Genomic DNA, 47,634 nt, shown 5'->3' with positions numbered 1-47,634 from the left:
TCAGCTTGCTTCAAGATACTCATGATCAAGCTGTCTGAATACTTAGATGTTTTCATAGAAAATCTCCTTAAATCAAGGTTATTCGATTTTCTACTTTTAAACTCAATTATTTTTAGGGAGGATTACCGAATTATTTATTCTTCAAATGTTTGTCTAAGCGGATTCCTCAAAGAAACGCTATATAAAAGTTTTAATCTCTCAATTGTCATTGGAATACCATTTTCGGTTTTATGCAGCATTGCATGACAATTTGGGCAGACAGGTCTTAGATCTTCTTTAGGATCAACCTCATACTCTTCACCAATCGTATTTAATGGCTCAATATGATGTACATGGATAAAATCTTTAGCAAATGAGCCATAGGTATGTTCAAAGCTCATGCCACAGACATAGCAACGAGTCCCATAAATGGCAATACATTCAGCTCTCGCTTTGGGACATCTCTCATAGCCATTTACAGTAACAGTTAGTTTTTTGCCTTCAAAAAATTTGGGGCTATTCACACCTGCTTCATCAGGATAGTTGGTCTCTTCAACATTACTAAACTGGTCAGCAATATAACTAAGCAATTTTTTATGTGCTTCAACCTTATCTAAAGATTTACCTTTTACAAATTTAGTGGTCTTATGCGACTGCAAAGTATCTTTTGGTGTGATTAGACCTAGTTCGGCTAAATATCGTCTAGACAGTGATGCTTTCTCAACTTTTTCAATTGGTTGAATTAGAAAGTAATCACCTTTATATGCCTCTAATTCTTTTTGATCTAACCAATATTCTCTATCTTTTTCTGGCAAATCAGATTGACCTGCAAATCCAACAACTTGATATTGATATTGAATTTTTCCTATTGGCTCTGTCACATACAAAAATAGAATGTCATTAATTTGGAATTCAAAATCGTATTTTGCCCAACATATTTGATGTGCATCATGATAAGCACGATCTATATCATAAATTGCAGGATTAACAGGAAATAACCATTCAGACATGAGATCCCTCTACACAAACATCTGCTGCAACAAGCCTTTTTTCCACTGTTTGGCTTGTTCAATTTGCTGTGCTACGACTTCAATTTTTTGGTCAATGGCAGATAAGAAATTGGCGATTTTGGTTTGTTCTTCTTGGCAAGGTAATTTAATTTCTATTTTACTTAAATCACCCAGATAAATTCCAGGTTGGGCTGAAACTACCTGTCTAACTAATAGCTCATTCTGAAAATCCACGGCATTAAACAACTGAAAAATAAATTCCGGTTTGGCAGATTTGAAACGCATGAAAGCGACACTTCGTTGAAAAGCGTAGTTCTTATACTCTTCTTTAAATATAGCAACACGACCAATAGTACCAACCACTGACAATAGAATATCTCCAGTGTTCAAACCATAATTTTTATAAATTGAATCAAACTCTAATTTATTAATTCTTCTATCTTTTTCATCAATAACTACATGGCCATTCTGTAAATTCTTAGCACTTAGTAGAAATAAGTGGGATGTTGGATCATCTTGATGTGTACCATGTGTACCATCTTTAATAAAACTTACAGCACTTTTAATAGAAATACTCTCCCACTCCCCAAATTCACTACCATCATCCGCTTTAAAACGAAGCTGCTGGCTAAACAGCTTTTGCATCATGCCTTGTTTATATTGGCTCAGCAGTTCATGTTTTTGATTGAGTTGGCTAATCTTTTCATCCACGTTCGATAGAAAAGAGGCGATTTTGGTTTGTTCTTCTTTGCTTGGTGAATAGATACTATATGGTTCAATATGCTTATTGTTGATTTGGGGAATAGTTGAAGTGTCAGCGATCTTATAAAGTTCGATTTTATTGATTAAATAATATAAATATTCGGCATCTAAACTATGTTGTGGGATCAGTGCCATAAGGTTGCTATCTAATAAAGCATCTACTCGCAGTATACGAACTTTATTATTTAGGATAGCTGCTCCTCTTTTGGGAAAAACGACACTTTTACTAGGAACCGCATCGGAATTTCTTTCAGTATAAAATCTTGAATATTCTTGATATTTATCACAATTGTTTAGTTCTTCGACTTTTAAAAATGGCATTTCCCCACTTTTATCCAGTTCATATTTACTTGGTGAGTAACCACTTTTGATCTGAACGAGATTACCTAAAAGATCGAGTTCCCAATCCCCACCAAACTCTTTAAATCGTAACTTTGGTGTAGCCATTACTTCACCCCCGCAAACGGTGAAACAATGCCAAGCTCTTTGCAAAAATCTGCAATGATGGCATCGGTTTTTTGGCTGTCTTGTTCCAAAGCTTGAAGCTGTTTGGCAATCGCATCTAAATCAATTTCGGCTTCCGCTTCAAAAGTATCCACATAACGCGGAATATTCAGGTTGTAATCGTTATCTTTCACTTCCTGCAAGGTCGCCACATGCGCATACTTTTCAATATTTTCACGCTTTTCAAATGCCGCAACAATCTTATCCAAATGCTCAGGCAATAACTTGTTTTGATTCTTCTGCTTTTCAAAATCATTGCTGGCATCAATAAACAGAATATTGCCGCTTTGCTCACGGTTTTTCTTCAACACCAAAATACAGGTCGGAATAGACGTGCCATAGAAAATATTGGCGGGTAGACCAATAATCGCATCCACCACGTTCATCTGTTCAATCAGGTACTGACGAATCACGCCCTCACTCGAACCACGGAACAAGACGCCATGCGGTAACACCACTGCCATGGTGCCGTTGTCATCCAGTTGATACAGCATGTGCTGTACAAACGCCATATCGGCTTTAGAACTTGGCGCCAGTTTGCCATACGCAGCAAAGCGTTCATCTTGTAAAAATAACGGATCGGCAGACCATTTTGCAGAGAATGGCGGATTCGCCACCACCGCATCAAACTTTTTATCTAAATGCTGCGGACGGGTTAAAGTATTTTCCTGCTTAATGTCGAACTTGGCAAAATGCACATCATGCAGAATCATGTTCATGCGTGCCAAGTTGTAGGTAGTACGGTTCATTTCCTGACCGTAAATCATATCGACATCTTTAACTTCACGTTTTACCCGTAGTAACAAAGAACCTGAACCACAAGTCGGGTCATAGACTGAACGTAAACGGTCTTTGCCTTGGGTGACAATCTTGGCCAGTAAAGTCGATACCGTTTGCGGGGTATAGAATTCACCCGCTTTTTTGCCCGCACCTGAGGCAAACTCACCAATCAGATATTCGTAAGCATCACCCAGTACATCGGCTTCGGTATTACTAATATCAAAATCAATATCATCTAAATGACTGAGGACTTTCGCCACCAGTGCATTACGGTCACTGGCATTATTGCCAAGCTTGGTCGAGTTTAGATCCAAATCTTCAAACAGGTTGGCAAAGTCATCGGCAGAGTCGGTGCCTAAAGTGCTTTGTTCAATTGATTTTAAGGTCGCAGTTAAATCATCCAAAATGAATTCGCCCTGACGACCACGCTCGGCTAAGGTATGGAATAGCTGTTTTGGTGTGAGCGCATAACCGACTTCGGCAATGGCATTCTTTTTAATTTCTTCGATGTATGGCACATGCTCAGGATTATTTTCATCTAACTCTAAAAAGCTGAGGTCTTCGCCATCGAGCAATTCATTGGCAAAGTTCACCGACTTTTCCGATAAATATTTAAAGAAAATAAAACCCAGAATGTAATCACGGAATTCATCAGCGCCCATGGTGCCACGCAAAGTATTGGCAATATTCCAAAGTTGTTTTTGTAATTGTTGCAGTTGTACTTGGGTCATTGTTATAGAAGTCCAAATAAGTAAATCATTAATAAAATGATTTTACCTAAAATTCTAAAACATGCAGCAGTAAAAAGGTGGAAAAGGACATTATTTGTCGCTTTACTTGAACTTATGGACAGAAAGTCATAAAAATAAAACTCCCATACTAGAGATGGGAGTTTTCTAGTGATCGTACTTTTGATGAACAATTAAAAAATCATAAGCTTATAGTCAGGTCTAATTGCTTTCGAAGAGTAATGATGCATTTTCATAGGTTCAATAATAGACTTAAAATACTTGGACCAATCTTGATAGCTGCAAGAAGCGCCTACCACTTGATTTGGCTCAACCAAAAACGCTTGCTCACAGATAAGAGCTATTTTCAGATCCACCCATAGTTCTTGACTAAGAAGGTTAAACCTTAAAGGTTTATCTAAAGTAGGGTGCTTCAAAGGGTGTCCCACATCAGTAAATGCAAATACTCTACCGCAATACTGTCCATTGAGATCTTTAGATATTTGATAGGCAAATCCATGTAAATTATCTAAATTCTCTTTTTTCAGCATATTGATAAACTTCCGTACAACCACTGCAAACTGCTGCTCATCTTTAGGCTGTAGTGGAATACTCGTACGTCGGTAAATGGCATCAAACTTGAAATCTACCTGATGAATGCGGATCTGTTTATGCTCACGTAAAAGTCTGGCAACAAATCGATTAACCCTGTTTTGTTGATCTTTTACCTGTTGATAAGTTTTTAAAATTGCTTTAGTCATCGTTTTTTCGTCAACTAATGCCCTACCACGTAACTCATTCCAACACCGCTCAATCAGCATGATACTTCTGAAATGCAGATCATCTTTTTGACATTGAACCGATAGGGGCAAACTTCTAATTAGCCCAAAGCATTCTCTGAAACATTGAAATACTTTTTGTACTTGTGGATCAAAAATATGCCCTTCACCTAACTGTGAATCAAAGCAGTCAAAGTAATGCCGACCTACGTACATAAAATGATTCAACAGGTCAGTGGAAAGATATCCTAAGCAATTGTTACTATTTGAATTTACCCTTAAAACTTGAGCAGATGGCGAGGTGATTTTTTTAAATAGCTTGAGTGCTTCTGTAAGCACCAAAGCTTGTTGTGGTGAAACACAATTTACAGGAACGGGAATTACTTTGCTCTGTGGCGATAGTGCTGCGTATGTATTCATATATAGGCTCTGATATGTATTTTTTTAGTGCCCTGCTCATCAGGTGAATGAGCAGGTATAACTTCGGTGATATGTAGATTTATGTCCCTCTACGAGGGCGGCCTGATTTACGTTTACTTGCTGGCATCTGACTTGTACCAAATGTTTTTAGCCTACTACCACTGGGAATAAACGCGTGTTGCTTATCTTTAGTCAAATATTTGATAACTAGTGACTCTAATGCACTATGAGCTTTTTCATCATCATGATGTAACATTCCAATAGCTAAATGTTTATAGCGTTCTTTTGAACCATTACAGCTGTAGTAACTTCCCTTATACTCAGTAAGTTGTTCCCATTTCTTGCCGAACTGGTCAGCTATAATCTCGTCTTTTTGATGTTTATTACCATCTAAGAAAAAAATAGTATGATAGTGATAGCCTTTATTAACGCCGTATTCTAGTTTCCAAATATAACCAATAGGTCGCTGATTTATTGAAAATCTTGATTTCAAAAATTTCTTAAACATCTTTCTGATCAGATTCAAATCTTCAGAAAGATTTCTACATTTTTTCGCAATTGCAAAATCAAGACGCAAGACTAGTAACTTTGAATATTTAACTCTAAGCTTGTTTAGCAACTGAATAGCACGCGCTTCTTGATGTTTTAATCTTTCAAATCGATTGCTCTGTGCCTGAATAAATTCATCTTCCAGGGTGCCTGAAAAAATTTTAGAAACAAAAGCATTTGCTAGATCTGCAAAGATAATAGGTTCTCCCGCGATGGGGAGAACATCATTTGCTTGAAAATTTTTAAAATAGCGTGGTTCAAAATTTATAGGTTTTAATATTTCTTCATATGCTCGCATATACACTTGAGTATATTCATTATTAATCGCTAATTCAGTCAAATCATCGGGATCTGGACATTGAGATAACAGATTTCTAACCAAAGGGTCCGCTTTTTTAAACCGCCCTGTCTGTAATTTAGGAAAAGCACTAGAAATCTTATTGTCAACAATAAGATCAATTAACGTCTCAAGTTTAGAGTAGTCCTTATCCGCTTGTTCTAAAAGATAGGAAGCAGTGTCTGATGTTTCAAATTGCGATATGATTTTGTCATTTTTACTCATAGTCATTACTTTTTCCAGACATGAGTTCTCCCTGAAGGTATAGCTTGTGGGCTATACCTATTTCTTAGAAGGCTCATGTGTATAATTAATAGAAGATATATAAACCCTTAATATTATTAAGTACCTAAAGTCTGCTCATTGGCTGAACAATGCATTGGTGAGCTTAATCGCTTAGATAGCTGGGCATTTATATGGTTAACTCGTTGGAAAGTTATCCTATTTAGTACTGGGCTAAACTCCTAGTTTTTAACCAGCGATGGATATCCTGTTCAAACCATCCCACCGCATTCAAACTTAGTTTGACTGGCTTAGGAAAGTCCTTATCATAGCGAGATGATTTTGGATTCATTTTGTCGTAAATTGTTGACCGGCTAAGACCACTTAATTGTTCAAGCTCTTTACGTCTTACAATTTTGAAATCAGAAATTGAATTCATGCTAGGCTCCTTCGATAACTCTTAGGAATAGAATGCACTTTCATTTTTCCAAGCTGTACCCAAACCATCCTAGAAATATTGATATTATGCCTACCGTTAGTTTTTCATCATTACAAAGTAAGACACATCCAACTCTTAGACGAATCACCAATTTAGAAATTCTTAAATTTCAATTTGAGTTGACATATCCACTGCTCTTTGAAAAGCTCCTACATTCAGAAGAATTGATAGTTGAAAGAATAAAAAGATTTCTAGAGATACCGAATCATTTTAGTATTGAGCCGGAAGCAGAAGGATTACGTAGTGAATTGATTAGTAATGTTATTTCTGACCTGAAATTGATAGATGTTTGCTTTGGCTATTTTCAGACCAGCTTTTTAAATACTTCTGAAGAAAAACTAACCATGAGTGGTATTAACTTTCAAAAATTTACTATTTTTTTAGAAAGTTTGTCTGATATTTTTACAGATATTCTTGAGTGTGCGAATACCTATGGAATTGATTATTACTATTTTTCATCAACTTACTCTATAAGCGATCTTATTAGTCATAATGACCTTGATAGCTTGATTCGAGACACTTTTGATATTCAATATTATATTAATTTTTTAAAAAATACCGACGACGAAAATCAGTTAAGTCAACAGCGAATAGAACAAATTTCTTATTTAAAACAAAGCCTTTTGTATAAATATCATGTGCCAAATACACTCAATACATCTACATCATTTATAGAAGTCAAAAATATATCTCAAGTCTTTAATGATGAAGAAATCCGTAATGATTATATAAGCTTGAATTTGCGTCTTAATGAAGAACCATCTAATCTCCCAGACATCTTCGTCAGCTTTTTAATTCAATATCTCGAGAATCGAATGTTTCTTGATAGATATATCGCAGAGCATTCAGAGGATACATTTAAAAATGTTTTGCGTAATGAAAATATTATTCGAAGATTCTTAAATGACCTAGACTCAATTGAAAATGCCTCATCCGACAATGATAGGATCCTTTCCCAACTTTACTCATTGATTGGCATTAAGTATTACAGATGTAAAAATATAAATCCTGAATATAGTTTGGATGATCATCTTATTGATTTAAAAGAACTTTTAGAACGTTCTTCTGAGTCTGAAGTTTGGAATAATCTTAAAAACGATTTTTCAAAAAAATCCATAACGGATAAGTTATCTAAATTTATGCAACCTTATAAATGTGATTTAAAAAGGAATGCCAGAACTATTAATCAATTAACCTGTTTAACAAATGACCACTTACTGATTAAAGAGTTTAATCGACAAGCCCTAGATAAAAATTTGCTAGATTTCAAAATCAAATATTTAGACCTCAACAAAATTAGAATGGCTTTCCAATAATTCCAATATATTTCAGATACATATTACAAAAATGATAATTACCCATAAGGTCTGCTCAGCAGACCTTTTTTAATTTTAGAGGTGTCCATATGACGACTTGCCCTGCTTGTCATAGTAAAGAAATAACTTTTCTTGGATTAGCTCCAAAAAGATCTAACCAAGCCCCAAGCCAAATCTGGTCACAACCAACACTTATCTTCATTGGCAAAGAATTAGCTAAAGCTTACAGAATTCCTCCTGTAATTGGAGAAATTACAGGAGCCAGCTTAGGCTATGTACTTAATTATTATTTACATAAGCATTCTGGATCTCCTTTCGTACAAAACGAGAAGTCTTACACCTGTAATGACTGCAATTTAACTTTTCAAATCAATTAACAATAATAGGTATAAATATGGCACATCAACTTGAACAAATGGCTTATGTCGGTGATACCCCTTGGCATGGCTTAGGTAATCAACTCACTCAAAATCAGCCGATTGAAATCTGGGCCCAGCAAGCAGGTATGGATTGGCGCATCGAATCCTCGAATGTCAGTTACATGGCACAGAATGAACGTGGGCAAAGCATCATCATGCCGTATGAAGAACAGCGAGTGCTGTATCGTTCCGATACTCATGCTCCCTTGTCTGTGGTCAGTCAGCGTTATCAGGAAGTGCAGCCCAAAGAGATTCTGGAGTTCTACCGGGATCTGACTGAGCAATCTGGCTTTGAGCTGGAAACCGCAGGTGTACTCAAAGGTGGGAAGAAGTTCTGGGCATTGGCACGTACTGGACAAAGCACAGCACTCAAGGGCAAGGATGTCAGCAATGGTTATATTTTATTGGCAACCGCCTGTGATGGTACGTTGGCCACCACAGCACAGTTCACCAATATCCGTGTGGTGTGTAATAACACCTTAGCGATTGCCCTACGTGGACAAAGCAGCAGTGCAGGTGTAGTCAAAGTGCCACACAGCACTAAGTTTGATGCGGATAAGGTCAAACAACAATTGGGCATCTCAGTTCGTGCATGGGATGAACACATGTATGAAATGAAACAGCTGAGTCAGCGTAAAGTCACCCAAGGCGAAGCGGCTGCTTATTTTGATGCGGTGTTTAACAATACCAACATGAGTGCTGCTGATCAGGAGGAGAACATCATTCAATTCTATCGCAATATCGCTACTCCAACTCCAACCAAAGAAAAGCCTGAACCGAATGGACGTGCCATGACTAAAGTCATGAACATGTTTAATGGACAGGGGCGAGGTGCAGAACTCAGCTCAGCCAAAGATACTGCTTATGGTCTACTGTGCAGTATTACAGAGTTTGCTGACCATGAACGTCGTGCCATGAGTACCGATCATCGTCTGGACTCTGCTTGGTTTGGTGCAGGTGCTGCGTTAAAGCAGCGTGGACTAGAACAGGCGCTTCGCTTAGTGGTTTAAGTTTCATTTAAGCCAGTGCTATTACAATAATGGTCAAGGGTCATGCAGATGATCCTTCTCCAGAGAACCCCCCTTTTGCCACATCTCCAGATGTGGCTTTTTTTATGCCGAAAATTTTACAGACCTCACCATTTATAAGGATCAAAGTATGAATCAGATTGCACCGATAAATACCTCTCAACTCCCTCATTTCCCGATTTCGAATGAGATGAATGAATCAAATACCGTAGCTAAACGAACAGCGACAGCCAAACGTTTAGCCAATACCAAAAACATGGATTACCAAGAATGGCTAGAAGTGCGTAAGCAAGGCATTGGCAGTAGTGATGCCGCAACCGCATGTGGATTGAATCCCTACATGTCGATGCTGGAACTGTGGATGATTAAAACTGGTCGAACTCAGCAGAACGTTGATGATGACAGCTCAGGCGTTGCACCGTTGTATTGGGGTAAACAGCTAGAGCCACTGGTAGCGGAATACTACAGCCTGCATACCAATAATAAAGTGAGACGAGTCAATGCCGTGCTTCAGCATCCCGATCCGGATAAATCGTTTATGTTGGCAAATCTGGACTATGCGGTCGTGGGTAGTGAGGACGTTCAGATCCTGGAATGCAAAACCGCAGGTGAGCATGGAGCAAAATTGTGGCGAGATGGTGTGCCTTTATACGTGCTGTGTCAGGTGCAACACCAACTAGCGGTAACAGGCAAACAGGCTGCACATGTCTGTGTTCTGATCTGTGGGCATGAAACCAAAATCTTCAAAGTGACACGGTCTGAATCAGTGATTCAACACATCATTCAGGCAGAGCGTTATTTCTGGGAATGTGTGGAAACGAATACTCCGCCATCAGTCGATGCCAGTGAATCCGCAGCCAAAGCGATTCAGCAACTCTATCCAGCGCATGTACCCTTGACTGTTGAAGATTTCTCGCAAAATGAAAATGCCAATTTGATGTTCGATCAGCTCATCAAAATGAAGGAAGAGATTCAGCATAAGCAGGAACGCTTTGACCAGTTGAAGCATCACATCCAAATGCTGATGAAAGATGCTGAACGAGCCACCTTTGCTCATGGCTCGGTGGTCTGGAAGAAAGCCAAGGACTCCATCAGTCTGAATACCAAGGCATTGCTTCAGCATCAGCCTGAACTCATTGAGCTTTATCCACTTCAGAAGCAAGGCGGTCGTCGATTCAACATCTATACCGATTAGCCTGTTTCAGCCCATTTAAATAGCGATGCACAAAAACCGCTCCCCGCCCTCCATTCGCTAGGAATAGAGGGTAAACGGTGGCGGCTTTTGTATCGAGCTATATACATATTTCTTGAATCAGGTGATCTACATAAAGCTAGATGATCTGTACAAAATCAAATTGAGGAAAATAAAATGATTAAAGGTTTAGCGATTACACCACCAGCTCTAGGGCGTATCAGTATTGGTCGGGTAGTAGAAAAGAATGGCAAACGCCTACCGGAAAAAGATGATCAGTTCACCATTACTTCCCAGATCCAAAGCAAAGAGGGATGGGTCAAACATCCATTAGATGAACAGCTTCGAGCCAGTACGCCGAATCAAAAGCTACGCTCAATCCCTGTCAGAATGATCTTCAATGATCCTGACTTAAACCTACGTGCAGAATACAGCCTATTTGACCGTCAGACTGGGCGCCCAGTTTGTGTCGGTAATGGGGAAACCTGCCAACGTTTAACTAATCAAGGTGTAGAGCAACATCCCTGTCCATCACCAGATTTATGTCCGTTGGCTCAAGGAGGTAACTGCAAGCCTTATGGACGCTTGCATGTGAATTTAGATGACTCGGATGAGTTTGGCACCTTCATCTTTAGAACCACAGGATTTAACAGTATTCGGACTTTGGCTGCACGGCTGAGTTATTACCACGCAGCTTCAGGAGGTTTACTCTCTTGCTTGCCTTTGCAACTGACTTTAAGAGGCAAAAGCACCACACAAAGCTATCGTCAGCCGGTGTATTACGTGGATCTAACTTTAAGGGATGGGATTAGTCTCAATGATGCCATTACTCAAGCCAAGCAAATTGATGAGCAGAGCAAGCAGGCAGGATTTTATCAGGAGGCTGTAGATTATATCGCCAGACGAGGTTTTGCCAATGCTGTATTTGAGATTAATTCTGAAGAAGATGCTGATGTCATCGATGAGTTTTACCCTCTAGATGAAAACTCGGAATATCCAGAAAATAGTTACGCCATATCAAACACTCTCAGGCAAACTGTAGAAAAAGTGGCATAAAAAAAGGCCCATCAAAGATGGGTCTTATTAGGCAATATCAGCTATTATTAATGATAATCAATCTTAAGTAAAACTGTTGTTGCCTCAAATTTTTGTTGCGTCATTTTCGCATTAAATTCCTGTTTCAAAATATTAAGTAAAGATACAGCGACTTGTACACTACCATTCGTATCATTAAAATAATGTAATTTCATGGTATGTGTCTTTTGCCGTTTACCATCTTTTCTACCATCCCACATAGTTTGCAATTCCATATCTTGATCTACCCACTCCTGTAAATCACTTGGAATATACGGCTCATGATCAGTTGGATCAAATTCTCTTACTGTTGATCGATATTGATTTGTAGTGGTATCAAAAGACACATCAAAGCCACTTAGTAGCCCGTATTGAGGTAAGGGAATATTTGATTTTAGTTTTTTATTTGAATGATTAAGGGAATTAGTCACTAAACGAATTTCTTTAGCACCAAAAGCTATTGCTAATTGGATATATACATTTTCTTTTGCTTTTGCTAATTCGATTTGGAAGTTTTCTGGTCTAATGTAAAGGTCTTTAATATGAGGATGCTTGATAAAAAAGCTATTTTCAGTCAACTTATCTTCTTTGGGAATTTTTAATTTTTTTGCATCTTCTAAAGATACATAAGTTACTTCAGTAGGAAGTTTCATCCCTTTCAAAATAATACTTGCTTTATCTTCAACGCTATAAACAAGAGCTGGCTTTGTATTTTTCACTGTCGTATTATTGGTATATTTCATCAACTCTGCTGAAATTTCTTCAGCATGTGTTAAAACGTCTTTAGTGCTTTCTTTATTTGTAGCTTTATGAATACTTGCTCCTATCAACCCTACTGCCATACTACTTCTTTCATTCAATTTCTGATTAAATCTAGAAAAGAATCCATCTGTTTTTGGTTCAGATTCCTTTACTAGTTTAGGATATTTTTTCTTAAATAATTCTTCTACCATTTCGTTTGATGCGACAAAAATCACATCTGGAAACTTATTAGATATCATTTTCTTAAATCTCATTTATTATTCATCTTAGTAGCATAACAAAATTTATCAATTTATTAGAGGGGTCAATCGTGTTAAAAGCTATTTTTTGGATTGCAGTATTCTTTTTCTTTATTAGCGTGCTTTTTTATGGTATTCGCTTTATCTTTATGACTTTAATGAACTTCGCCAATTCATCTAAACCCAAGCAATCTACGAAATTAATAGGCAAGAATGGATCAACTCCCTCAAATATGAAATCTCTAAAGTCTGATCATGAAATTCAGTTTTTTGATCCTACTCTTAATAAAATCACAACCCTGTCTGGTCATCTTGTAAAATGCTATGAAGAACATCAACAGCTTTGGATTCAGTTGATCAGTTTAGGGCAAAGCGCACCAAAAACCATTAAGGTAAATAATATTAGTATGGTCGAAAATTTACTCACTAAAGAAAGATTGTCCAATGAAAACTCTATTGAACAATATTTCAAAAGATTTTTGTAACATATAAAAATAAGAGCCTCTGGAAGAGGCTCTCTTTTATTTTATAAAGCATCTAAATGGTCGGCCCACTTCTGTAACCATTCCGCACATTCTTTTTCATACGCATGCAAATTATAAGTACCTTGTATTCCTTTTTTTGAATGCCCTAATACAGCTTCTGCAATTTCTGCAGGACAACTTAACCTAGAGAGACCAGTACGTACAGTCCGCCTTAAATCGTGCGGACTCCAATCCTCAATTTCGGACAACCACAATTGTTCAGGCTGTAATGCGTATGAAAGTTTTTCAGGATGTCGCATTTGCCATTTATACACTGTAAGAATTTTCTGGGTAATTGGCCTACCTTTAATACTTGATTCAAAAAGAAAGTCCGACTCACGAGATAATGCTTTTATATATTCAAGGCATTGTTTAGAAAGTTGGACATACCTATCCGTACCATTCTTGCTTCCTTTTAAATGCCACGTATTTTTTTCAAAATCAATGTCCGCCCATTTCAACTCACAAACTTCCCCAGTACGGCACCCAGTCCATAACGTAATTCTAAGAATATGCCTAACTTTTTCTGAGAAACCTGATGTTGGAAGCCATTCCAATACTTTTTTAATTTCTTTATCTGATAATACTCGGCTACCCTTTTTGTGTGTTAACTTCACCCTGCTTTGCTTTAAACTCGATTTAGCCAAAAGTGCCGGATTTGCAAAATCATCCTTAAATTTTTCCAATCCTATACTGTAGTCATAAGCCAACGTTAATTCTGCTAGTACACGCCCAGCTTGAACATTTGCCCCACGCTCAATAATTTTAGAAATCATATTTACGACATCTTTTCGCGTCACTTGATCAGCTGCTATATGCCCTAATACTCTAACCGCATCGCCGTATAGTGTTCTTCTAGCTTCATCTTGTCCTTTACGTTTTCTCGCTCCTGGAATCAACTTCTTACTGCCTGTTTTACTATCTAAAACATAACGGTCTTCAATTACATTAGTTAAATATAAATCAATCAATTCTTTGACTGTAAATTGGGCATTTGTTTCATCTCGTTTTTCTTGCTCAATCTTTTTTTGTTCCTTCTGATCTTTTAGCTCCTGACTTGGGCAAATACCTGCTCTGCGTTTGATCTTCATCTTTTGAAGCTCTAATCTAGCTTCAGCCAATGACATATCTGGGTAAATACCAATTTTTACTTTCTTTAACGAGTTATCAATAGGACTTCTGAAGCGATAAGAAAATGAAGTCAGACCTGTTTTCCCCTTATTAACTCTTAACCCTTCATTTTCACCAATATCTACTAAGAAAGTTTCAGGTTTCATTTTTTCAATAGCTCGAGCAGTTAACGCTACTTTTTTTGTATAAGTAGGATCTTTTACAGTCATATAGTTCTTCTAACCTTTTCGCACTCGGTAATTTTGCTAAAATCACCCTCAGATTTTTCAGCATGCATATGCTGATAGGATTTAAATAAGATACACCAATAAAAGGTATACTAAAAGGTATACTTATTCATTGGATTCCTTAAGACTTGCTTGTTACCCCTAAGCAGCAATAGGAATGTAAGCAGATGATTATCATTGAAGAACTTATTATTTTTAAAGGTATTTTTATTAGATGAACATAGAAAATTCAGGTATTGATCTATCATCACTTACACCTATGATGCAGCAATACTTACGGGTGAAGATGGAACATCCACATTCTTTAATGTTCTATCGCATGGGCGATTTCTACGAATTATTTTTTGATGATGCACACAAAGCTGCCAAACTTTTAGGCATTACCCTCACCCACCGTGGTAAAACTAGTGGCAAACCTATTCCAATGGCGGGCGTGCCATATCATGCTGCTGAAGGTTATCTCGCTCGCTTGGTCAAAAAAGGCGAAACCGTGGTAATTTGTGAGCAAATTGGCGAGGTGACAGGCAAAGGTCCTGTAGAGCGTGGAGTAGTACGGATTATCACCCCAGGCACGCTCACTGATGATGCCTTGCTCAACAGTCATCAATCTTCCAACTTGGTCTCTTTATGCTTACAGCAAAACCAAATTGGTATCGCATTGCTGGATTTAAGTGCAGGGATTTTTAAAGTTCAGCAAATGGATTATTTGCCTGAACAACTCGCGATTGAACTTTCTCGTTTAATGCCAAGCGAAATTGTGGTCGATGAAGATATTGTCGATCCGAATATTATTGAACAGGTTAAAAAGCAGCTTGACTGCCCTGTGACCAAACGCCCAAATGTCGATTTCAACCTGAACAATGCACAAAAAACGCTTTGTGATCAATTTGCTGTATCGTCACTTTCAGGTTTTGGTATTGATCATTTGCCCTTAGCCAAAGCAGCAGCGGCAGCGTTAATACACTACGCCAAAGAAACCCAAAAAACGGCTTTACCACATATTCGCAGTATTCAATTAGAACAAAGCAGCGATTTTATTGCGCTTGATCCTGTGACCCGACGTAATTTGGAATTGGTTGAACCATTATTTGAACACGGCACTTCTTTATTCCAACTGATTAACGATTGCCAAACTGCCATGGGTAGCCGTTTACTGAGTCGTACCTTGATGCAACCTTTGCGTGACACGGCATTGTTAGATGCAAGACTGGATGCAATTCAAGCCTTAATACAAGGTTACCATGAGTCGCCTGTGCGTTTGGTACTGAAAGAAATTAGTGATATTGAACGTGTGCTGAGTCGTGTCGCACTCGGTAGCGCACGCCCACGTGATTTGGTACAACTACGTCAGGCCTGTGCGCAAATTCCCTATTTGCGTCATGCCTTACAGCCCATTGTTTCTGCACAACAATCCGCACTCATTCAAAACCTGAATGAAGAACTGGGCGATTTTCATGGACTGCATCAACGGCTGATGCAGGCAATTGTAGAAAACCCACCTGTACTATTGCGTGATGGCAATGTCATTGCAGAGGGTTTTGACAGTGAACTCGATGAACTACGCAAAATCCGTGATCATGCGGGGCAATTCCTGATTGATTTAGAAGTCAAAGAGCGCCAAGAAAGCGGTATCCCAACGTTAAAAATTGGCTACAACCGTGTCAGTGGTTACTACATTGAACTCACTCGCGCCCAAGCCGAGCAAGCACCTGAACACTATATCCGTCGTCAAACTTTAAAAAATGCAGAACGCTACATCACCCCAGAGCTAAAAAGTTTTGAAGATAAAGTCCTGTCTAGCGAGTCCCGTGCTTTAGCCCGTGAAAAGATGCTATTTGAAATGCTATTGGATGAATTACGCCAAGACATTGCTCAATTACAAATGATGAGCAGCGCGATTGCACAAATTGATCTATTGGCAAACTTTGCCCATCAAGCACGTTTACGCAATTGGGCACGCCCTGAATATAGCCCTGAAATTGGAATTAAAATTACTGCAGGACGTCATCCTGTTGTTGAGGCCTTGAGTAAAACCGCCTTTACACCGAATGATACTTTACTCGACTACAATCATCGTTTGGCAATTATTACTGGCCCGAATATGGGCGGTAAATCAACGTATATGCGTCAAACCGCACTCATTGCCCTACTTGGCTATTGTGGTAGTTATGTGCCTGCCCAAACAGCCGTATTAGGTCCTATTGATCGCGTGTTTACCCGTATTGGTTCTGCCGATGATTTATCGACAGGTAAATCGACCTTTATGGTCGAAATGACTGAGACTTCACAAATTTTACACCATGCAACCTCACAGTCTTTGGTGCTGATGGATGAAGTTGGTCGCGGAACCAGTACCTACGATGGCTTATCTTTGGCATGGGCATGTGTGTTGGATTTAAGCAAACGCATCAAATGTTTATGCCTATTTGCAACGCATTATTTTGAATTGACCGAATTAAGCAAAGAATCTGGGGTGGATAACTACCACGTAACCGCCAAAGAAATGAATGGCAACCTGATTCTCTTGCACAAAGTTCAACAAGGTCCTGCAAGCCAAAGTCACGGTTTGCAAGTGGCAAAATTGGCAGGCATTCCAGCCAATGTGATTAAAGAAGCGCAAAACCGTTTAAGAATTTTAGAAAAACAGCAGCACAAAAATGTCAATTTAGCCGTTCAAGATGACCTATTTGCACTAGCAACAAGCTCAGCTGAACCAGAAGTGATTGAACGTGTAATAGAGGTAGAAAAACCATCACCTGCTTTAGATTTATTACGCAGTATAGATGTCGATAATTTAACGCCACGACAAGCGCTGGAACAATTGTATGCTTTAAAGGAACAATTGAACGCTTAGCCGCTGTTATTTCTAAAATATTTGAGCTAAACAAAGACTCTCAATTGAGAGTCTTTGTCATTTATAAGTTTTTGTGATGGTTTTATCCCCCTTTTATCAAATTTAGCAGCACTGTCTATATCAAATATCAGTAAAAGCGATTGTTAGTTGTAGTGATTTTTGCCTAAAATAGACTATTCTGAATTAGAACCATATTTTTAGGTAGCTGTCGCCATGACATTTGTTGTCACTGAAAACTGTATTAAATGTAAATATCAAGACTGCGTTGAAGTTTGTCCTGTAGACTGCTTCTACGAGGGTCCGAACTTCCTTGTCATTAATCCAGACGAATGTATCGACTGTGCATTATGTGAACCAGAGTGTCCTGCCAACGCTATTTTCTCTGAAGATGAATTACCAGAAGGTCAGGAAGTGTTTATCGAGCTAAATGCTGAACTTTCACAGACTTGGCCAAACATTACACAAATTGGCGATCAACCTGCTGATCGTGAAGAATGGAATGGCAAACCAGACAAATTACAATACTTAGAAAAGTAAGTTCGTCTTGTTGTGAAAAAGATCAGTCCTGTGCTGATCTTTTTTTATACCTAAAACACACATTTGATTGCAATATTTTCAAATTTTAACCAGCATTTTCGATTAGAATACGGACACTTTAAATAAATATCTGATTTGCCTAATGAAGAAATTTTTCAAGGCGCTGTTTTCGTTCAGCATTGTTCCCGTTATCTTGGTTGCCTGTAGCTCAACCCCAAACAGAACAACAACGATCACCACGCCCGATGGAAAACGAATTTTCATTCCTCAAGAAAAAATCACCTATGAGCGTCAGGTAGCACCTAAAATTGTGCCTTATTCGTATAATGCATGGGTGGCAGTGAGTGACAATTTACGCCAAGTTCGTGAATATGAACGCTTCTTGGAACACAACGGTGTTGGCAATATTATTCCAAGTTTTGAATTAATGCGTACCGCACGTGACTGGCAACGCTGTGGACGTTCGCAATTTATGATTCCAAGTCGTGAATTGTGGCAAAATCAGGTGCCTACCTTGCGTGTATTTAAATATTTGGTCGCCTCTAAAGTCTTAACTGATTTTGAAGTCACTTCTGTCTATCGAGATTTACCACTGAATCAATGTGCAGGTGGTGCGAACTCATCGCGTCACTTATTTAACTCAGCCATTGATTTTAGAATTGGGCCACAATTCCCGAATGCCGAAGACTATGCCTATATTGAAAGTACCAAATACAGACTGTGTCAGTTCTGGCAGCAATATGGTCAAAGTTTAAACATGGGCTTAGGCTTATACGCTTCAGGACAAATTCATATTGATACACAAGGTTATCGAACTTGGGGGCCAGATTTAAGCCGCCATTCATCTATGTGTAATTTCTAATTCAGTGTTGTTTAGAATTAAATCCTAAAGAGGTCAAATTGACCTCTTTTTTTATTGCGAAATAGATTATCACCTGCTCCATTCCGCGAATAAATTGCACTCTGAGCAGAAAAGTTTACAATGCACACATCGCAACAAAGGTGAGCACGCTATGCAACAAATGTGGACGGATATCGATCACTATATCGAATCACATTTAATTCCCGAAGACCCAGTTTTGACGCAAACTTTAGAAAATACCGATGCCAAAGGTTTTCCAGATCACCTTGCAGTTGCGGCAAATCAGGGCATGTTGCTACAAATGCTCATTCAAATGAATCAATGCAAACGTGTGTTGGAATTGGGCACATTCGCAGCTTATAGCACAATGTGGCTAGCACGTGCGCTGCCTGAAGATGGTTATATACTCACGATTGAAGGACGTGATACCCATGCAGCTTTGGGACAGGAAAATATTGACCGCGCTCAATTAAAACAAAAGGTTGAATTAAAAGTTGGTCGTGCTGCAGAAATTCTAAAAGCTCTGCCAGAAGATACTGAAGCTTTTGATTTTATTTTTATTGATGCCGACAAACAAAGCTATCCTGAATATTTGGAACTGAGTCTTAAACTTTCACGCTCAGGTACAATTATCTTTTTAGACAATGTAATTCGTGCAGGGGAAATTTTAAATCCTGACAATCACAAACCAAGCATTGAAGGGATTCGTGACATGTTCAAAGCCATGCAAAATCATTCGCGAATTTTATCGTGCACAGCATTACAAACTGTAGGCAGCAAAGGACATGATGGCTTTGCTTTAGCGATTGTAAAGTAAAGTCCACACAAGGTTAAAAAACAACCTAAAGCAATTTTACATTATATATTATAATGTTACATATACTGTCCATACAGTTATCCACAAATTATGCGGATAACCATGGACAGTCAGCAAGCATTTACATCAGTTCAACTAAACAATCTTTTGAAATGATCTTTTTTGAATCATTTACGATTTTTACTTTGCCACCAACAAAGGAACAGTTGAGTTACGGAAAATATTGGTGGTAATGCTTCCCAAGAAAAATTGATGAATTTTACTGTGGCTAAATGCCCCTAGTACAATCAACTGGATACCATGTTCACGTTGATAATCTAAAATATTTTCAGCTACATCACCATAACGATATTCAACCACCACATCTAAACCCGCTGCTGTTAAAAAATCTGCAGGTTCATTTAAAACTTCAGGATGATCGCCCACATAAAGCAAATGACATTGCAGTAATTTAAGCAAATCACTTTGTGCAATTCGCTTCATCATTTTGATGCAAGTTGGGGAATATTCATAAGCAAAAATAAAGCGGGTTGGTGCTTTAAAATGCTCTCCCACAGTCATCACGGTACAATTTGCACCACGAATAAAGTTTTCGACATTACTCCCTAAAGCCTTATTGCGTTCAGCAGATTTTTCGCCCACGCGTCCAATCACCACAATATCGTCTTCATTCAACACACTGAAGCTTTGTTCTAGAAAATCGCCTTTTTCTTGAATTTGAGTAGGTACAATTTCATATTTTTCCTGAATCATATTGGAAATGTGCTGCAATAAATTGTTGCTATAGTCGAGTGCTAATTCACTTTGTTTTTGTTCCAACTCAGCTAATTCTTTGAGTAACATCGCATTACTTTCAAAACCAATCACGCCACTAATTTCCCCCAAATGATAACTGGCGGGGTAATAATCCAAAACTTGTAATAACACCAATTCACGTTGAGTTTGTGTTGCAATCCACGCAGCAGCTTCAGCAAGCGCATTAATACAAGGCGAAGAATCAATACAAGCAATTACACGTTTCATTATTGCCTCTCTTACTGCCTTTTGCAGGCTATTTTTTAGTTGTTATTTTTAACTTAACACAACTCGTGTTGCAGGGACATGAAAAAATGTAATGAAGTTTAAAGATTTAGCCTTGCTGCATCGTATTTACTCACGATAACGAATCAATTTGGCAGGGTTTCCTACCACAATTTCCCGCTCCTGAACATCTTTGGTGACCATGCTATTCATACCAACGACTGCATGTGCCGCAATCTTCACCCCATCTTTAACACCAACATGCGCACCTAACCAAACATCCTTACCAACTTCAATGCCCTGTGAACGCACCGCTTGCTGATAAATGGGCTGATCCAAAGCCATGCCATGATCAAATGCATATAAATGACAATATGCTGCGATACGCACCTGATCATGAAGCTTAATTCCAACTCTGCCACCATCTAAAATACAGTGGTGATTAATCGCGACTTCATTGCCAATTTCTAAAGGGCCATGCAAAGTACAATCGGCTGCAATAAAGGTATTATCGCCAATACTGATTTTACGTCCTGGTTCTGCAAAAATATGTGCCAATGGTGAAATAAAACAGTTTTTGCCAATCTCTACCGTTTCCATTGCCATTAAATAAGCTTGATATTCCTGCTGCCAAGCTTCTGCCCAAGCACGATGTTTAGGTTTTAATGACCAATATAACCACGGCATGTAGTTTAAACGGTGTTTATGCTGCTCACGGTACTTCGATAATGGATCAGGTGAATTTGCTTCAGTCATCTTGATCATCCTCAAGGATTTTGAGTTGTTCACGCCCACGGCTAATATCTTGTAATTTTAGTTTTAAAGGGTCTATTTGATCGACTTGCATGAATGCCTTTACCAACACGCCTTCGGCGGTGTAGTCTTCGCTGTACTCAATCTGCTGACTATTTAGCTCGTATTGTAAAATTGCCCACTCATTAAAATGACAGGAAAATTGCACGGTCTTTTTTTCAATCAGTTCTATTTTTTCTGCTAGAGCCAAACATTGCCCTGCACATCCCCCATAGGCACGTACCAAGCCGCCTGTGCCCAATTTAATGCCGCCGTACCAACGATTCACCAACACCAAAACATTAGTCAACTCATTGCCTTCAATCGTGGCTAAAATAGGACGTCCTGCCGTACCTGAAGGTTCGCCATCATCATTAAAACGTAATTGATGCCCGATTTTCCATGCCCAACATTGATGTGTGGTAGATGAATCACGCTGCTGTTCCAAAAAAGTTTTTACCGCTTGCTCATTATCTACAGGCACAGCAATTGCCTGAAATCGACTTTTTTTAATTTCTTCTTCAAAAGTGATGGGCGCAGCAATGGTAAATGGCATAACACTCCAGATCAATCAACCAGTTAAATAAAAACTTGATAATTATAACGTGTTTAGCGCTCTAACGTATTTAGAGTTATAGCTTATTTGGACTGATAACCACCATGAAAAAACCTTCTATCCTCAAAGGTATAGAAGGTTAAATAATGTTTACACGACTTTCTGTTCTACAACTTATGCAGTAAGCATACGAAAACCAATAACGATTAGAACATTCAAGCTTTAAACAAAAAAGTCTTCACCCAAATAAACTTCACGCACAATTTCATTTTCCAGAATTTCTTGCGGTGTACCCTCTGCAATGACTGAACCTTCGCTAACAATATAAGCACGTTCACAAATGGCTAAAGTATCACGGACGTTATGGTCGGTAATTAATACGCCAATGTCACGATCTTTTAAGGTACGAATGATATCTTTAATATCACCGACAGAAATAGGATCGACCCCTGCAAAAGGCTCATCTAACAACATAAATTTAGGGTCTGCTGCCAAAGCACGGGCAATTTCTGCACGACGGCGTTCGCCACCCGACACACTCATCCCTAATGAATCTTTAATATGCGTGATTTTAAAATCTGCCAGCAATTCTAATAAACGCTGCTGACGTTGCTGTTTATTTAAATCTTTGCGGGTTTCTAAAATAGCCATAATATTTTCAGCGATGGTCAGCTTTCTGAAAATAGAGGCTTCTTGCGGTAAATAACCAATCCCCTTACGCGCACGTTCATGCATGGCAAGGTCAGATAAATCCAGTTGATCTAAATGGATTTCGCCTTTATCCATACGCACCAAACCCACAACCATGTAGAAACTGGTGGTTTTACCCGCACCGTTCGGCCCAAGTAACCCGACAATTTCACCACTTTTCATTTCAAATGAAACGTCTTTAACCACCCAGCGCTTATTATAGTTTTTGGCTAAATGCTTAATACACAAAGTCTGCTGACCGTGCTGGACGCTGTCCTGTGCTGCGCTCGTTTGATCCATTAATCACGCGCTCCCGGGAATGATTTTGAACTTGATGGTGGAATCACAATTTTTACACGACCCGCTTCAGAACCAGTTTTGTTCGGTGTACCAATCGCTTCAACATCGCCTTTGTTCATACTATAACGCAAGGTATTACCACGAATACTGGCTCCATCTTGCTCTAAAAGTGCGCCACCCGTTAAGGTGATAATGCCTGTTTCAGCATTGTAAACAATCTTTTGCGCCTGACCTTTGGCAAGCCCTTTGGCTGGATCAGTCTTTTGCTGGAATTGCGCAGGTCTGCCCGTTGCCGTAATGACACTAATTTCTTTTTTGCTGTTCAGATTAGCAACAATCGAATCTGCCTGCAGTTTCATGGTGCCCTGTTCAATCACCACATTGCCTGTATAAGTGGTGACGCCAGTACGTTCACTAAAGGTCGCACGGTCTGCCAATAAAGTAATAGGCTGACTGCGGTCTGACGGAATTGCCCATGCACCTGCCGATGAAAGCACCGCCAAGCCCACAAGTGCTGCTTGTTTTATCAACGCTTTAGGAGCTGTAAGCTTAGATTTATGGTTCATACTTTCCTCGAATATTAAAAAATTCGTATTGCCCGTCATTTAAATTGGCTTTTAAGCCCTGACTGATAAAATCAGCCTGTGGAGATTGTACAGTCACTTGTTTTTCGGTACTGATTTCACGTGTTTTAGGAAACACATTCAACTCGACTGTTTCAAGCGTCAGTTTGCCTTGAGCGAGTAACTTGGTTGCTAGCACTTGATCTGACAACACAACCTTTTCATTGTCATTAAAACCTTGTGCCTGTTTAGCAAAAAAAGTGGCATCCACCGCGCCCGCTTTATACATAGAGGCATTCAAATTTTCCAGCTTAGAGGTTTTTTGCTGCATGTCTTGCTCTAAACGGTCAATTTGCGCACGCACATATAAATTGCCCTGCTCATCTGTTTGGGTCAGATGAATTTGCTCTGCACTATAAGTCATAGAGCGAGCAGCGTCAGTTTCCAGTTTTTTGCCTTTACCGCTGTAATAGTAATAACCACCACTTACAGCTGCAATTGCAATCGCAGTAACGTATAAAACTTTAGTATCCATAAGTGGGGCTGTAACTCAAACCTTTGAATGTATGACTTAATTAATGAGGGATGCTGAGATATTTTTCAAGTAAGCTTTGGTACACACCTTTGGCGGTTAAAATCATATCGCAGATTTCACGTACCGCACCGCGCCCACCCATGGCCTGTGTGACTAAATCGGCACGACGACGCACTTCAATATGTCCATTTGGCACTGTGACTTTCATCCCCGCAATCGAAAACGCTGAAAGATCAGGCCAGTCATCGCCCATATAGAGACAATCTGCAGGTGATAAACCTAACTTGGCACAGGCTTCCTGCAATGCAGTGCCTTTATCTTCACGTCCTTGGTAGACCAAATCTACACCTAAATCGGACATGCGTTTTTCGACAATATTACTTTTACGACCCGTGATGATAATGACTTTAACACCTGCTTGTTGCACCAGTTTCATACCTAAACCATCACGAATATCGAATGATTTAATTTCATCACCGCTGTTGGTTAAGGTGACAAAACCATCACTTAGAATTCCATCGACATCTAAAACCAAAGCTTCAATATGACGCGCTTGCTCTAATAAAATATAAGATGCCATTGTTTAGTTTACCCCTGCTTGAATCAAGTCATGCATACTGATCACACCAATGACTTTATTGGCATCATCCACCACCACAAACTGATTGATTTTACGGTCACGTAATTGCTCTAAAGCTTCAACTGCACGTGCTTCTTGTGAAATCGTTGCAGGATGTTGAGTCATCACTTGCCCAACTTGTAAATTCACATCAAAGCCCTGTTGTTTATCAATTAAACGTCGTAAATCACCATCGGTGAAAATGCCTAACAAGACGTCATTTTCATCGACAATTGTGGTTAAACCTAGACGTTTGTTTGAAATTTCGTATAACACTTTGTTCATTGGTGTATCTGGTGCAACTTTAGGTAATTCTGTACCGGTATGCATCAAATGTTTCACATGCAATAACAGGCGCTTACCCAAAGCGCCTGCAGGATGTGAACGAGCAAAATCATCGGCAGTAAAACCACGTGCATCAAGTAACGCTACAGCCAATGCATCACCTAATGCCAAGGTTGCAGTCGTACTTGAGGTTGGTGCTAAACCAAGTGGACAAGCTTCCTGAATATTGCCTAATGTTAAAGCGACATCAGCATTTTGTGGCATCGGCCCGCGATCATCACCGCTAATTGTGATTAGAGGAACTTCCAGATGTTTGATGAGTGGCATCAACATCATAATTTCATCACTTTTGCCGGAGTTGGAAATGGCAATTAAAACATCACCCCGTACCAACATTCCCAAATCACCATGCCCTGCTTCACCCGGGTGCATAAAGAAAGACGGCGTGCCTGTAGAGGCAAACGTCGCAGCCATTTTACGACCAATATGACCTGATTTTCCCATACCTGTGACCACAACACGCCCTTTGCAATGCAACATGATTTCGCAGGCACGGCTAAAACGCTGATCAATTTGCGTCGCCAAGACTTGTAATGCTTGTTCTTCTATTCTTAAAGTGTCTAAGGCTACAGATTGGAAATCAATGGTATTTGACATGTTTGGCATTCAACGTTCAACTTAAATTGAGTATTTTCTACACCTCAATAAAAGTGATTTATTGAAGCACATTTAATTTTCGCAATTTTAGCATATCTATGCAATTCTACACTTTGATTCTGCGTGTGTTTTTTGTTTTAACGCATTTTTGTATGCTGTTTTAATTAACTCGCTTTTTGACTCGAGTTTCAAATGAAAAACAATCATATTTGAGCTTAGGCTATTTATTTTATTGATTCAAAGTTGCAGATAAAGCTAAAGATAGAACTAGCTCAGAAGCATATTTCAACGAAAATGCTCTAAAAATTATGGATCAAACCCATCTATAAAGCTGACTGCAAGCAAGCTGTAACAAACAGCCATAAAAAAACGCTTATCTTTCGATAAGCGTTTTTTAAAATTTTGGAGCGGGAAACGAGACTCGAACTCGCGACCCCAACCTTGGCAAGGTTGTGCTCTACCAACTGAGCTATTCCCGCAATATTGAAGTGAATTATAGAGAATTTCATACAACTGTCAACTCTCTATGCTCCCAAGTGCTCAATTAATCAGCACGACGCCATACTGTACCTTGACGGGTATCTTCCAAGACCACACCTTGATCGAGCAAAGACTGACGAATTTCATCAGCACGGGCGAAATCTTTGGCTTTTTTGGCATCCTGACGTTGCTGAATGAAGTCTGCAATGGCTTGTTCAGATAAACCTAAAGCGTCCTGACCAATATCAGACTTCAGGAATTCGTCAACATCATGCTGCACCAAACCTAAAATATTGGTCAAATGACGCAAAGTCGAATAGTACACCGCCGCCTGATCTGCCTGCTGCTCTTTTACTGAACGGTTCAGCTCTTTATTGACTTCAAACAGAACTGCAATTGCTTCGGCTGTATTAAAGTCGTCTCGCATTGCGGCATTAAAACGTTCCACCAAAGCCTCATCTAACTGCTCAACTGTTTGCGTACCGTACGCTTGTTGATAAGCTTTAAATGAGTGATAGAAACGTGATAATGCGGTTTTGGCTTCTTTGAGTGCTACATCGGAGAAGTTTACAGGGCTACGATAATGCGATGACACAATAAAGTAGCGGATCACTTCAGGATGGAATTTTTCCATCACATCACGAATGGTGAAGAAGTTACCCAATGACTTCGACATTTTTTCGCCATCGACATTAATAAAGCCAACGTGCATCCAGTAATTTACATACTGCTCACCTGTTGATGCTTCAGACTGGGCAATTTCATTTTCATGGTGTGGGAACATTAAGTCTGAACCACCACCATGAATATCAAAATGATTACCTAAGCAGCAAGTCGACATCGCAGAACATTCAATGTGCCAACCCGGACGTCCATTGCCCCACGGCGAAGCCCAAGATGGTTCATTTTCTTTGGCATGTTTCCACAAAACAAAGTCAAATGGATGCTTTTTGTCGACTTCAACATCAACACGCTCAGACGCGCCCGCCTGCATGTCTTCTAGCTTGCGACCTGAAAGACGGCCATATTTGTCAAATTTTTCAACCTGAAAATAAACATCGCCATTACTTGCAGGATAAGCTGTGCCTTTATTGACCAAATTACCAATCATATTTTGCATTTGATCAATATATTCAGTGGCACGTGGTGCAGCATCAGGTTCAACACAGCCTAAGTTTGCCGCATCTTCATTCATGGCTTGAATAAAACGATCTGTTAAAGCTTGAATGCTCTCGCCATTTTCATTAGCACGTTTAATAATTTTGTCGTCAATGTCGGTAATGTTGCGGACATATTTCACATTCCAACCTTGACTGCGCAAAAAGCGAATGATGTAGTCAAATGCAACCATAACCCGCGCATGCCCGATATGACAGTAATCATAAACCGTCATGCCACAGACATACATGTCGATATGTCCTTCTTTACGCGGAACAAATTCAACTTTTTTTCGTTGCTCTGAGTTATATAGAACAAATGGTTGCATAGGTTTTCAAAATAGGTCTATTAAAAGATGCTCCATCTTAACCTAAGCATTATTTTTCATAAAGTTTTTCGATGTTTTTATTCTGTATGTGTCTGTGTGAAGAGAATATCGCGGATGATCCAAGCCTTCTCCCGAAGGAGAAGGAACTTTTTAATACCTGTACTTAGGCGTTTGCTGATCTTATACGGTTTGGCAAAGCTTATGCAGCATCACGTTTTTGTACCAAAATCGCGCCAACTGAATAGCCTGCGCCAAATGAACACAAGACACCATATTCACCGTTTTCGACTTCGTGTGCAGTACGGTGTAAAGCGATAATTACCCCTGCCGAAGAAGTATTGGCAAACTCATCTAAAATAATAGGTACTAAACCTGGTTGTGCTGCTTCTTTACCAACCACCAATTTCAAAATGAGTTCGTTCATGCTGGCATTGGCTTGGTGCAACCAGAAACGCTTCACCTCGGTTGGCGCAATCTGATTCTTTTCTAATTGCGCAGTAATCATTTTGGCAACTAAGGGGCAAACTTCTTTAAAGACTTTACGACCATCTTGATGGAAGCGTTTATCGTCAATATCTGCATTTTCACTTAAGTTTAAAAAACCGAAATTATTACGGATATTATTCGAGAACTGAGTAAACAGGTTCATGTCCAAAATTTCGAAACCTGCTTTGGTTTCAGTGTCTTCCAAAATTGAAGCGGTTGCTACATCACCAAAAATAAAGTGGCAGTCACGTGAACGGAAATCGTTATGACCTGAGGTAATTTCGACATTCACCAACAGTACGCGGCGCGCACCTGCTTTAATCGCATCATGCGCTTGCTTAATGCCGAAAGTCGCAGCAGAACATGCCACGTTCATGTCATAGGCATAACCTTGAATACCAAGCGCAGTTTGAATTTCAATCGCCACCGCAGGATAAGCACGCTGCAAGTTTGAGCAAGACAAAATCACCACATCAATATCTTCTGCGGTCACGCCTGCATTTTGCATGGCTTGTTTTGCAGCAATTACACCCCATTCTGCTTGTAGCGAAATTTCATCATCCCCGCGTTCACGCAAATTTGGACGTAAACGGTTAATGTCCAGAATACCTGTTTTTTCTGACACGTAACGGCGTTTTACCCCAGAGGCTTTTTCGATAAAGTCAGCACTTGAGCCACGACGTTCTTCAAGCTCACCTGCTGCAATTTTGTCAGCATTGAGCTGATTATACTGTTCCACATAAGCATTTAAACTTTCGACCAACTCTTCATTGGTAATAACATCTTCTGGGTGATAAAGACCAGTACCTATAATGCGAATGCCCATGTAAAACTCCTTCTAGAAATTACTAATATCTTAACTGATTCCGAGCTTTTCCCATACTTTTTGCAGCCGAGTTGCAGAAATTGGCATTTTGGTTTTCATGGGTTGAGAGAACAGCGATATGCGTAATTCTTCCACCATAAAGTACAATTCCTTGAGTCGGGCATCTTGTTTGTGTTTAAACAATTTGTCCATCCAAGGGTCAATTTGGGCGATGGCAGCATCGTCTCTTTGCAAGTTGTTGGGTAAGCGGTCTAAACGTAATAACAACGCTTTCAAATAGCGCGGATATTCGCTCCACACCTCTACAGGCTTGCTATACACAAAGTCTGCCAGATGCATTAAGTCCAGCTGATCTTCTATATCATCCATATTTTTAGCAAAAACTGCTTCATCAAGCATAAGAAGCTGACGGCGGATGTCTTGCCATGCAATATAAATTTCATTAAAGATACGCAGCGTGGTTTGACCATGACTGAGAAAAGTCTTTTTTACCTCAAGCTGCAAGTTTTGAAACTCTTCCAAGTTGACTGGCACGTCACAAATAATGCTTTGCAAGGTCGCATAGATCAACATTTGCTCAAGTTGTGCTTTATCACCCAAAGGTGAGTACGCCAAGGCCAATGGTTTGGCAATTTGCTTTTTCAATTGCCGTGATAAATCGCCTAATTGCACATGCAGCAAACGAATCACCCCTTCACGATGCTGATGAATCGCCTCGCGCTGATCATTAAAGGTTTGAATCACCACACCCGATTCATCTTTTTGTGAAAGTTCTGCAAAAGCTTTACTTGGTACCAACGCCTGATATTGCTTAACCACTACGCCCGTGACTTTTTGCGAGGCTTCAAATACAAATCGTTCAGGGAAGGTTTGGAATTCGCCGTGTAACTGTTTTACTGGACTGTGAGTTTCGGTACGGCAACGCGCTTTTAATTCAGATAAATCACGCCCTTGCTCAATCACCCGCCCTTTTTCATCTAACACTTTAATGAACGGCAATAAATACGCATCTACTCGCTCAAAGCTAAAGTCTTTTTCGGTGATGTGCTCTGCGCGTAACTGGAATGCCAAAAAGCTAAAAATGTGCTCGCGTAAATTTACCGCATCAACACGTTGTAGCAACTTTCGAGCTGTGTCTGGAATAGGCACCAAATGACGACGCTTATCTTTAGGCAAAGTCTTGAGCAAGGCTTCAATTAAATTTTCACGCCAACCCAGAACACCCCACGACCAGATATTTTCATCGACCTGTGCCAACGCTTGCACTGGAATTTTAACGGTTGCGCCATCTTCATCATGGCTGGGGTCAAAACGGTAACTGACCGCCAAGCGCAGCTCACCATTACGCAAATAGTCAGGAAATTGCTGCGTGGTCGGACGATCATTCAGCCAAAGTGCATCATCTTCCACAAATAAATAACGTGGATTTTGCGGCTCTACTGTGGCACGCCAATCTTCAAAGGAACGACGGCTTGCAACTTCTGCAGGTACTTTGGCGGCATAAAATTGATAAATAGTTTCTTCATCAACCACTAAATCACGACGACGTAATTTATCTTCAACCCGTTCCACTTCTTCCAGTTTAAGCAGGTTGTGTTTTAAAAATGGTGGGGTAATGCCCAAGTTGCCTGTGGTTAAAGCATCACGTAAGAATATTTCATGGGCGGCTTCCTGATCGACCTTTTCGTAATTGACAGGACGTTTCGGCTCGATAATTAGACCAAACAGCGAAATCTGATCATAGGCATTCACCACGCCTGCTTTTTTAGACCAATGTGGTTCAAAATAGTGATGCTTCAGCAAATCACGTGCAGCCAATAAAATCCATTCAGGTTCAATTTTTGCCAAGGTGCGTAGATACACTTGCGAAGTTTCTACCATCTCAAATGCCATGACCCACGGTGTATTGGTTTTATGCAAAGTCGATGCAGGGAAAATTCGTGCTTTTTGTTGGCGTACTGCCATAAACACATTGCGCTCATCGGTTTTATTGGCAATAAAAGAAAGCAACCCTGTTAATAACGCCCGATGCAGATTTTCATAACTGGCTTTTTTCTCATTAAACGACAGTTTTAAGCCACGCGCCAAATCCACCAATTGTTCATGAGTTTTCTTCCATTCACGTAAACGCAACCAACTTAAAAAATGCTGACGGGCAAAAGTACGACGTTTGTTTTCACTCATGCCATCACGGTTTTCGTGCAAAGTTTCCCACAGTTTTAAATAGAATAAAAAGTCAGAATCTGCTTCACGGAACAGTGCATGTTTTTGATCGGCTTGCATTTGTTTGTCTGCAGGACGTTCACGCGGGTCTTGTACCGCCAATGCCGCTACAATAATCAGGACTTCATTTAACACCCCAAAATGTGCACCGCCTAAAATCATACGTGCCAATCGTGGATCAATCGGCATTTTTGCCATTTGCTGACCAATTTTGGTTAAGCTGCTGCCTTGAAGCTCGCCTTTATTAGCGGTGGATTTAGTGGAATTATTCGGATGATTGTCTCCCTTTTGCGTCGCAGAGCTGCTCATTCCGTCTAAAAGAGGGGCTTTACCCTTCTCAATCATCGCACCCAGTTCAATCAACAGCTTACGACCATCATTGACTAAACGATGATCTGGCGGCTCAATAAAATCAAAATCTTCGAGCGTACCCAAGCCCAAACTTTGCATTTGTAAAATGACCGATGCCAAGTTGGTGCGTTTAATTTCAGGTTCAGTAAACTCTAGGCGACTTAAAAAATCTTCTTCTGAATACAGGCGAATACAAACGCCTGGCGCAATACGACCACAACGTCCTTTACGCTGATTCGCTGCTGCCTGAGATACTGCTTCAATCGGTAAACGCTGCACCCGTGAGCGATAGTTATAACGTGAAATACGTGCAAAACCGCTATCAATCACATAGCGGATATTGGGTACAGTGAGTGCGGTTTCAGCGACGTTGGTGGCAATAATAATGCGACGACCACCACCTGAAGGATTAAAGATTTTTTGTTGTTCCGCCAAAGCCAAACGCGCATACAACGGTAAAATTTCAGTATGACGCGGTCCATGCTTATGCAAGGTTTCTTGCAGCTCCCGAATTTCCTGTTCAGTACTGGCAAAAATTAGAATATCGGCATGTTCAGGATGACCTTTTTCCTGTGCATCGGCAAAGCATTCTTCTACCGCTTGCACCACTGCGCGTGGCAAGTTTTCTTCAAAGTCATCAAACTCATCATCATCACTACCACCAATGCTTAATTCAGAAATTGGACGATAACGTACTTCGACAGGATAGCTTCGACCTTCGACCTCAAAAATAGGTGCGCCGTTAAAATAGTTACTAAAACGCTGCACATCTAAAGTTGCAGAAGTGATGATGACTTTTAAATCAGGGCGACGTGGCAAAAGTTGCTTTAAATAGCCCATAATGAAGTCAATATTTAAAGAACGCTCATGCGCTTCATCTATAATAATGGTGTCGTATTTATTTAAATAACGATCATTGGCAAGCTCTGCTAACAAAATACCATCGGTCATTAAACGGACAATTGAATCTTGCGAACCCTGTTCATTAAAACGAACTTTAAAGCTGATGGACTCACCTAACTTTTCGCCAACTTCTTCGGCAATACGCTGCGATACACTACGCGCAGCAAGACGTCGTGGCTGAGTATGACCAATTAACCCCGTTAAACCACGACCTGCCAACATTGCAATTTGTGGTAACTGTGTAGTTTTCCCTGAACCTGTTTCACCCGCCACAATAATGACCTGATGTTGCTGAATTGCAGTAATCAACTGTTCGGCAGATTGAGTCACAGGTAAATCTTGATTCAACTTAATGTTGGGAATGCGCTGTGCACGCTCCAACACTTTTAAATTAGATTTTTCAAATAATTCCTGATATTGCTTTGGATTGGCATCTTTGCCTTTTCGTAGTCGATTTAAACGATGACGATCACGCGCCAAAACGAGGTGGTCTACATTTAAATGACTCTGCACAGAATACGCTTCCTAACCAAAACACAAACGCGTATTTTACGCTGTAATGCCTTTAAGCGAAAGAACAGTGATTTAGAATGCGTATTTAAAAAGTTTTAAATCCCCCCTTGAATTTCAAAATAGCATCCCCATATAGATGTATGTTCACCAATTGCTTGAAATGGGTTGTATTTGAACCTGAAAAATAGGTTGTCATGCAATCATCATCATTTTGAGGCCTAATAAAGACTCAATAATACTGTGATGAAAGTGTACGCTTTTTACATACTCATTTGTTTTTCCGATGCTAGTAATGTAAAAATACCATTTCAGCAATAAAACAAAATTAGATACTCTATTGCCAACGAAATACAAACCTTAATCATGGAGACAATGATGAGCTTAATTAATACTGAAGTTAAACCATTTAAAGCAAATGCATACCACAACGGTCAATTCATTGAAGTAACTGAAGCTGATCTTAAAGGCAAATGGTCTGTAGTATTCTTCTACCCTGCTGACTTCACTTTCGTTTGCCCAACTGAGCTTGGTGACCTTGCAGACAACTACGCAGAATTCCAAAAATTAGGCGTTGAAATCTATGCAGTTTCTACTGACACTCACTTCACGCACAAAGCTTGGCACGATTCTTCAGAAGAAATCAAAAAAATCCAATACGTAATGGTTGGCGACCCAACTTGGACGCTTTCTAAAAACTTCGAAGTATTAATCGAATCTGCTGGTCTTGCTGACCGTGGTACTTTCGTAATTGATCCAGAAGGTAAAATCCAAATCATCGAAATCAATGCTGGCGGTATTGGCCGTGATGCTCAAGAACTTCTTCGTAAAGTTAAAGCAGCTCAATACGTTCACGCTCACCCAGGTGAAGTATGCCCAGCTAAATGGAAAGAAGGTGATGCAACTTTAGCCCCATCTATCGACCTAGTAGGTAAAATCTAAGTTTTAGATTAAACCACTCAAAAAAACCACGCATATTTTGCGTGGTTTTTTTTAATCAGAACATCACCCTTTTCTACCTTATTTATTCATATTTCATCTCTAGAATAGAAAATGTAAAAACATTACAACACTACAATCGAATCTGTACCGGTAACAGTTGTGAGATTTATTTTTGAGGGCTGTTCTATGAAAAAATTATTTTTACTTTCAACATTAATAGCATTTTCAGTGCCAGCTTTAGCTGATTTCAACTGTAATGGCAGCATTAAAAATCGAACTATTGATGATAATGTCAAAGTGCATAAACAATGTGTTCTTGATCATGTGACTATTAAGGGCAACCTAATGTTGCATTCCAACTCACATACGGCAATTAAAAATAGTACGATTGATGGCAATTTAGAATCTAAAGGAAACTTTAGTCAGGTTAATGCACATGCCAACCGCATTGATGGCAATATCCAACTCGAAGATGGGCGTAACATCCAACTCACGTCAAACCGTGTAAATGGCAATATTCAACTTAAAGATAATTCAGGCTCAATCGTTGTAAAAAATAACCGCGTGAATGGCAATTTAGAATGTGAAGATAACCGCGTAAAACCGACTGGCGGCACAAACCGTGTTTCTGGTGACAAAGAAGATCAATGTCGTCATCTATAAAATCTAGTCTTTCAATCATTTTATTTAAATGAATGACTATTCATGTGCAAAGCATAAACACCACATCCTAAATGTGGTGTTTTATTTCGCTTCATAATAGTTTTGTCGTTTTTGGCACGTTTAGGTTGCGCAAAAAACTTATATTCAAAAGTTACAATTCTGTAATACTTTTTAGCAAGCACTTCACTTATGTTCAAAATAAGCAGATTTATTCTGTGAAAAATAATATAAAAAATAAAGGAGTTGCTTATGGGTAAAACACTTGCCGTGACATCCTGGACATACAGTGCATCTTCACGTTATTTAAAAATATTTTACGAAAATGGCTCTGGGGATTTATTCCATCCTGTACCACAATTTATTTATGACAACTTATTAAGACGCAGTGATAAAGCAGCTTTTGTGAGTAAATATTTAGCATACGATTTAAGCTTTAACCGTATTTCCATTCAATAATTGATTTTATTAAACTTTGAGCATCCACATAACGATCCAATCTAAAAATAGATTGGATCGTTTTAAATAGGTAAATAACTTCAAATATTAATACACTTCTTGAATCAATTTAAAGCGTTCCTGTTCACGGTCATCATCCAAAGTAATACTCTCCGTGAACATATCAAGCGGTCTGGCCCAAATAGAATAATCGCCATATAAGCATTGATAAACCACCAATTTCTCTTGGGTTTCACTGTGTGTAGCCACATGCAGCACTTGATACAATTGCCCTTTATAATGTTGATAAATCCCTTTTTTAAGCATTTTACAATCCCAATCTTACAGAATGGCATTACTGTACAATAAAAACTGTAACCATTCTCAAGATTTCACCTTATCAGAAAAAATGAATCGCATCGGCATATTTTTCTCTAATTTATCGTTCTAATCTACACAACAAAAAAATATCTAAACCCATTACATTATTTGAACAATTTTAAGCTTCAAATTGATTGTTTTTTGGTTATATTCGCATTATCCCATCTTAAGTGGATGTAAAAAAAGGAAACATGATAATGAATAAACTTCTTATTGCTTTAGGTCTTGCTGCCACTGTAGCACTTGTAGGTTGTGCAAAAGAAAAAGCACCAGAAACAGGGGCAACTACGGGTGAACACTTAGAAAACGCTGCGGCTCAAGCTGCACATGATGCCAAAGATGCAACACATGAAGCTGCTACTGCTACAGCAACTGCGGTAGATAACGCAGCGCAAGCAACTGAAAATGCTGCACACAATGTTGCAACAGCAACAGAAAACGCAGCTGATGCGACTGTACAAGCTGCTAAAGATGCAACTGCTGCGACTGCAGGTGCGGTTGAACAAGGTGCTGCAAATGTGAAAGAAAAAGCACAACAATAATTTGATTGTATAAAACAAAAACTCCTGAGCAAGTTCTCAGGAGTTTTTTATTCAGCACGATTTAATTAGGGTCTGTTGACAATTCGTCTATGTTTGCGACATGAGAGATATATCTCGCAAGGTTTTTTAGCTGATATAAGGCATGGGACAGGAAATTTACTCATTCTAAATGACTGGCACATAACGTAATAGCAGCAAAAAATATGCTTGTACCCTTGCGCAGCAAACAAAGCAGTGCTTTGTTTTTGCTCATGTGGCTAAAACTTTCACAGATTGCGTTATAAAACTTGAAAATAAACCCGTTATTCCCTGCGTTTCATGCCTAATCTGCTCAGTTTTAGCCTACAGCGCAAGCCATTTATGAAATATCAACAGACCCTAGTAAACCTAAATCCTGCCGCAACTATAACGCCGCTTTTAAATTACAACCATAGCCCATGGTCTGTTGTACTTGGCGGTAACTGGTGTAACGATTCAAAATAAAATCATAATAAGATTCTGCATTGGCAAAATTTTCAGCCAAATTTTCCTGCTCTGCACGCGGTAATTTTACATCTTTAAGAAAATCTAGATTGTTATGTCCTAAGCGATATAACTCAGCAAAATAACCATTCATCATATCGCAATAAGCAATTTTAGTCGGCTTTAAAGCAGTACTGGCGACCAAATGCTGATTCAAAGTTTGTAAGTTATTTACATCTAAAGGGAATTGATGCGCAAATGCGATATTTTCGACTTGTTTAAATTGTTTGAAGTCTTGCGCCAATTTGACATTTAAAGCATCTATACGCTGTTGTAATGCAGTCGCATCCTGAACCTGATATTGCTTTGGATCAATTTTTACTTGAGTTTGCTGTGGATTGCTACACGCACTTAATCCACACACCACAAGCAAACCACCATAAACGAAAGGCTTCATTAATTTACTCATCAATTCATACATCAGGCTTATTATGCCTGAAAGCATCTGCAAATTTAATGATATCGCTCATCTTAATATTTCATAAAGAAATGACGGATATGATTTGCCAATCTACCTAGAGTTGGGCAAAGTAGATAAAAACATGGAGTAAATAATATGACCTTATTAGAACAACTGAATATAAAGCATCCTATTTTTCTTGCTCCAATGGCTGGCGTTTCTACTCCCGAACTTGCAGCCGAGGTTTCTAATCAAGGTGGTTTTGGCTCACTCGGTTTAGGTGCAAACACGATAGATGCTGCACGTGAGCAAATTTTACGCACTCAAGAACTGACTGATTTTCCATTTCAGGTCAATTTCTTTTGCCATGAATCAAGTCCACTAGATGAAGTCGCTGCACAAGCGTGGATTGCACATTTTCAGCCAATCTTTGAACGCTATGGCGCAACTGCACCGAGTCAACTAAATTGTATTTATCCAAGTTTTAAAGACCATGATGGATATTTAGATCTTGTACTAGAAACTAAACCACAAGCCGTCAGTTTTCACTTCGGGATTCCGCATGCGCATCAAATTCAGGCTTTAAAAGATGCAGGAATCATTACTATGGTTTCAGCAACCAACTTAGCCGAAGCTCAAGCCATTGAAGCAGCGGGAATTGATGTCATTATCGCCCAAGGCATTGAGGCAGGTGGACATCGGGGTATCTTTAACCAAACCTTTGATAGTGCAATTAAAACCAGCGATTTAGTACAACTAATTCGTGAACATTGTACCCTGCCAGTGGTTGCAGCAGGTGGCATTATGAATGGTCAGCAAGCACAGTTAATGCTGAAATTGGGCGCTTCTGCGGTACAGCTGGGTACAGCTTTTGTGCAATGTAAAAGTTCCAATGCCAATCCAGCTTATCGACAAGCTTTATTTCAACAAAACATTACTCAAATGACCGACAGCATTTCTGGACGCCCTGCCCGTGGTTTAATTAATCATTGGCATACACAAGTAGATACGCCAGATCGTTTAACAGTACCTACCTATCCGTATAGCTATGATCTTGCAAAACAGTTGCATGCAGCAGCCGTTATACAAGGCGAGCAAGGTTATGCTCCGTTTTGGGCTGGTAGTAATGTGAGTCAGATACGTGAATTAGAAGCCGCAGATTTAATTAATCAGTTGGTTTTGGAAATGATTCACGCACGCTAAGTTTACGTACAGAAAACTCAACTGTGTATCACAGTTGAGTTTTTATTTAGTTCCAAAAAAGCTAAAGCATATATTTGCATGCGATTACTTTGTGTCTAACAAGTTCACGGTTTCAACCTGCACATCACTCATGATTTCACCATGCGCAAGTAGCTGATTAAAGTAATCTTCAACCACTTTATATTGTTCTGCAGTACTTTCTACTTGATACATACTTTGACGGAATTCATTACTTGAACGTAAACCTTTGGTGTACCAAGCAATATGTTTACGTGAAATACGACAACCTGAATATTCACCATAAAATTCATACAGCTCAGCTAAATGTCCAAGTAATACTTTTTGAACTTCTGCAATGCTCGGTGCTGCTAACAGCTCACCTGTTGCTAAATAATGTGCGATTTCCCGAAAAATCCACGGACGTCCTTGCGCAGCACGTCCAATCATAATCGCATCTGCGCCTGTATAGTCCAAGACATATTTGGCTTTTTCAGGACTATCAATATCACCATTGGCAATCACAGGAATATTGAGCATGCTTTTCACTTCTTTAATCAGTGAATAGCGTGCACGGTTTAAATACATATCTTCACGGGTACGCCCATGCAATGCCAATGCAGCAATGCCTGCTTGTTCTGCGCGTTTGGCAACCCGTAAAATATTTTCCTGCCCATTCAAAAAACCTAAGCGAGTTTTCAGTGTCACAGGCACATTCACCGCGGCAACCACAGTATCTAAAATGCGTGCCACCAAATCTTCATCTTGCAATAAAGCCGAACCAGCCAACTTATTGCAGACTTTTTTGGCAGGACATCCCATATTGATATCAACAATTTGTGCACCATTGGCGACTTGATAACGTGCGGCTTCGGCCAAATCATGCGGGTCTGAACCTGCAATTTGTGCAGAAATTGGTGCAAGTTCCCCATCAAAGTTGGCACGATACAAACTCTTTTTACTCATGCGCAAAGTTTTGTCAGAGGTCATCATTTCACTGACCGCATGCCCTGCACCAAAGTACTTGCACAGTGAGCGAAAGGGTCTATCAGTGACACCTGCCATCGGGGCAACGATCAAATTATTTGACAGTTGATAGGGACCAATATACATATATATTCTTAACTTTAACGATTGGCATAGTATACTGCATCTGCCCTTTGGGCTCATCCATTTGGAACGAGTTTTCCCTATACTATGAAAGACACTGTATTCACTTCTTTGATGAAACCCTTCAGCGTGCTTGCTTTATCATTAAGCTTGGCTGCCTGTGGAGATAGCGCATGGTGGTCTAAGGACAATGAGCCAACCCTTGAAGCAGAACAAATCCGCAAACTCATTCCGAATAGGGTCAGTGAGCGTAGTGCTTGGGCAAAAGATATTTACGATATTTCAGAGCAATTGGGCATCCCACAAACCAAAGAAAATATGTGCACCATCATTGCCGTGGTGGATCAGGAATCGAACTTTGTAGCCGACCCTCAAGTCTATGGTCTGGGTGAAAAAGCAGTTAAAGAAGTGCAAGACCGTTTGGATGAGAAATTTAAAGATAAACTGGGCGAAGCCATTGGTGGTACGGTTGCAGGCTATTTTCAGGATGTACTGAAAAACCACCCAAGCCCTGAAGATAACTATTTAAGCCAAATGCGTCGTGTGAAAACCGAACGTGAACTGGATGAATTGTATCGTGAAATTTTTGACTATATGGCCAAACATTATCACGTGTCTGCGCTAACAGGTGCTGCCAAACTGTTTGGACAAAATATTGGCGAAAAACTTAATCCAATTACTACTTTAGGCTCGATGCAAGTACATATTAGCTATGCCAAAGAGCATAAACGCCAAAGCGGTAACATCGCAGAGTTACGCAGCGATCTATACACTCAATATGGCGGATTATATTACGGGATTCATCGTTTAATGATGTACCCTGCCGATTACGATCAACCGCTATACCGCTTTGCTGATTATAACTCTGGCATGTATTCGAGCCGCAATGCCGCATTCCAAAGCATGCTAAATGATTTAACTGAAGCAGAATTAGATTTAGATGGTGATTTGCTACTTTATACTAAAGATGGTAGCGTGCGTAATGCAAAGAGTGAATCCGAACGTGAATTAATTGCTGTTTTTTCAAAACATAATATTTTAGTCACCCCACGACAAATTCGTGCAGACCTAAAAAAAGAAAAAGAAAAGAAATTTGAAGATACTGCGACATATTTAGCAGTCACGAAACTCTATAAAGCGCAAACGGGCAAAGAGCCATTTTATGCCATGATGCCGCAAGTGGTCATTTCAGGGCCTAAACTGAGTCGAGATTACAACACCAATTGGTTTGCTACGCGAGTCAATGGACGTTATAAAACATGCATGCAAAAAGCCAAAAATATAAAAATCTAGCCCTATTTGATTTTGATGGGACCCTGTGCAGCAAAGACAGTTTTACAGGGTTTATTTTCTATGCTTTATCTAAGCGGCATATTTTTAAGCAAGGACTTAAAATCTTGCCTTGGATTCAGGCTTACTATTTAAAAGTTTATCCTGCACATGCCATGCGCCCTAAATTGTTTAATGCTATGTTTAAAGATGCAAATACAGCTGAAATATTAGCACTTGCACAGCGCTACGCAGTAGATTTAATACATGATCTTAACCCACAACTATTACAACAATTAAAGCAGCATCAATTCAATGGAGATGAAGTGGTGGTTGTTTCTGCAAGTGTAGATATTTATTTACAGTATATTTGTCAGCAGTTAAATGTCGCTTTGATTTGTACTGAAACAGCAATTGAAAAGCAGCAATTTACAGGGCGATATTCAACACCTGATTGCAGTCAGGAACAAAAGAAAATACGGATTTTAGAACAATATGATTTAGAAAATTATGCTGCTATTTATGCGTATGGTAATAGTGATGAAGATGATGCCATGCTGAGTTTAGCGACTTATTCTTATATGGTGGGTAGTGATCATTCATTGCCAGAAATTGTAACTTATAAAAAACTGGCTTGATTTTGATGAATGATATAATAAAACCACAATTTGAATTGTGGGTTTTTAAGTTACATGTAGCGGATGCCGCCTATGGTGATTACTTTTTTATACCCAGAATAGAAAATAAAAATAGAGTTTTCTCTTAATAAAATAGCTGATGATTCTGCATAAAAATAACGACTACAACACCTAAAGCAATAAAAAAGGTGACACTTTACAGCATCACCTCTAATTCAAAATAGAAGTATAGTTTTAAACCAAGATCAATCACTTAATCTATTCGTACTAAACAACTCATTTGTAAGTCACTTATTTCTTAAATGGAAAAGCATATTTCACAATACGTTTAAGCACACTGCCGTACTGTTTAACTAAGCTCGCATTGTTGTAGTTCAAGCCATACTTTTCACACACAGCTTGTACTTTTGGAGCCATTTTACGATAGCGACGTGCAGGAATATCTGGATATAAATGGTGTTCAATTTGATGGCTTAAATGTCCTGTCAAAATGTGGAATGCTTCAGAACCTGTAAGATTCGATGAACCACGAATTTGACGCATATACCAGTGACCACGGCTTTCGTTTTGCATCACAGACTTTGGAAATACTTCTACATCCTTCGTAAAGTGACCGCAGAAAATAATGCTGAATGTCCAAATATTACGAATACCATTCGCAACCAAGTTCCCTGTAAACACTGGTAAAGCCGAAGGGCCTGCAATCAATGGAAAGAACACATAATCTTTAAACAATTGTTTTCCAATTTTCTTCTGCATAGGTTGCCATTCTTTTTTGGCTTGGGCTTTGCTTTTACGGCCATTCAAAATTTTACCAATTTCTAAATTCTGAATGGCAACACCCCATTGGAACAGTAAGCAGAAAGGAATACTGTATAAAGGTTGCAATAAATAGCCTGATCTCCAGCGCTGTTCTGGGAACAAACGCACCAAACCATAGCCAATATCATCATCCATACCTTTAATATTGGTATAAGTATGGTGTTTAAAGTTATGGGTTTGACGCCAGTTGTCTGAAGTACCTACCGTATCCCATTCATAACTTGCACCATTGAATTTAGGATCATTCATCCAGTCATACTGACCATGCATGACATTATGACCTAATTCCATGTTTTCCATAATTTTGGCAAAGCCTAACAAGCCTGTACCCAAAACCCATGCTGGCGGGAACCATCCTGCGAACAATAAGGCACGACCTGCCATTGAGCTATAACGAATGGTTGAATAAACACGGCGGATGTATTTAGCATCTTTTTCGCCAATATCATCCAAAACTTCTTGTTTAATGGCGTCTAATTCACGTGCAAGCTCATCTAATTCAAATTGAGTGAGTTCACGGTTTTTAGGATTGCGGAAATATTCTATTTTTACTGGCATATTCATAATCGGAACTCGCTTATAAATCAATAATTAAATCGGTTTGTGCTGAATTGACGCAGATTTTCAATTGGTTATTCGGTTCGCTGTTTTGAACACCATCGACCAAGTTTTTAGTTGAACCTTCAGCCTTGTTGCATACGCATTTATGGCAAATTCCCATACGACAGCCGTATTTAGGTTTAATATTTTGCTGTTCCAGACTTTCTAAAATGGACTTGCCTTTTGGAATAGTGACAATCTTTTTCGATTGAGTCAGTGTAACTTGTACCAAACCAACATCGTCACTTAACACAGGGGTCATGCTAAAAGCTTCTGTTTTCAGCAAAGCAGCTTGTGCAAATAATTGTTCAGCTTGCGTGGTAAAACCCGATGGGCCACATGCAAACACTGCACTTTGCTCGATTTGTGCCAAGTCTTGTAAATGTTCTGCATTTAAACGGCTGTGCGCCACACTCGGCTCTTGAGTATAAAACACTTGAAATTTAAAGTTTGGATATTGTTGTGCCCATGCTTCAAACTGTGCTTTAAATGCTGCGTCTGCAAAGGTTTTTACCCAATACATTAAAGTTACTGGAGTGCTACCAAGACGACCTGATTTCGCCATGTCTTGTAGCAAACTATACATTGGTGTGATACCACTACCCGCTACCAATAGAATTAAAGGCTGGGCTTGTGCAGGCAGTTGCATATCACCATAAGGCGCACCAAATTCCAAAGTATCACCAACTTTGGCTTGCTCAACCAGCCATGTGCTGACTTTGCCCTGATCAACTTTTTTTACCGTCAATAAAACGTGTTGTGCATCAAGCTGAGTCAAACTATAGGTTCGCTCATAGCGTACGCCTTGAATTGTCACATAAACAGGATGATGCTGCCCTGCTGCGCCAATTTGGAATTTTTTATTGAATTGCAAAGTAAAGCTCACTACACCTTGTGCAGCGGTATCTTTTTTTACAATTTTGCCGAGTGACTGATTCACCGACCATAATGGATTAATTTTTTGCAACCAGAAATTGGCGGCATAAGGGTCTAGTACTGCAGTTGCAATACTGGTTAAGGGAGATTTTCTTTTTTCAGTTAGCTGCATGATTCAGCACCACCCGATGAAATTTTAATTATTATACACATGTATATATATTTGTATATACACCTGTATTGTTTCTAATCATTTCACAAGTACTGGCGCAACCGCTATAATGCCTCTAAGCTTATAAATTATTGAAAATATGACTCAGCCTGCCATGAAAACAAACCATGATGTGACTTTTCCAGAATCTGAAACGGTTCATGAGCCTCTTGTCGTGCGTACGGTTGGGCGTAAAGCTACCATTACTAAACAAGAATTATTTCAGGCAGCATTAAATTTAATTGGCCCACAAAAAAGTATCGCATCTTTAAGTTTACGTGAAGTTGCACGTGAAGCAGGCATCGCACCAAACAGTTTTTATCGTCATTTTAAAGATATTGATGAACTCGCGATTGAACTGATTGATCGTGCAGGTGTGGTGTTGCGTCAAATTCTGCATGAAGCACGTTTAAAAGCATCTAAACAAAACAGTATTATTCGCAGCTCGGTTGAAGTATTTATTGAACAATTAGATACCGATGAAGGCAATTTAAGTCTGCTATTACGTGAAGGTTATACGGGTTCAACCTCTTATAAGCTAGCTGTTGAGCGCCAATTGAATTATTTCCAGCAAGAATTGCAGGATGATTTAATTCGTTTAGAACGTTTAAATAACAGCAAGTTAGCGCATCCCGATATTGTCGCAAAAGCCATTACCCAGTTGGTGTTTAATATGGGCGCTAAAGTCATTGATATGCCTGCGACTGAACGTAAAGAAACCGCTGAACAAACCATGACCATGATTCGCATGATTTTAGAAGGTGCACGACATTTGGATGATGCCAAAATTCGTTAACATAACACAGGATAAATCGGGCGATTTTCCTGAATCAGGTCACGCCCGTTTGAGCATTTAATTGCTAGACTTCGCTGTTAAGCGTGTTGTTTTTGAATTAATTGCTGCACATGTGTTGCCGTGGTTTCAGGATTTTCCAAAGGAAACATGTGTCCTCCCTCGACCACACTAAACTCAATTCCATAAGTTTTTTGCATGCCTTGCGGTAAACCTTGCAAATAAAATGGGCTATGCCTTGCTGTAATTAAATGCACAGGTACATCTGGGGCTTTGCGTGGTGTGCGCCACCACCATGCAGGTACGGTTCTAAAAATTTCAGCTTCTACCCGTTTTGGAATTGTTAAAGTCACACCACCTCTTTGTGCATCGACTTGTATGCCGCTGGCAAAATAATCTTCAAAACATTGTGCATCAAATTTTTTAAATAAACGGTTATGCCGCAAAGCTTGATAGGCTTCTGCATGGCTAGCCCAATGATCTCGACGCTTCATGGTCACGGCGGCAGGTGTGAGTTGATCTACATATTTCAGTTTAAATTTTTGTAAAATTTCAAATAATGCCGACTTCGATCCAATCACAAAAGGTGGATCCATAATAATCAATTGAGAAAATAAATCTGGACGCTGATAGGCACACATCAGGGTTAATAATGAACCAAAAGAATGCCCTAAACCAATCACTTGTTGCTTTGGAAACTGCTGCTCAATGTCCTGAATCACTTGATGAATCAAATAGGTCCACTTATAGGTCACAGGAAATTCTGCTTGCATACCAATCAGTGGAATTGCCTTTAAATGATAATCTGCTTCAAAACATTGAAAAAACTTTTGATAACTGGCAGAAGGAATACCATTGGCATGGGTAAAATGAATTGCAGCTTTAGTCATTTAAAATACGCTTAAAAGAAGAATATCGGGTCTGTGACTTGATCTATGCGTACGCGCTTACAGATTCAACACTTGGCACATCAATCATAGATAAAAGATCAACAGCCTTTAAACTACGCATACCACTGGGTTTTGCAAATGACCGGAATGCTGAAAAAGATGAATTATGAGTCATTTTAATGACACATAAGCACTGGTTGCTACTTTGTTTAAGTCCGTGATGTGAAAAATCTCGCACAAAATTTTTATTGCGATATTAAAAAAGCACCCGCTAAACTGCTCCGTAAAAATGAGGCGCAATGCCCAACTTAAAACGTGCAATTTAGAAGATGCCAAATATTTAAAAAAGTGATTGATTAAAACCGACTCAATACAAATACACCGTCTAGACACCTGTATTGAATGCACTCTTTATGGCTTTACCACCACCATCACCTGAATTGCTTCAGGCGTGACCGACAAACCATCTAATAATGCAACACCTTCTTTTTGCAATTTCTGTAAACGTGTAATTTCATCTTCACGAATACTTGGGTTAAATTGCTTCAAATAGCTTAAACGGTCAATTTCATATTGCCATTTTTTGCTATATACATCTTTAGCTTGTTGCTTAAATTCAGGCAATGCAGCTTTAGCCAACTCCAAAGCCTGTGTATAACGCGCTTCAATCGCGTCACGGCGTGCTTTCACCACTTGACGACAACTGTTGCCATCTAAATGATGTAAATAAGGTTTTAAAATTTCAGGGGCAATTTTTTGCGATAAATCCTGCCCTTTTTCGCTCAATAAGACACGAATGAGTTGCTGTGGCAAGCTTGATGGCAAATTCAGGGCTTTAGGTGCAATGACATCCACTTTGAACCAGACTTCGAGCAACACAGAACCTTGTGGCAAAGCGGCAGATTTTAATACCGCAACGTTGGTGCTACCAAAACCTTGTGTATTGATCATTTCCATCACGCTTTCTGTGAATGGATGCTCTAGGGTCAAATACTGTGCATCTTCACGAATTTGCGCCTGATCCCGATAGAACGTCGCGGTCATGCCTTCTTCGTCTAAGGTCAAACCTTGCACTTGCATTTGATCAGTTGGTTTAATAATCACCGTGCCATTGCTTTGTTCATCGAAGTCAATATTGGTCGATGCCATAAAGCGCTTCATAAACATAGGCAACGTGGTATTGTCGTCGTAATCTTCTAAAGCTTGTACAATTTCCTGCGCCACCACAGGACGGCAAGAGTTGTATTCCAACAAACGATCTCGACCCGCTTGAAGTTCTGCTTCCAAAGCTTCACGCTGCACACTGACTGCTTCCAGTAAATCTTCAAACTGTTGTCCTAAATCTGCAAGTAAGCAGTGTTTTAAATCGACAATAAAGTTTTCCTGCAAGGTTTGTGCAGTGGGTGAAATATTGCTGAAAATATTGAGTGCTTCGTTATACCAACGGAACATACGCTCTTGCGCAGTCCCCACCAAATACGGCACATGAATTTGAATACGGTTTTCTTGACCAATACGGTCTAAACGACCGATACGTTGTTCTAACACGTCGGGATTGGCAGGTAAGTCAAACAAAATCAGGTCTGATGCAAACTGGAAGTTACGCCCTTCTGAACCAATTTCGGAACACAATAAAATTTGTGCACCATAAGAATCTTCTGCGAAATATGCTGCCGCTTGGTCACGTTCTAACAAGCTCATGCCTTCATGGAACATTGCAGTACGAATACCTGCATGTAGGCGCAGCGCATTTTCAAGGGCTTCTACCACAGGGCCGCTACGCGCAATTAAAAGCACTTTTTTATGTTTTAAGTCGCTACGCAAACGCTCCATTAACCACATTACACGCGGGTCAGTTTCCATCCAACTGCCATCGAGCTGTGCTTCTTCTGGCCACATTTGTTCACGTAACTTGCCATCTTTAGACCAATTTTCTGGTGCAGGTAATGGCGCAGGCTGACAATCACGGCCTGGGAAACCTTGAATTGCTTCACGAGTATTACGGAACAAAATACGCCCTGTACCATGACGGTCTAACAATTCGTGGATGGCACGGAAACGCTGTTCAGGGTTATCTTCAATGCGATGTCCCAATAAGCCTTCTAGCGCAGCCAAATGGCTTTCTTCCAATGCGGCATCTGACATTAGGACTTCGGCAATTTTTGCCGTATGTTGATATTGCGCTTCTTCATCCAAGAAACGGTCTAGCGAACTAAAACGCTGCGGATCGAGCAAACGTAAACGTGCAAAATGGCTTTCTACACCCAGTTGCTCAGGCGTTGCTGTGAGTAATAACACCCCTGCAGTTTGTTCGGCTAATTCTTCGACCAGATCATAACGGTCATTGCCACCTTCTTCTTCGCTCCACATTAAGTGATGCGCTTCATCGACCACCAGCAAATCAAAACCTGCTTCTAAGGCTTGTTCGCGTAAGTCATCGTGGTCAATCATTAAATCGACTGAAGCAATGATGCATTGTTCGGTCAAGAATGGATTCAGGTCAGGAT

44 protein-coding genes, 1 tRNA gene and 2 pseudogenes (1 of these 47 cut by a window edge) are annotated in these 47,634 nt (G+C 39.6%); 18 read left to right on the top strand and 29 right to left on the bottom strand.

Annotated elements, in window-relative coordinates; genetic code table 11:
• Nucleotides 1–134: 134 nt before the first annotated feature.
• The 7 genes and pseudogenes from FTU09_RS07600 to FTU09_RS07575 form a co-directional block, all read right to left on the bottom strand.
• Nucleotides 135–989: an HNH endonuclease gene (locus tag FTU09_RS07600; RefSeq protein ID WP_166138773.1), complete on the bottom strand. Its 855-nt coding sequence runs from the start codon at nucleotides 987–989 to the stop codon at nucleotides 135–137.
• A 9-nt stretch (nucleotides 990–998) separates the two neighbouring features.
• Nucleotides 999–1,634: pseudogene (locus tag FTU09_RS13950) on the bottom strand (restriction endonuclease subunit S); the annotation flags it as partial.
• 396 nt (nucleotides 1,635–2,030) lie between these two features.
• Nucleotides 2,031–2,198, bottom strand: a pseudogene (locus FTU09_RS13945) (restriction endonuclease subunit S); the annotation flags it as partial.
• Entirely contained in the window at nucleotides 2,198–3,766 is a 1,569-nt protein-coding gene (locus tag FTU09_RS07590; RefSeq protein WP_180079941.1) for a type I restriction-modification system subunit M, read from the bottom strand. The gene FTU09_RS07590 and the pseudogene FTU09_RS13945, both read right to left, overlap by 1 nt.
• 191 nt (nucleotides 3,767–3,957) lie before the next feature.
• Entirely contained in the window at nucleotides 3,958–4,962 is a 1,005-nt protein-coding gene (locus FTU09_RS07585; protein WP_180079939.1) for a hypothetical protein, read from the bottom strand.
• 79 nt (nucleotides 4,963–5,041) lie between these two features.
• A complete protein-coding gene (locus FTU09_RS07580; protein WP_180079938.1) occupies nucleotides 5,042–6,079 on the bottom strand; it encodes an inovirus-type Gp2 protein in 1,038 nt (345 codons plus the stop codon).
• Between the two features lie 214 nt (nucleotides 6,080–6,293).
• Nucleotides 6,294–6,509: an AlpA family transcriptional regulator gene (locus FTU09_RS07575; RefSeq protein ID WP_180079936.1), complete on the bottom strand. Its 216-nt coding sequence runs from the start codon at nucleotides 6,507–6,509 to the stop codon at nucleotides 6,294–6,296.
• Nucleotides 6,510–6,595: 86 nt separating this feature from the next.
• On the opposite strand from FTU09_RS07575, the gene FTU09_RS07570 reads away from it, so the two are divergent.
• The 5 genes from FTU09_RS07570 to FTU09_RS07550 all read left to right on the top strand — a co-directional run bounded on the left by FTU09_RS07570 (nucleotide 6,596) and on the right by FTU09_RS07550 (nucleotide 11,580).
• Nucleotides 6,596–7,885, top strand: coding sequence for a hypothetical protein (locus tag FTU09_RS07570; RefSeq protein ID WP_180079934.1), 1,290 nt, complete (start codon nucleotides 6,596–6,598; stop codon nucleotides 7,883–7,885).
• Between the two features lie 89 nt (nucleotides 7,886–7,974).
• Complete coding sequence (locus tag FTU09_RS07565; RefSeq protein ID WP_180079932.1) at nucleotides 7,975–8,262, top strand: hypothetical protein; 288 nt, start codon at nucleotides 7,975–7,977, stop codon at nucleotides 8,260–8,262.
• A gap of 17 nt (nucleotides 8,263–8,279) precedes the next feature.
• Nucleotides 8,280–9,314: a DUF932 domain-containing protein gene (locus tag FTU09_RS07560; protein WP_180079930.1), complete on the top strand. Its 1,035-nt coding sequence runs from the start codon at nucleotides 8,280–8,282 to the stop codon at nucleotides 9,312–9,314.
• Nucleotides 9,315–9,462: 148 nt separating this feature from the next.
• Nucleotides 9,463–10,527, top strand: a complete 1,065-nt coding sequence (locus FTU09_RS07555; protein WP_180079928.1) for a YqaJ viral recombinase family protein — start codon at nucleotides 9,463–9,465, stop codon at nucleotides 10,525–10,527.
• 174 nt (nucleotides 10,528–10,701) lie between these two features.
• Complete coding sequence (locus FTU09_RS07550; RefSeq protein ID WP_179988800.1) at nucleotides 10,702–11,580, top strand: hydrolase or metal-binding protein; 879 nt, start codon at nucleotides 10,702–10,704, stop codon at nucleotides 11,578–11,580.
• A gap of 47 nt (nucleotides 11,581–11,627) precedes the next feature.
• Here the strand turns inward: FTU09_RS07550 and FTU09_RS07545 are convergent, their stop codons facing one another.
• Nucleotides 11,628–12,614: a hypothetical protein gene (locus FTU09_RS07545; protein ID WP_180079926.1), complete on the bottom strand. Its 987-nt coding sequence runs from the start codon at nucleotides 12,612–12,614 to the stop codon at nucleotides 11,628–11,630.
• A gap of 56 nt (nucleotides 12,615–12,670) precedes the next feature.
• Between FTU09_RS07545 and FTU09_RS07540 the strand changes: the two genes are divergently transcribed.
• Nucleotides 12,671–13,084 (top strand): hypothetical protein, encoded by a 414-nt coding sequence (locus FTU09_RS07540; protein WP_180079924.1) that lies wholly within the window; start codon nucleotides 12,671–12,673, stop codon nucleotides 13,082–13,084.
• 41 nt (nucleotides 13,085–13,125) lie between these two features.
• Here the strand turns inward: FTU09_RS07540 and FTU09_RS07535 are convergent, their stop codons facing one another.
• On the bottom strand, nucleotides 13,126–14,463 hold the full coding sequence (locus tag FTU09_RS07535; protein ID WP_104852155.1) for a site-specific integrase: 1,338 nt from the start codon (nucleotides 14,461–14,463) through the stop codon (nucleotides 13,126–13,128).
• Between the two features lie 232 nt (nucleotides 14,464–14,695).
• Here FTU09_RS07535 and mutS point away from each other — a divergent pair, with 232 nt between their 5' ends.
• The 4 genes from mutS to FTU09_RS07515 all read left to right on the top strand — a co-directional run bounded on the left by mutS (nucleotide 14,696) and on the right by FTU09_RS07515 (nucleotide 19,551).
• A complete protein-coding gene (gene mutS / locus FTU09_RS07530) occupies nucleotides 14,696–17,335 on the top strand; it encodes a DNA mismatch repair protein MutS (protein WP_180079923.1) in 2,640 nt (879 codons plus the stop codon).
• 213 nt (nucleotides 17,336–17,548) lie between these two features.
• A complete protein-coding gene (gene fdxA, locus FTU09_RS07525) occupies nucleotides 17,549–17,872 on the top strand; it encodes a ferredoxin FdxA (protein ID WP_004973093.1) in 324 nt (107 codons plus the stop codon).
• Nucleotides 17,873–18,014: 142 nt separating this feature from the next.
• Entirely contained in the window at nucleotides 18,015–18,734 is a 720-nt protein-coding gene (locus tag FTU09_RS07520; RefSeq protein WP_004973092.1) for a D-Ala-D-Ala carboxypeptidase family metallohydrolase, read from the top strand.
• A gap of 151 nt (nucleotides 18,735–18,885) precedes the next feature.
• Nucleotides 18,886–19,551, top strand: coding sequence for an O-methyltransferase (locus tag FTU09_RS07515; protein WP_136144534.1), 666 nt, complete (start codon nucleotides 18,886–18,888; stop codon nucleotides 19,549–19,551).
• Nucleotides 19,552–19,731: 180 nt separating this feature from the next.
• Here the strand turns inward: FTU09_RS07515 and FTU09_RS07510 are convergent, their stop codons facing one another.
• The 12 genes from FTU09_RS07510 to FTU09_RS07455 all read right to left on the bottom strand — a co-directional run bounded on the left by FTU09_RS07510 (nucleotide 19,732) and on the right by FTU09_RS07455 (nucleotide 32,836).
• A complete protein-coding gene (locus FTU09_RS07510) occupies nucleotides 19,732–20,574 on the bottom strand; it encodes a universal stress protein (RefSeq protein ID WP_154320670.1) in 843 nt (280 codons plus the stop codon).
• 126 nt (nucleotides 20,575–20,700) lie between these two features.
• Nucleotides 20,701–21,327 (bottom strand): DapH/DapD/GlmU-related protein, encoded by a 627-nt coding sequence (locus FTU09_RS07505; protein ID WP_004973079.1) that lies wholly within the window; start codon nucleotides 21,325–21,327, stop codon nucleotides 20,701–20,703.
• A complete protein-coding gene (locus tag FTU09_RS07500) occupies nucleotides 21,320–21,919 on the bottom strand; it encodes a YigZ family protein (protein ID WP_096900925.1) in 600 nt (199 codons plus the stop codon). The genes FTU09_RS07505 and FTU09_RS07500 overlap by 8 nt, the downstream gene beginning before the upstream one ends.
• Nucleotides 21,920–22,141: 222 nt before the next feature.
• Nucleotides 22,142–22,909 carry an LPS export ABC transporter ATP-binding protein gene (gene lptB, locus FTU09_RS07495; protein WP_154320669.1) on the bottom strand — a complete coding sequence of 256 codons (768 nt, stop codon included), beginning with the start codon at nucleotides 22,907–22,909 and terminating at the stop codon, nucleotides 22,142–22,144.
• Nucleotides 22,909–23,475, bottom strand: a complete 567-nt coding sequence (gene lptA, locus FTU09_RS07490; protein ID WP_004973072.1) for a lipopolysaccharide transport periplasmic protein LptA — start codon at nucleotides 23,473–23,475, stop codon at nucleotides 22,909–22,911. The genes lptB and lptA overlap by 1 nt, the downstream gene beginning before the upstream one ends.
• Complete coding sequence (gene lptC / locus FTU09_RS07485; RefSeq protein WP_004973071.1) at nucleotides 23,465–24,007, bottom strand: LPS export ABC transporter periplasmic protein LptC; 543 nt, start codon at nucleotides 24,005–24,007, stop codon at nucleotides 23,465–23,467. Before lptC ends, lptA begins: the two co-directional genes overlap by 11 nt.
• 40 nt (nucleotides 24,008–24,047) lie before the next feature.
• Nucleotides 24,048–24,587, bottom strand: a complete 540-nt coding sequence (locus FTU09_RS07480) for an HAD family hydrolase (protein WP_004973069.1) — start codon at nucleotides 24,585–24,587, stop codon at nucleotides 24,048–24,050.
• Nucleotides 24,588–24,590: 3 nt separating this feature from the next.
• Nucleotides 24,591–25,568: a KpsF/GutQ family sugar-phosphate isomerase gene (locus tag FTU09_RS07475; RefSeq protein WP_004973067.1), complete on the bottom strand. Its 978-nt coding sequence runs from the start codon at nucleotides 25,566–25,568 to the stop codon at nucleotides 24,591–24,593.
• 403 nt (nucleotides 25,569–25,971) lie between these two features.
• A tRNA-Gly gene (locus FTU09_RS07470) sits at nucleotides 25,972–26,047 on the bottom strand.
• A gap of 65 nt (nucleotides 26,048–26,112) precedes the next feature.
• Entirely contained in the window at nucleotides 26,113–27,534 is a 1,422-nt protein-coding gene (gene cysS, locus FTU09_RS07465; protein WP_154320668.1) for a cysteine--tRNA ligase, read from the bottom strand.
• Between the two features lie 199 nt (nucleotides 27,535–27,733).
• A complete protein-coding gene (locus tag FTU09_RS07460; protein ID WP_154320667.1) occupies nucleotides 27,734–28,846 on the bottom strand; it encodes a beta-ketoacyl-ACP synthase III in 1,113 nt (370 codons plus the stop codon).
• Nucleotides 28,847–28,876: 30 nt separating this feature from the next.
• Entirely contained in the window at nucleotides 28,877–32,836 is a 3,960-nt protein-coding gene (locus FTU09_RS07455) for a DUF3418 domain-containing protein (protein WP_180079921.1), read from the bottom strand.
• Nucleotides 32,837–33,211: 375 nt separating this feature from the next.
• Here FTU09_RS07455 and ahpC point away from each other — a divergent pair, with 375 nt between their 5' ends.
• On the top strand, nucleotides 33,212–33,775 hold the full coding sequence (gene ahpC / locus FTU09_RS07450) for an alkyl hydroperoxide reductase subunit C (protein ID WP_004973058.1): 564 nt from the start codon (nucleotides 33,212–33,214) through the stop codon (nucleotides 33,773–33,775).
• 122 nt (nucleotides 33,776–33,897) lie between these two features.
• Here ahpC and FTU09_RS13840 read toward each other — a convergent pair whose 3' ends face one another.
• Nucleotides 33,898–34,041: a hypothetical protein gene (locus tag FTU09_RS13840; protein ID WP_225545326.1), complete on the bottom strand. Its 144-nt coding sequence runs from the start codon at nucleotides 34,039–34,041 to the stop codon at nucleotides 33,898–33,900.
• Between the two features lie 79 nt (nucleotides 34,042–34,120).
• On the opposite strand from FTU09_RS13840, the gene FTU09_RS07445 reads away from it, so the two are divergent.
• On the top strand, nucleotides 34,121–34,438 hold the full coding sequence (locus tag FTU09_RS07445; RefSeq protein ID WP_225530638.1) for a hypothetical protein: 318 nt from the start codon (nucleotides 34,121–34,123) through the stop codon (nucleotides 34,436–34,438).
• 249 nt (nucleotides 34,439–34,687) lie between these two features.
• Nucleotides 34,688–34,894 (top strand): hypothetical protein, encoded by a 207-nt coding sequence (locus FTU09_RS07440; RefSeq protein ID WP_004973053.1) that lies wholly within the window; start codon nucleotides 34,688–34,690, stop codon nucleotides 34,892–34,894.
• Between the two features lie 87 nt (nucleotides 34,895–34,981).
• Here FTU09_RS07440 and FTU09_RS07435 read toward each other — a convergent pair whose 3' ends face one another.
• On the bottom strand, nucleotides 34,982–35,200 hold the full coding sequence (locus FTU09_RS07435; RefSeq protein WP_004973051.1) for a DUF1653 domain-containing protein: 219 nt from the start codon (nucleotides 35,198–35,200) through the stop codon (nucleotides 34,982–34,984).
• 251 nt (nucleotides 35,201–35,451) lie between these two features.
• On the opposite strand from FTU09_RS07435, the gene FTU09_RS07430 reads away from it, so the two are divergent.
• Nucleotides 35,452–35,796 (top strand): hypothetical protein, encoded by a 345-nt coding sequence (locus tag FTU09_RS07430; RefSeq protein ID WP_004973048.1) that lies wholly within the window; start codon nucleotides 35,452–35,454, stop codon nucleotides 35,794–35,796.
• Nucleotides 35,797–36,199: 403 nt separating this feature from the next.
• On the opposite strand, the gene FTU09_RS07425 is transcribed toward FTU09_RS07430, so the two are convergent.
• Nucleotides 36,200–36,715, bottom strand: coding sequence for a hypothetical protein (locus FTU09_RS07425; protein WP_131260826.1), 516 nt, complete (start codon nucleotides 36,713–36,715; stop codon nucleotides 36,200–36,202).
• A gap of 159 nt (nucleotides 36,716–36,874) precedes the next feature.
• Here FTU09_RS07425 and FTU09_RS07420 point away from each other — a divergent pair, with 159 nt between their 5' ends.
• Nucleotides 36,875–37,921, top strand: a complete 1,047-nt coding sequence (locus FTU09_RS07420) for a nitronate monooxygenase family protein (protein WP_180079919.1) — start codon at nucleotides 36,875–36,877, stop codon at nucleotides 37,919–37,921.
• Between the two features lie 84 nt (nucleotides 37,922–38,005).
• On the opposite strand, the gene dusB is transcribed toward FTU09_RS07420, so the two are convergent.
• Nucleotides 38,006–39,031: a tRNA dihydrouridine synthase DusB gene (gene dusB / locus FTU09_RS07415; protein ID WP_167846087.1), complete on the bottom strand. Its 1,026-nt coding sequence runs from the start codon at nucleotides 39,029–39,031 to the stop codon at nucleotides 38,006–38,008.
• Nucleotides 39,032–39,115: 84 nt separating this feature from the next.
• On the opposite strand from dusB, the gene FTU09_RS07410 reads away from it, so the two are divergent.
• Together FTU09_RS07410 and FTU09_RS07405 are read left to right on the top strand one after the other, a co-directional pair.
• The gene (locus tag FTU09_RS07410; RefSeq protein ID WP_004973039.1) at nucleotides 39,116–40,321 is read left to right on the top strand and encodes a DUF1615 family protein; all 1,206 of its coding nucleotides are present in this window, start codon (nucleotides 39,116–39,118) and stop codon (nucleotides 40,319–40,321) included.
• Nucleotides 40,288–40,935: an HAD-IB family phosphatase gene (locus FTU09_RS07405; RefSeq protein WP_004973036.1), complete on the top strand. Its 648-nt coding sequence runs from the start codon at nucleotides 40,288–40,290 to the stop codon at nucleotides 40,933–40,935. The genes FTU09_RS07410 and FTU09_RS07405 overlap by 34 nt, the downstream gene beginning before the upstream one ends.
• Before the next feature lie 291 nt (nucleotides 40,936–41,226).
• On the opposite strand, the gene FTU09_RS07400 is transcribed toward FTU09_RS07405, so the two are convergent.
• On the bottom strand, nucleotides 41,227–42,321 hold the full coding sequence (locus tag FTU09_RS07400) for an acyl-CoA desaturase (RefSeq protein WP_096900933.1): 1,095 nt from the start codon (nucleotides 42,319–42,321) through the stop codon (nucleotides 41,227–41,229).
• Between the two features lie 13 nt (nucleotides 42,322–42,334).
• Nucleotides 42,335–43,405, bottom strand: a complete 1,071-nt coding sequence (locus FTU09_RS07395) for a ferredoxin reductase (protein WP_167846089.1) — start codon at nucleotides 43,403–43,405, stop codon at nucleotides 42,335–42,337.
• Between the two features lie 154 nt (nucleotides 43,406–43,559).
• On the opposite strand from FTU09_RS07395, the gene fabR reads away from it, so the two are divergent.
• Entirely contained in the window at nucleotides 43,560–44,240 is a 681-nt protein-coding gene (fabR, locus tag FTU09_RS07390) for an HTH-type transcriptional repressor FabR (protein ID WP_026438369.1), read from the top strand.
• Between the two features lie 77 nt (nucleotides 44,241–44,317).
• Here fabR and FTU09_RS07385 read toward each other — a convergent pair whose 3' ends face one another.
• Both FTU09_RS07385 and rapA read right to left on the bottom strand, forming a co-directional pair.
• Nucleotides 44,318–45,127, bottom strand: coding sequence for an alpha/beta fold hydrolase (locus FTU09_RS07385; protein ID WP_104852176.1), 810 nt, complete (start codon nucleotides 45,125–45,127; stop codon nucleotides 44,318–44,320).
• A gap of 411 nt (nucleotides 45,128–45,538) precedes the next feature.
• A protein-coding gene (gene rapA / locus FTU09_RS07380) for an RNA polymerase-associated protein RapA (protein WP_180079917.1) crosses the window boundary here: on the bottom strand, nucleotides 45,539–47,634 show its 3' portion. It continues 742 nt past the right edge of the window; the window shows 2,096 of its 2,838 coding nt (coding positions 743–2,838); its start codon lies beyond the right edge, outside the window; the stop codon is at nucleotides 45,539–45,541.

Source organism: Acinetobacter sp. YH12058, assembly GCF_013419805.1.
Taxonomy (GTDB): Bacteria; Pseudomonadota; Gammaproteobacteria; order Pseudomonadales; family Moraxellaceae; genus Acinetobacter; species Acinetobacter towneri.
Note: the sequence above shows the minus strand (reverse complement) of the source record. Positions and strands in the feature narration are given on the sequence as shown.

Bases quoted from the DNA above. Each gene is read 5' to 3' on its own strand.
- FTU09_RS07600 (WP_166138773.1), bottom strand. From the start codon at position 989: ATGTCTGAATGGTTATTTCCTGTTAATCCTGCAATTTATGATATAGAT.
- FTU09_RS07590 (WP_180079941.1), bottom strand. From the start codon at position 3,766: ATGACCCAAGTACAACTGCAACAATTACAAAAACAACTTTGGAATATT.
- FTU09_RS07585 (WP_180079939.1), bottom strand. From the start codon at position 4,962: ATGAATACATACGCAGCACTATCGCCACAGAGCAAAGTAATTCCCGTT.
- FTU09_RS07580 (WP_180079938.1), bottom strand. From the start codon at position 6,079: ATGACTATGAGTAAAAATGACAAAATCATATCGCAATTTGAAACATCA.
- FTU09_RS07575 (WP_180079936.1), bottom strand. From the start codon at position 6,509: ATGAATTCAATTTCTGATTTCAAAATTGTAAGACGTAAAGAGCTTGAA.
- FTU09_RS07570 (WP_180079934.1), top strand. From the start codon at position 6,596: ATGCCTACCGTTAGTTTTTCATCATTACAAAGTAAGACACATCCAACT.
- FTU09_RS07565 (WP_180079932.1), top strand. From the start codon at position 7,975: ATGACGACTTGCCCTGCTTGTCATAGTAAAGAAATAACTTTTCTTGGA.
- FTU09_RS07560 (WP_180079930.1), top strand. From the start codon at position 8,280: ATGGCACATCAACTTGAACAAATGGCTTATGTCGGTGATACCCCTTGG.
- FTU09_RS07555 (WP_180079928.1), top strand. From the start codon at position 9,463: ATGAATCAGATTGCACCGATAAATACCTCTCAACTCCCTCATTTCCCG.
- FTU09_RS07550 (WP_179988800.1), top strand. From the start codon at position 10,702: ATGATTAAAGGTTTAGCGATTACACCACCAGCTCTAGGGCGTATCAGT.
- FTU09_RS07545 (WP_180079926.1), bottom strand. From the start codon at position 12,614: ATGAGATTTAAGAAAATGATATCTAATAAGTTTCCAGATGTGATTTTT.
- FTU09_RS07535 (WP_104852155.1), bottom strand. From the start codon at position 14,463: ATGACTGTAAAAGATCCTACTTATACAAAAAAAGTAGCGTTAACTGCT.
- mutS (WP_180079923.1), top strand. From the start codon at position 14,696: ATGAACATAGAAAATTCAGGTATTGATCTATCATCACTTACACCTATG.
- fdxA (WP_004973093.1), top strand. From the start codon at position 17,549: ATGACATTTGTTGTCACTGAAAACTGTATTAAATGTAAATATCAAGAC.
- FTU09_RS07520 (WP_004973092.1), top strand. From the start codon at position 18,015: ATGAAGAAATTTTTCAAGGCGCTGTTTTCGTTCAGCATTGTTCCCGTT.
- FTU09_RS07515 (WP_136144534.1), top strand. From the start codon at position 18,886: ATGCAACAAATGTGGACGGATATCGATCACTATATCGAATCACATTTA.
- FTU09_RS07510 (WP_154320670.1), bottom strand. From the start codon at position 20,574: ATGAAACGTGTAATTGCTTGTATTGATTCTTCGCCTTGTATTAATGCG.
- FTU09_RS07505 (WP_004973079.1), bottom strand. From the start codon at position 21,327: ATGACTGAAGCAAATTCACCTGATCCATTATCGAAGTACCGTGAGCAG.
- FTU09_RS07500 (WP_096900925.1), bottom strand. From the start codon at position 21,919: ATGCCATTTACCATTGCTGCGCCCATCACTTTTGAAGAAGAAATTAAA.
- lptB (WP_154320669.1), bottom strand. From the start codon at position 22,909: ATGGATCAAACGAGCGCAGCACAGGACAGCGTCCAGCACGGTCAGCAG.
- lptA (WP_004973072.1), bottom strand. From the start codon at position 23,475: ATGAACCATAAATCTAAGCTTACAGCTCCTAAAGCGTTGATAAAACAA.
- lptC (WP_004973071.1), bottom strand. From the start codon at position 24,007: ATGGATACTAAAGTTTTATACGTTACTGCGATTGCAATTGCAGCTGTA.
- FTU09_RS07480 (WP_004973069.1), bottom strand. From the start codon at position 24,587: ATGGCATCTTATATTTTATTAGAGCAAGCGCGTCATATTGAAGCTTTG.
- FTU09_RS07475 (WP_004973067.1), bottom strand. From the start codon at position 25,568: ATGTCAAATACCATTGATTTCCAATCTGTAGCCTTAGACACTTTAAGA.
- cysS (WP_154320668.1), bottom strand. From the start codon at position 27,534: ATGCAACCATTTGTTCTATATAACTCAGAGCAACGAAAAAAAGTTGAA.
- FTU09_RS07460 (WP_154320667.1), bottom strand. From the start codon at position 28,846: ATGGGCATTCGCATTATAGGTACTGGTCTTTATCACCCAGAAGATGTT.
- ahpC (WP_004973058.1), top strand. From the start codon at position 33,212: ATGAGCTTAATTAATACTGAAGTTAAACCATTTAAAGCAAATGCATAC.
- FTU09_RS13840 (WP_225545326.1), bottom strand. From the start codon at position 34,041: ATGCTGCCATTACAGTTGAAATCAGCTAAAGCTGGCACTGAAAATGCT.
- FTU09_RS07445 (WP_225530638.1), top strand. From the start codon at position 34,121: ATGTTGCATTCCAACTCACATACGGCAATTAAAAATAGTACGATTGAT.
- FTU09_RS07440 (WP_004973053.1), top strand. From the start codon at position 34,688: ATGGGTAAAACACTTGCCGTGACATCCTGGACATACAGTGCATCTTCA.
- FTU09_RS07435 (WP_004973051.1), bottom strand. From the start codon at position 35,200: ATGCTTAAAAAAGGGATTTATCAACATTATAAAGGGCAATTGTATCAA.
- FTU09_RS07430 (WP_004973048.1), top strand. From the start codon at position 35,452: ATGAATAAACTTCTTATTGCTTTAGGTCTTGCTGCCACTGTAGCACTT.
- FTU09_RS07425 (WP_131260826.1), bottom strand. From the start codon at position 36,715: ATGAAGCCTTTCGTTTATGGTGGTTTGCTTGTGGTGTGTGGATTAAGT.
- FTU09_RS07420 (WP_180079919.1), top strand. From the start codon at position 36,875: ATGACCTTATTAGAACAACTGAATATAAAGCATCCTATTTTTCTTGCT.
- dusB (WP_167846087.1), bottom strand. From the start codon at position 39,031: ATGTATATTGGTCCCTATCAACTGTCAAATAATTTGATCGTTGCCCCG.
- FTU09_RS07410 (WP_004973039.1), top strand. From the start codon at position 39,116: ATGAAAGACACTGTATTCACTTCTTTGATGAAACCCTTCAGCGTGCTT.
- FTU09_RS07405 (WP_004973036.1), top strand. From the start codon at position 40,288: ATGCATGCAAAAAGCCAAAAATATAAAAATCTAGCCCTATTTGATTTT.
- FTU09_RS07400 (WP_096900933.1), bottom strand. From the start codon at position 42,321: ATGAATATGCCAGTAAAAATAGAATATTTCCGCAATCCTAAAAACCGT.
- FTU09_RS07395 (WP_167846089.1), bottom strand. From the start codon at position 43,405: ATGCAGCTAACTGAAAAAAGAAAATCTCCCTTAACCAGTATTGCAACT.
- fabR (WP_026438369.1), top strand. From the start codon at position 43,560: ATGAAAACAAACCATGATGTGACTTTTCCAGAATCTGAAACGGTTCAT.
- FTU09_RS07385 (WP_104852176.1), bottom strand. From the start codon at position 45,127: ATGACTAAAGCTGCAATTCATTTTACCCATGCCAATGGTATTCCTTCT.